Below are 52476 nucleotides of genomic sequence, written 5' to 3' on the forward strand. Positions count from 1 at the left end.
CGCTGACGTTGAGCGGCGAGGTCAGATCTGGCCGAGCACGTTCAAGCGGAGCTGCGCGATGACCGCGACGACGACGTAGGCCCCGAACGCCATGAGCGGCACCCACGCCATGAGCGAGGACGCGGCATCCCGTGCCTTCTGTCCGACGGGGAAGATGCCCTCGCGGAACAGGTGCAGCGTGACCACGATGAACGTCGGGATCGTGACCGACCACGTCACCATGCACCACGGGCAGAGCGTCCCGAGTACGAAGATGCTCTGCGAGATGAGCCAGATGACGAAAGTCATGGCGCCGGCGATCCCGAGCCAGAAGATGATCCAGAACCAGCGCGCGAAGCGGGCACCGGCGAGGATCGCGAACCCGACGACGATCGGCGCGATCCACGCGGCGAGGCCGATGATCGGGTTGGGGAAGCCGAAGACACTGCCCTGCCAGGACTTCAGGTTCGCGGTGCACTGCACCAGCACGCTGAAGTCACAGGATGCCGCGGCCCCGCCGTCCATGAGCTGGTGGAAGCGTTCCATCGTCAGCGAGAACGCGGCCCACCAGCCGACCGCCCCCGCGATGATCAACCACACCGCGAGCACTCGGGGCTGACGCGGGGTGACGGTTTCACTCATGCTCGCGATTCTTGCACTGCGGCCTGATGTGCTGCGTGTGGGTGCCTCGCCGTCGAGAAGCCCGCGCAGGCACAGACGCAGGCGCATAAACGCTCCGGCTCGCCGGAAACGCCCGGACACGGCGTTTCCGGCGAGCCCGGGCGTTTATGCGCGGTACACGTAGCTCGGCGAAGTGAGCGAATCCGGCCGACCGTGCGATAATGGAGCTTCGATGAGCCGCGGCCGCGCCGCAGGCGAATCACCAGAAGACTTCGGGCGATGACCGCCCTTCGCAGCACGAGCCGCAGGCCTGCTGCAGACCGAGTGAGTTCGCGGCCCCGCCGGGTGCGGCGCCGCACGAGATTTCGCCGGGCGACGCGCGGTGTCGCCCGCTAGGGAGTACGCCCGATATGGCCGACGCAACAGAAGATCAGACGCCCGAAGAGGCTCCCGCGACCGACGCCCCCGAGTCGGTGCAGGACGAGAGCCCGGCGACCGACACCCCGTCGGTCGACACCGATCCCGACGACGAGGCCGCGGTGGACGACGCGGAGGCCGCCGCCGCGACCGACACCGGTGAGCCCGCCGTCCTCGAGACCGATGCGGTGGATGCCGCCGACGCCGCCGCCGTGACGGCGACCGACGTCGAGGAGCCCGAGGTGGACGCCGCTCCGGTCGAGGCCGAAGCAGTCGGCGGGGCCGAAGCCGTGGTCGAGCCCGAAGCCGCCGCCGAGGCGGAAGCCGCCGCTGAGGCAGCGCCGGAGCCCGAGCCGCAGCCCGAGGCAGCCCCCACGGCGGAAGCGGCCGCCGAGCCGCAGCCCGAACCGCAGCCGCAGCCCGAGGCCCCGGCCGAGCCGGCGAAGCCCGCGATCCCCACCGCGGTGTCGCTCGGGCTTCTGCCCGAGGTGTTCGTGTCGGCCGTGTCGACGCAGCTGCACTTCTACGCCCCCGAGCTCCCGCCGCTGCCCGCGCGCGACGACGTCGACGAGCGTGACGACGACGGTCCCGTGGAGCGCACCTCGGCGAACGCCCGTCGCCGCAACCGCCGGCGCGGGGGAGCCACGTCCGGCACCGACGATCAGCAGGAGGCTCCGGCCGCTCCCGTCCGCCAGCGCGCGGTCGAACTCATCACCGAGCCGCAGCGCATCAAGGGCTCGACGCGCCTGGAGGCGAAGAAGCAGCGCCGCCGCGACGGCCGCGAGGCCGGACGCCGCCGCCCCGTCGTCACCGAGGCCGAGTTCCTCGCTCGCCGCGAGGCCGTGGACCGTGTCATGGTCGTGCGGTCCAAGGGCGGTCGCATCCAGATCGGTGTGCTCGAAGACAACGTGCTCGTCGAGCACTACGTCGCCCGGAACCAGGATGCCTCGCTCATCGGCAACGTCTACCTCGGGCGCGTGCAGAACGTGCTGCCCAGCATGGAGGCGGCGTTCGTCGACATCGGGCGCGGCCGTAACGCCGTGCTGTACTCCGGCGAGGTCGACTGGGACGGCGTCGAGACCGGCAATCAGCCGCGCCGCATCGAGCTGGCGCTGAAGTCCGGCGACCGCGTGCTCGTGCAGGTCACCAAGGACCCCGTCGGACACAAGGGTGCGCGCCTGACGAGCCAGATCTCGCTGCCCGGCCGCTACCTCGTGTACGTGCCGAACGGGTCGATGAACGGCATCTCGCGCAAGCTCCCCGACACCGAGCGCGCACGCCTGAAGAAGATCCTCAAGGAGGTGCTGCCCGAGTCGTCTGGCGTCATCGTCCGCACCGCCGCCGAGGGCGCCACCGAAGACCAGCTGACGCGCGACGTCCAGCGCCTCACGGCGCAGTGGGAGCACATCAGCACCCAGGTGAAGACGCTCCAGGCGCCGGCGCTGCTGCACTCCGAGCCCGACCTTCTCGTCAAGATCGTGCGCGACGTCTTCAACGAGGACTTCACGCGCATGCTCATCCAGGGCGACGAAGCGCTCACGACGATCTCGAACTACCTCGCGGGCGTCGCCCCCGACCTGCTCGAGCGCGTCGAGAAGTACGAGGGCGACCAGGATCCGTTCGACGCGTTCCGCATCACCGAGCAGATCGAGAAGGCGCTCGACCGCAAGGTCTGGCTGCCCTCGGGCGGCTCGCTCGTGATCGACCGCACCGAGGCGATGACCGTGGTCGACGTCAACACCGGCAAGTTCGTCGGGTCGGGCGGCAACCTCGAAGAGACGGTCACGAAGAACAACCTCGAGGCCGCGGAGGAGATCGTCCGCCAGCTGCGTCTGCGCGACATCGGCGGCATCATCGTCGTCGACTTCATCGACATGGTGCTCGAATCCAACCGCGACCTCGTGCTGCGCCGCCTCATCGAGTGCCTGAGCCGCGACCGGACGAAGCACCAGGTCGCCGAGGTCACCTCGCTCGGCCTCGTGCAGATGACCCGCAAGAAGCTGGGCCTGGGTCTGCTCGAGACGTTCAGCGAGGCGTGCGAGGTCTGCGCCGGCCGCGGTGTCATCGTGCACCACGACCCGGTCGTCAAGCACCGCTCCGCCGCGACCAACGGAAACGGCAACGGCAACGGCAACACGAACGGCAACCGCCGCGGTGGCGCACGCGGGGGCAACGGCTCCCCGGCCGGCAACGGCGGCAACGGCACGAACGGCGGCAACGGCAACGGTGGCCCCGCGGCCCCGACCGGCGGCACGCACGTCATCACCGAGGGCGTGAAGTCGGCGCTCGCGCAGATTGCGGCATCCACGATCCACCCGACGGTCGACGACCCGGCCGTGGTCGAAGCGGCCGTGGTGGCGTCGGTCGAGGCGGTCCTGGATGCCAAGGTCGAACAGCCCGTGCGCGAGAAGCGTCCGCGAAAGAAGCGTGAGCCGCGTGCCCCGCGTACCGAGAAGGAGGCGCTCCTGGAGTCGGTGCTGGAGGCTCTGCCCGAGCCCAAGGCCCCCGGTCAGGGGCGCTCGCGCCGCCGCGTGACGACCGCCGCCCTGACCGGCACGCCCGTGAGCGCCCACCCGGCCGAGGAGGCGTAGGCGCTCTGCCTCGCGCGTGAGGGGTCAAGATTTGTCGCCTGACGGAGGTCAGAAGCGACAAATCTTGACCCCTCACGCGGAGGGCGCGCAGAGCCTCAGAGGCCGCGGCGCTCTCGGGCGGTGATGCGCAGACCCGATGCGCGGAGGCGCCGCACCAGCTCGCGACCGCCGACGTGCTCGGCCCCCGCGGCGACGAGGTCGGCGTGACGCTCGTCGGGGACGTCGTAGTGGTCGAGATCGAACGCGCGCGCCGGGATACCGGCTGCGGCGGCGAACGCGTGCAGTTCGTCGAGGTTCGCGTCGCTCACGAGATGCGCCCACAGCCTGCCGTGCGCGGGCCACTGCGGGTCGTCGATGAGAATCGCCACTCCGCGATCCTACGGCCGACACGCGGTCCCGATGCTTTTGCCGGATGCCGCCGGGTGAGCTAAACTCGTCCTTTGGTGCGTCGTGTCCGCGCGATTGACGCGAGACCCCGTCGGCTTCGGTCGGCCGGATCGCACCGAGACTCAGGGCTTCAAGCCCTCCCGACGTCATCAGACAACCGGAGCCGTGCGCTCCCGAACGAAACAGGTGTGAAGTGGTTTACGCAGTTGTGCGCGCCGGCGGCCGGCAGGAAAAGGTCGAGGTCGGCACGATCGTCGTGCTCGACCGCCAGGCGGCGAAGGTCGGCGAGAGCATCCAGCTGCCCGCCGTCCTGTTCGTCGACGGCGAGACGGTCACGACCGACGCCGACAAGCTCGCGAAGGTCTCGGTCACGGCCGAGGTCCTCGGTGAGGAGCGCGGTCCGAAGATCGTGATCCAGAAGTTCAAGAACAAGACCGGCTACAAGAAGCGCCAGGGCCACCGTCAGGACCTCACGCGCGTCAAGATCACCGGCATCAAGTAAGAGCCAGGAGACGCAGAGATGGCACACAAAAAGGGCGCAAGCTCCACCCGCAACGGTCGTGACTCCAACGCACAGCGCCTCGGCGTGAAGCGCTTCGGCGGCCAGGCCGTCAACGCCGGCGAGATCCTCGTCCGTCAGCGCGGCACGCACTTCCACCCCGGCGCCAACGTCGGTCGCGGTGGTGACGACACGCTGTTCGCCCTCGCCGCCGGCTCCGTCGAGTTCGGTCAGAAGGGCGGCCGCAAGGTCGTCAACATCGTCGCTGCCGCCGCGGAGTAATTCCGCAGCACACGGCGTTCCCGAGGGGGTGGGCACTGCGCCCGCCCCCTCGTCGTCTTTCCCGGGCACGACCGGCACACACCGCACCCCACCGGCACACACCGCGCCCCACCGGCACACCCCGCGCCCCGCGGGCACACCCCGGCCACGTCCCTCACCCACCGGCATCCGTCGAAAGGATTCTCATGGTCACCTTCGTCGACCGCGTCACCCTGCATCTGCGTGCGGGGAAGGGCGGCAACGGCTGCGTATCGGTGCGCCGTGAGAAGTTCAAGCCGCTGGCCGGCCCCGACGGCGGGAACGGCGGACACGGCGGCGACGTCGTGCTCGTCGCCGACCCGCAGGTGACCACGCTGCTGTCGTACCACCACTCGCCGCACCGCTCGGCGGGCAACGGCGGCTTCGGCATGGGCGACAACCGCTCCGGCGCCGCGGGAGAGATCACCGAGCTGCCCGTTCCGCTCGGCACCGTCGTGAAGGACCCCGACGGCACGGTGCTCGTCGACATGCTCACCCCGGGGCTGCGCTTCGTCGTCGCCCCCGGTGGCCTCGGCGGCCTCGGCAACGCCGCGCTGGCGTCGCCCAAGCGCAAGGCTCCCGGTTTCGCGCTGCTCGGAACGCCCGGCTGGGAGGGCGATGTCGTCCTCGAGCTGAAGACCGTCGCCGATGTCGCTCTCGTGGGCTTCCCGTCCGCCGGAAAGTCGAGCCTCATCGCCGCGGTGTCCGCCGCGCGCCCGAAGATCGCCGACTACCCGTTCACGACACTCCACCCGAACCTCGGCGTGGTGCAGGCGGGCGACGTGCGCTTCACCGTCGCCGACGTCCCCGGCCTCATCGAGGGCGCGAGCGAGGGCCGCGGTCTCGGGCTGGAGTTCCTCCGCCACGTCGAACGCTGCACCGCGCTGGTGCACGTGCTCGACTGTGCGACGCTCGACCCCGGTCGTGATCCGCTCAGCGACCTCGACGTCATCCTGGCCGAGCTGGCGGCCTATCCGGTTCCGGACGGCCAGCTCCCGCTGCTCGAGCGTCCGCAGATCGTCGCGCTCAACAAGGTCGACGTCCCCGAGGCGCGCGATCTCGCCGACCTCGTGCGCCCCGACCTCGAGGCGCGCGGATTCCGCGTGTTCGAGATCTCCACGGTCAGCCGCGCGGGTCTCCGCGAGCTCACGTTCGCGCTGGGTGAGATCGTCGAGCAGCACCGCGTCGCGACCATCGACGACAGCCCCGCCGAGCGCATCGTCATCCGCCCGCAGGGGTCCGAGAAGGACTTCACGATCAAGGTCGAGGGCGGAACGTACGGCCCCGTCTACCGGATCCTGGGCGACAAGCCGGTCAAGTGGGTGCAGCAGACCGACTTCCAGAACGAGGAGGCCGTGGGCTACCTCGCCGACCGTCTCGCGCGTCTGGGCGTCGAGGACGAGCTGTTCCGCGCCGGCGCCGTCGCGGGTGCGACGGTCGTCATCGGTCCCGGCGATGGCATCGTCTTCGACTGGGAGCCGACGCTCTCCTCGGCGGCCGAGCTGATGACCGCTCCGCGCGGTACCGACCCGCGCCTCCTCCAGAGCACGCGCCGCACGAGCAATGAGCGCCGCGAGCAGTATCACGAGCGGATGGATGCCAAGGCCGAGGCACGCGCCGAACTCGAGGCCGAGCGCCTCGCCGAGCGCGCGTACGACGACGAGGACGAACGATGACCGCACGCGTCCGGGAAGACCTGCCCCGCGCCTCGCGGATCGTCGTGAAGGTCGGGTCGTCGTCGATCAGCGGCGACGGCGCCTTCCGCATCGACCTCATCGTCGACGCGCTCGCCCGGGCGCGCGAAGCGGGTGTCGAGGTCGTCCTGGTGTCATCGGGCGCGATCGCGACCGCGCTACCCTTGCTCGACCTGCAGGGTCGGCCCAACGACCTCGCGACGCAGCAGGCCGCCGCGGCGGTCGGTCAGAACGTCCTCATGTGGCGCTACCAGACCTCCCTCGACAGGTTCGGTCTGCTCGCCGGGCAAGTGCTGCTTACCGCGGGCGACCTCGAGAACGCCACGCACCGCTCCAACGCGCGTCGCGCGATGGAACGGTTGCTGGGTCTTGGCATCCTGCCCATCGTCAACGAGAACGACACGGTCGCCACTCACGAGATCCGCTTCGGCGACAACGACCGGCTCGCGGCGCTCGTCGCGCAGCTCATCGGCGCCGACGCCCTCGTCCTCCTGAGCGACATCGAGTGCCTGTACACAGCGCCCCCGAGCGAACCGGGCGCACGCCCGATCACCGACGTCGAGTGGGGCGACGACCTCTCCGAGTACACGTTCGGCTCCGTCACCGTGAACGGCGTGGGGACCGGGGGAGCGGCGACCAAGGCATCCGCCGCGAAGCTCGCCTCGGCCGCGGGTGTCGGCGTGCTCGTCACGAGTGCGGACCTCGTCACGGAGGCCCTCGCGGGGGCGTCCGTCGGCACGTGGTTCGCCCCGCATCCCGACCCCGTCACCCTGATGACGGGACCCGTGGGCGCGGTGTCCCGCGGCGATAGACTGGCGTGATGACGCTCACCGCCGTTTCGGTCGACGACCGGCTGCGCCTCGCGAAGGATGCCGCGCGCGAGGTCGGGCTCCTGGACTCCGCGGCCAAGACCGCGATGCTGCGCGCGATCGCCGACGCCATCGACGCGGCGTCCGACGAGATCGTCGCGGCGAACGCCGACGATCTGGCCCGCGGGCGCGAGTCCGACATCGGCGACGCGCTACTCGATCGTCTCCGGCTGGATGCCACCCGCGTGGCGGCGCTGGCCGCGGCGGTGCGCGACGTCGCCGAGCTGCCCGATCCGGTCGGGCGCGTGCTCGACCAGCGCACGCTGCCCAACGGCCTGCAGCTCGAGAAGGTCGCGGTACCCTTCGGCGTCGTGGGCTCGATCTACGAAGCGCGTCCGAACGTCACGGTCGACATCGCCGCCCTCGCGCTCCGCTCCGGCAATGCCGTGGTGCTCCGCGGCGGATCAGCCGCGCAGAGCACGAACGCCGCGCTCGTCCGCGTCATGCGCGACGCCCTCGAGGCGCAAGGGCTCACGCCCGACGCGATCCAGACCGTCGACGACTTCGGCCGCGACGGCGGACGGGCGCTCATGAACGCCCGGGGCCTCGTCGACGTCCTGGTGCCGCGGGGGAGCGCGGGTCTCATCGAGACCGTCGTCACCGAATCCACGGTTCCCGTCATCGAGACGGGCGCCGGCGTCGTCCACGTATACCTGGATGCCACGGCCAATGCCGATTGGTCCCGCGACATCGTCCTCAACGCGAAGACGCAGCGTCCGAGTGTGTGCAACGCGGTCGAGACGGTTCTCGTGCATCGGGATGCCGCCGACCGCCTGCTTCCCGACCTCCTGGGTTCGCTCGCGGAGGCGGGCGTCCGCGTCCACGGCGACGAGACCGCCATGGGCTACGACCCCCGCGTCGTCGCCGCGACGGAGGAGGACTGGGCCACCGAATACTTGAGCCTCGACCTCGCGGTGCGCGTCGTCGACGACCTCGACACCGCGCTCGAGCACATCCGCCGCTACTCGACGCACCACACCGAGTCGATCATCACCGACGACGAGGCATCCGCGTCGCGCTTCCTGGCGGAGGTCGATTCGGCCGTCGTCCTGGTCAACGCCTCGACCCGCTTCACCGACGGGAGCGAGTTCGGCTTCGGCGCGGAGGTGGGGATCTCGACCCAGAAGCTGCACGCGCGCGGCCCCATGGGCCTCGCCGAGCTCACCAGCACCAAGTGGCTGGGGCGCGGCGACGGCCAGGTTCGGGCCTGACCGCATAAAATGACCCTGCGCGCCGCGCAGAAACCTCGAACGGAGCACTGATGACTTTCGCCTCGCTGATCGCTTACGCCGCTGCTGAGGGCGCCCACCACGAGGGCGGCAACGTGCAGGCTCAGACCTTCTGGTACGGCGCGGTCGCTTTCATCGTGTTCGTGTCGCTGAGCCTGGTGACCCTGTCGTACCGCAACGTCTCGAACCGTCACGCGCACAAGGCCGAGGCCTACACGAAGAAGCACGGGACGCCCACGCCCGAGGCGCACGGCCACTGAGGCCCACTGTATGTCGGTGACGCGCGCCCCTCGCATCGGGGTCATGGGTGGGACGTTCGATCCCATCCATCACGGTCACCTGGTCGCGGCCAGCGAGGTCGCGCAATCGTTCGATCTCGACGAGGTCATCTTCGTCCCCACGGGTCGCCCGTGGCAGAAAGCCGACGTCACCGAGAGCGAACACCGCTATCTGATGACCGTCATCGCGACGGCATCCAATCCGCAATTCACCGTGAGCCGCGTCGACATCGATCGGGCGGGTCCGACCTACACGATCGACACGCTCCGTGATCTCAAACGTGAACGGCCGGGTGCCGACCTCTTCTTCATCACCGGTGCCGACGCGGTCGCGCAGATCCTCGGCTGGCGCAACCACCAGGAGCTGTGGGACCTCGCGCACTTCGTGGCGGTGTCCCGACCGGGCCACGTGCTGACGACGGAGGGGCTGCCCACCGAAGACGTCAGCCAGCTCGAGATCCCGGCGCTGTCCATCTCGTCCACCGACTGCCGCGCCCGCGTGCGCCGAGGCCACCCCGTGTGGTACCTCGTGCCCGACGGTGTCGTGCAGTACATCGCGAAGCATCACCTCTACCGGAGCCCCGCATGAGCACTTCCGAGAATTCCGAGACCCCGCCGCTGACGCGGCGTCAGCTGCGCGAACTCCGCAACACCGGCGCCACGCCGATCATCGCCCCGCCGTTCGACGCCCCCGCCGAGGCGCCCGACGCAGAGCCCACCCCCGCCGAGCCGGCCATTGCCGGGCCTGCGGTGTCCGAGCCGACTCCGGATGCCACGGCCCCGGCCGAGCCGGAACCCACGGCTACCGCTCCCGGGGAGCCGGCCGTCGAGGAAGAGCCCGTGCCCGAGGCCCCCGCCAAGAAGGGCGGCATGCTGGGCGGACTCTTCGGCCGCGGCAGGGCAGAGAAGGACGAGGAGACGCCCGCGGAAGAGCCTGCCGCGGCGCAGCCGGCCGCGGACGAACCGGCAGCCGAGCCGGCCCCCGCGGAACCGCTGGTTCCCGCGACGTTCGCCCCGCCCGCGAGCAGTGATCTCGGCGTGACGGGCCTCACGCGTCGCCAGGTGCGCGCGCAGGAGCGCATCCGCACGGCGAGCGTCCCGGTCATCACGCCCGATCTCCAGCCCGACGCCCCGGTGTCGCCCGAGGTTGCACCGGCCGAGACCGCGACCGACACGCCGGTCGAGGAGGCGGCATCCACGGATCTCGCCGAGCCGACCGACGCACCCAAGACCGCCGGGCTCGAGGCGATCTTCCGCCCGGCGGCTCCCGCAGAGCCGGAGAGCACCGAGGACGCCTCCGTCTCGACGGTGAACCCCGCGCTCGGGTCGCACCTGCTCGACGGCGAGGCGCCGAACATCTCGCTGCCGCCGTCGTTCGATCAGCTCATCGAACGGAGCGCCGTGACGACCGGCTCGGTGTCGATGCCGAACGCCCTGATCCTCTCGCAGACGCCCACGGGCGTGCCGCTGGTGGGCCCGGTCACCGCCACGGGCGAGATCATCGTCACGGGCACGTTCGAACTGCCCGAGGGACTCGGTTCGTCCGGTCACGCCCCCGGAACCACCGACGGTCGCGACGTGGATGCCGTCCTCCTCGACGGCGAGCTGCCGCCCGCGTCGTCGCCCACCCCCATCGCGGCCAGCGCCGCCATCAGCACCGTCAAGCAACCCGGTGAGATCATTCGCCCCCCGGCGCCGGAGAAGGGCAGCAAGCTCGTCATCGGTCTCATCATCACCACCGGCGCCCTCGCCGTGGCGGTCGCCGTCGCGCTGGTTCTCGCCTTCACGACAGGAGTCTTCGGATGACAGCCAGCCCCAACGGCATCGAGATGGCGCGCATCGCCGCGATCGCCGCCGACTCGAAAGCGGGCGAAGACCTCGTCGCCCTCGACGTCTCCGAGCCGCTCCCGCTCGTCGACATCTTTCTGCTCGTCACCGGTCGCAACGAGCGCAACGTCGCGGCGATCGCCGACGAGGTCGAGGAGAAGCTCCTCGAGGCCGGCCACAAGCGGCTCCGCCGCGAGGGACGCCAGGAATCGCGCTGGGTGCTCCTCGACTTCGGCGACCTCGTCGTGCACGTGTTCCACGAGCAGGAACGCGTGTACTACGGCCTCGAACGCTTGTGGAAGGACTGCCCGGTCGTGCCGCTCGAGCTCCCGGCTCCGGCGTCCGCCGACTGACGCCGCACGAACGAAGCGAAGCGCCGCCCCCCGTGGGAGCGGCGCTTCGGCGTTTCTCAGACCAGCGCGGGGGCGAGCTCGTCGCGCAGGATCGCCGCGCCCGCGCTCAGCGCGCTGAGCTTCGCGAGAGCGATATCGCGGGGCAGGGGAGCCATGCCGCAGTTGGTGCTGGCGACGAGCTTGTCGGCATCCACGAACTCGAGCGCGCGGCGCAGGGTGTCGGCGACCTCCTCGGGGCGCTCGATCTCGTGCGAGGCGACGTCGATGGCACCGAGCATGATCCTCTTGCCGCGGAGGAGCTCGATGACGTCGAGCGGGATGCGGGAGTTGTGCGACTCCAGCGACACCGTGTCGATGTTCGACTCCTTCAGCAGCGGGAACGAGTGCTCGTACTGGCGCCACTCGGGGCCGAGCGTCGCCTTCCAGTCCGTGTTCGCCTTGATGCCGTAGCCGTAGCAGATGTGCACGACGGTCTCGGCGCGGAGCCCCTCGATCGCCCGCTCGAGCGTGGCGACCCCCCAGTCGCGCACGTCGTCGAAGAACACGTTGAAGGCCGGCTCGTCGAACTGGATGATGTCGACGCCCGCCGCCTCGAGCTCCTTCGCCTCCTGGTTCAGGATGCCGGCGAACTCCCACGCGAGCTTCTCGCGGCTCCCGTAGTACCGGTCGGCCAGCGTGTCGATCATTGTCATGGGCCCGGGCAGCGCCCACTTGATCGGCTGGTCGGTCTGCTGGCGGAGGAAGGCGGCATCCGGGACGAAGACCGGCTTCTCGCGCCCGACGGGACCGACGACCGTCGGAACGCTCGCGTCGTAACGGTTGCGGATGCGGACCGTCTCGCGGTTCTCGAAGTCGACGCCGCTGAGGTGCTCGATGAACGTCGTGACGAAGTGCTGGCGGGTCTGCTCGCCGTCGCTGATGATGTCGAGGCCCCGCTGCCGCTGCTCGTGCACGGCGGCGCGGAGGGCGTCCTGCTTGCCCTCGACGAGGGCGTCGCCCTCGAGCGCCCAGGGCGACCAGAGCTTCTCGGGCTCGGCGAGCCACGAGGGCTTGGGGAGGCTCCCGACGGCGGCGGTGGGGATCAGGGCGTTCATAAGAGCGGTCTCCGGCAGGGTCAGTGGACGAGGGCGGGGGAGAGGCCGGCCCAGCGGGCGAGCAGCTCACCGTGAGGCTTCACGAAGTGCTCCTCGGCGTACTTCCCCTGGGTCAGGGCCAGCCGGGAGCGCTCCTCGCGGTCGTAGTCGACGCGGGTGCGCGAGAAGTCCTGGCTGTCGAGGGTCGGGCGGAAGACGTGGGCGGCGGCGGAGTTGGCGTTGTAGATCTCGGGCCGATAGATCTTCTGGAACGTCTCCATCGTGCTGATCGTGCCGATGAGCTGCAGGTTGGTGTAGTCGTTCAGCAGGTCGCCGCGGAAGTAGAACGCGAGCGGTGCCGAGCTCCCCTCGGGCAGGAAGTAGCGGACCTGGAGGCCCATTTTCCCGAAGTACTCGTCGGTGAGCGAGTAGTCGTCCTGCACGTACTCGACTCCGAGGACCGGATGCCGGTTGTCGGTGCGCTGGTAGGTCTTGCTCGTCGACACACTGATGCAGATGACCGGCGAGACGTCGAAACGAGCGCGGTACTCGGGCGACTCCAGGAAGTGCTGGAACAGCTTCCCGTGCAGAGCGCCGAAGTCGTCGGGCACAGTGAAGGCACCGGCGGCCGCGCTGGCGGCGGGCAGCAGCACGCTGAAGTCGAAGTCGCGCAGGTAGGAGGAGAAGTTGTTGCCGACGATCCCGTGGTGGCGAACGCCGGTCGTGCGGTCGACGACCACGAGGTCGAGCACCTCGAGGAGGGGGAAGCGCTGGTCGTCTCCGGACGCTGCGAACTCCAGGTCGACCGAGACGATGTCGATCTCGAGGGTGTAGCGGTCGCCCTCCGGGTTGTCCCAGCGCGCGAGGTCGTTGAACCGACGGTCGATCATCGTCAGGGCGTTGCGGAGATTCTCCTGCCGGTCCTCGCCGCGGGCCAGGTTGGCGAAGTTCGTCGTGGCGCGTGAACTCTCGGACGGGGAGTAGTTCTCGTCGAATCGGGTGGTCGAGATCTGGAACGTGAAGTCGGTGGACATGTCCCGGGCTCCTCTCGCGCGTCGGCAGACCGCCGCGCGGTCATCGGTGATCCCATGGTCCTCGCCCGCGGCATCCATCGGGTAATCCGTCACGACTATTCGCTCCTATAGTCTTTGCCTATGGCTCGACGATCGAGCGGCGTGACGCTGCAGCAGCTCCAGTCCTTCATCGAGGTCGCGGCCGAGGGGTCGATCTCCGCGGCGGCCGATCTGCTGTACGTCTCGCAGCCGACGATGTCCGCATCGATGAAGGACCTCGAGGCGCGCGTCGGACGGTCGCTGCTGGTGCGGTCGGCGCGCGGGATCACCCTCACTTCGGACGGCATCGAGTTCCTCGGGTACGCGCGGCAGGTGGTCGAGCAGGTCGCGCTCCTCGAGCAGCGGTACCTCGACCGGCCGCCGTCGCGTCGGCTCCTCGGGGTGTCGGCCCAGCACTACTCGTTCGCGGTCGACGCGTTCGTGCGGATGGTCAAAGCCAGCGGAGCGGAGCAGTACGAGTTCTCGCTCCGCGAGACGCGCACGTGGGACATCATCGAGGACGTCCGGACGCTGCGCAGCGAACTCGGCATCCTGTACCGAAACGACTTCAACCGGGATGTCATCGACAAGCTGCTGCGCGACTCGGGGCTGTCCTTCCACCCGCTGTTCCTCGCCGACCCGCACATCTTCGTCTCGCGCAAGAACCCGCTCGCGCGGCGGAAGCGCGTGACGCTCGCCGACCTCGAGGGGCTGCCGCGCTTGACGTTCGATCAGGGCACGAACAACTCGTTCTACTTCGCCGAGGAGATCCTGTCGACGCGGTCGAGCACGCAGGAGATCCGCGTGTCCGACCGGGCGACGATCTTCAACCTCATGATCGGCCTCGGCGGCTACACGATCTCGACCGGCATCATCAGCGACGACCTCGACCCCGAGATCGTCGCGGTGCCCCTCGACGTGGACGAGCGCATCGAGATCGGGTGGATCGCGCACGGCGCCATCCCGTTGACGGAACAGGCGCAGCGCTACCTCGACGAGGTGCGGGCCGTGGTGCGGGAGTTCGACGTGGAACTTCTTGGCTGATGCGAGATGCCCCGCGAATCTTCGCGGGGCATCTGTTTCGGTGGACCTGAGGGGACTCGAACCCCTGACCCCCTGCATGCCATGCAGGTGCGCTACCAGCTGCGCCACAGGCCCGTCTTCTGTTCTCACCCCTTTCGGGGCAACTCCATGAGCTTACTACACGGGTTCGGGAGGCAAGAAATCGGCCCCACCGGGCGTGTCGTCCCCGCCCGTGACCGCGGCGACCAGCGCCGCACGCAGAGCCTGCGAACGCTCGCTCAGGGCGCGCTGGCGCGCGACGTACCGCGCCTTACCCTCGGGCGTCTCGATCGGAACGGGTGAGTAGCCCCAGTCGGTCAGGTCGTAGGGCGACGCCTCCATGTCGAGCGTGCGGATGTCGCGCGCGAGCTCGAACGCATCGAGCAGGATCTCGCCGGGGACGAGCGGCCCGAGCTTCACGGCCCACTTGTACACGTCCATGCCCGCGTGCAGGCATCCGGGCTGTTCGACGTCGACCTGGAGATCGCGCGACAACGCGGTGCGGTTGCGTGGAACCGCGTCGGGCGTGAAGAACCGGAAGGCGTCGAAGTGCGTGCACTTGAGATCGTGCGACTCGACGACGGCGTCCGTGCCGTCGGAGCCGAGACGCAGCGGTACCGCGTGCCGCACGTCCTCGGTGCGGTAGGCCATGGCCCACTCGTGCAGCCCGAAGCAGCCGAACTGCGCCGGGCGGGCAGCGGTGGCGCGCAGCAGATTCACCACGCCGCGGTACAGCGAGCCGCGGTCGCGGCGGAAGGCCTCGGCATCCACTTCCACGCCCCCTGCGATCGGGCGATACCAGCGCCAGGCCGCGCGTTCATCGGCATCGGCGAGGACCACGCCCGGACCCGGATGCCACCGACGGAGGATCGCCGGCTTGTAGGAGTAGTACGTGAAGAGGAAGTCCTCGACCGGATGCTTCTGGCCCCGGGCGGCGCGGGCGCGATGCGCAGCCGTGAGTGCGTCGGCGCGTTCGGCGTGGGCCTCGGCACGCTCGGTCCACTCGGTGCGCGACAGCGGGGGTGACTCGAGGAGCGTCGTCATTCGACCGGCTCGATGAGGTCGGGGCTGTCGTTGCGCACGTTCCCCACGGCGGGGGAGACGACGTGGTCGTCGAGCGTCTCGGCGACATCGGGGGCGGCGTCGATCGCGGCATCCAGGATGTCGCCGACGTTCTCGGTCGTCGGGTCGAGCCACGCGTCGGCGAAGTCGGGGTCCATGAACAGCGGCATCCGGTCATGGATGGATCCGAGACGCCCGATCGCGTCGCGCGTCCTCGGCCTTCGCGGGGTCCTTCCACCACTCGTAGAGCCCCGCGAAGAACAGCGGTGAGCCGTCGGCGGGGTGAATGTAGTGGGGCGTCTTGCCCGCGTCGGTGGTCTTCCACTCGTAGTAGCCCGACGCGGGGATGACCGCGCGACGCTTGATCAGCGCGTTTCGGAACATCGGCTTGTCTTCGACCTCTTCCGACCGCGCGTTGAACGCGCGCGCGCCGATCTTGACGTCTTTCGCCCAGCCCGGGACCAGCCCCCACCGCGCGACCTCCAGGCGCCGCACGGGTGGCTCGGTCTTCACCGAATCGAGCACGATGGCCACGGATGCCGTGGGCGCGATGTTGTACGACGGCGGGGGCAGCTCATCGGTCTCGACGTCGACGCGCAGCACGCCCACCAGTTCGGATGCCACATTGGCCACGACGAATCGACCGCACATGGTTCGAGGGTACGCGGGGCGTCCGACATCCGGGCTGTGCTGCGGCTCTTGGCGTCCGCCGCACCCTCGGCGATCCGCACAACCTCAGTCCGAAACCCGCGGATGCCGCTGACCCGGCGCGAATCGCTGAGGTTGTGACGAGGCCTGGGCGCGCACGGCATCCGCCCCTCCGCCACTCCCGGCGCCGCGCAGCTTCAGCGATCCGCACAACCTCAGCCCGAAACGCACGGATGCCACTGACCCAGCGCGCATCGCTGAGGTTGTGACGTGGCCCGGCGCGCATGGCATCCGCTCCTGGGTCTCACCAGTGCCGCGCAACCTCAGCGATCCGCGTTACCTCAGCCCGAAACTCACGGATGCCACTGACTCAGCGCGCATCGCTGAGGATGTGCCGCGGCCCGGCGCACACGGCATCCGCCCCTCCACCCCTCACGGCCCCGCGCAACCTCAGCGATCAGCACAACCTCAGCCCGAAACCCACGGTTGCCACTGACCCAGCGCCAATCGCTGAGGATGCGCCGCGGCGCGCCACAGGGCGAATCGCTGAGGATGCGCCGCGGCGCGCCACAGCCGCGCGGCAGAGCGTCAGGCGTCGCGCGCGATGACGCCGGCGTCCTCGAGGCGTTCGAGGAGCCCGGCGCCGTCCGACTCGGTGACCCACGGCACGTCGGCGGCGGAGTGGTCGTCGACGACCGTGCGGCCACCGGCCAGCACGGCCTCGGCGGGGAGGAGGCGGCGGATCGCGACGGCGGCGACGCTGTCGGGGTGCTCAATGGCGAACTGCGTGTAGATGGCGTCGTCGTGCTGACCGTCGTCGCCGACGAGCAGCCACTTCACGTTCGGGAACTCCGCGGCGAGCCGTCGCAGGTTGCCCTCCTTGTGGGCGCGACCGCTGCGGAACCACCGATCGTGCGTCGGCCCCCAGTCAGTGAGCAGGAACGAGCCCGAGGGGAAGAGGTGGCGCCGCATGAACCTCGTCAGGGTGGGCGCGACGTTCCACGCCCCGGTCGAGAGGTAAATGACGGGCGCGCCCGGGTGCTCGCGCGAGAGACGTTCCAGCATCACAGCCATGCCGGGCACGGGCTGGCGGGCGTGCTCGTCCACGACGAACGAGTTCCACGCCGCGAGCAGGGGCCGCGGGAGCGCGGTGACCATGACCGTGTCATCCACGTCGCTGACGACCCCGAACCGCACGTCGGATCCGACGATGAACACCCGCGTCTCGGTGGGCTCGCTGCCCTCGACGGTCGTCGTCACGGTCTGCCAGCCGGGCGGCAGCGTCGCGGGGAGCTTCGCGTCGATGACCCCGCCACGGTCGGCGACGACATCGTGGTCGACGCCCTGGATCGTCACCGTCACCCGCGCGAATCCGACGGGAACGGCCGCGAAGCTGCGCCAGCCACGCAGGCTCGCGAAGTCGCCGCTCGACGTGCGCTTCACCGGGGGAGTGATGAGGACGCGGCCGAGGACACGTACCCACTCCTCGGTCCCGTAGCCGGGAAAGCCGGTGACCGTGGGCCGGAGGCCGCGTCCGCGCGCACGCCGTTCGCGCCAGGCGTGGAAGCGGTACTCGAGGCGTGCGAACCAGAGCACCTTGGCGCGAGGAGAACGAGGAGAACGAGGCATCCCGTTCAGTCTTTCACGTCGTCGTCCGCCGGTTCGAGGGAGTCGGGCTCGTCGGCGAGGTGCCGGTGCTCGATGCGCTCGAGCACCTTCTTGCCGATGAAGACGAGGAGGAGGAAGACGACGATGATGCCGACGAACACGTAGCCGGCGTAATGGATCCGATCGGCGAGCTCGCGATACGTGCCCGCGGCGGTCGCCGCGACCGTGATGTAGAGGCCCGCCCACACGAGGCACGCGGGCGCCGTCCATGCGAGGAAGCGACGGTAGCGGTACCCGGCCATGCCGACGGTGAGCGGCACGAGCGAGTGCAGGACGGGCAGGAAACGCGACAGGAAGATCGCCGGGCCCCCGCGGCGCCGCAGGTACCGGTCGGCGCGTTCCCAGTTGCGGTCGCCGAGCTTCTGTCCGATGCGCGAGGCGCGGATACGCGGTCCGAAATAACGGCCGAGCCAGAATCCGAGACTCTCGCCGAGGAGCGAGCCGATCACGACGGCGACACCGAGCAGGATGCCTTCGACCGGGGAGGCGATCGCGGTCCCCGCCACGATCACGATGGTGTCGCCGGGAACGATGAGGCCCAGGAGGACACTGGTCTCGAACATCATCGCCACACCGGCGACGAGCGTGCGCACCACGGGATCGACGTGCTGCACCACGTCGAGGAGCCACGTGAGGATGTCGTTCACCTCGCACAGCCTAGGACCGCGACCGCCCCCTAGCCTGGGAGCGTGCCGCGTTCTGTCTCCACGGTCGCCTCGCCGCGGTGGCGGGAGCCCGACGACGTCTTCTGCGCGCTGTTCGCCGACGCCCCGCACGCGTTCTGGCTCGACGCCGGCGCGAACGCCACAACGGGCTGGAGTTTCCTCGGGACGGGTCGGCCCGCGCCTCCCGACGCCCCCTCGGCGGTGGATGCCACCACCCCGGCCATGCACACCCCCGACGCCCCGGTCTTCCGGGGTGGATGGGTCGGCTGGGTGTCCTACGAAGGGGAGCCGGTGTGGCTGCGCGTCGACCAGCTGCTCGCGTTCGACCATGCGAGGCGTCGCGTGTGGGCCGTGTCACCCGACGCCGACGCTCTCGCCGCCGCTGCGGCGGAGGTTCCGGCAGCTCCGGCCGTACCTAGAGCGGAGCCGCGGGGAGTGGCATCCGGTCGCCATTCACCCGAGGAGTACGCCGCGCTCATCGCGGCCTGCCGCGAACGGATCGCCGACGGCGACGCCTACCAGCTCTGCCTCACCACCCGATTCACCCTCCCCGGGTCGGTCGACGCGCTGGCGGCTTTCCGACGGCTCCGCAGGAGCGCGTCCTCGCATCACGCCGGGTTCGTCCGCATCGGCGACACCGCGCTCGCGAGCGCCTCGCCGGAACGCTTCCTCGAGGTGCGCGGCGGGCGCGTGCACACGCATCCGATCAAGGGCACGCGTCCGCGGCATTCGGATCCCGCCCGGGACCGGGCTCTCGCCGAAGACCTGCGGACGGATGCCAAGGAGCGCGCCGAGAACGTCATGATCGTCGACCTCATGCGCAACGACCTCTCCCGCGTGTGCGAACCGTCGTCGGTCGCCGTCGACCGGCTGCTCGACGTCGAGACGTACCCGACAGTCCACCAGCTCGTGAGCGAGGTCTCGGGGACGCTCCGCTCCGGGACGACGATCGGTGGGCTGCTCGACGCGGCCTTCCCCGCGGGCAGCATGACCGGCGCACCCAAGGCGTCGGCGATGGACATCCTCGCAGGGCTCGAAGGGGCTCCGCGCGGCGTCTACTCCGGCACGTTCGGGTGGGTCGGCGACGACGGCGCCGCGGACCTCGCGATGGTGATCCGCAGCATCGTCGTGGAACCGGATGCCACCTGGGTCGGTGCCGGCGGAGGGATCACGTGGCGCTCGGTCGCGGCATCCGAGGTCGCCGAGGTGGGGATCAAGGCGCGGGCTCCGCTCGCGGCGCTCGGGGCCACCGTGCCGGCCGGATGGTGAGGCCCCGGCCCCTTCGGAAGCGGCCCCGCGGGGTCCGGTAGCCTGGACGTTGGCCCTCGTGGCCTCCCGACTTTCACGATTGGTCTCACCCGTGTCTCAGAACCCCTCTTCCGCGCCGTCCGCCGACGGAGGCTTCGACCCCCACGAGATCCAGGCGAAGTGGCAGCAGGCGTGGGCCGAGAAGGACCCGTTCCGCGCCGGCGGCGACGCCGACACGCGTCCGCGCAAGTACGTGCTCGCGATGTTCCCGTACCCCTCCGGCGACCTCCACATGGGGCACGCCGAGAACTACCTGTACTCGGACATCGTCGCGCGCTTCTGGCGCCACCGCGGCTACAACGTCCTCAACCCCATCGGGTGGGACTCCTTCGGCCTCCCCGCCGAGAACGCCGCGATCAAGCGCGGCGCCGACCCCGTCGAGTGGACCTACGCGAACATCGCGCAGCAGAAGGAGAGCCTGAAGGACTACGGCGTCTCGTTCGACTGGAGCCGCGTCCTCCACACGAGCGACCCCGAGTACTACCGCTGGAACCAGTGGCTGTTCCAGAAGCTGTACGAGAAGGGCCTCGCGTACCGCAAGGACGCGCTGGTCAACTGGGACCCGGTCGACCAGACGGTGCTCGCCAACGAGCAGGTGCTGCCCGACGGCACGAGCGAGCGCAGCGGCGCCGTCGTCGTCAAGAAGAAGCTGACGCAGTGGTTCCTGCGGATCACCGACTACGCCGACCGTCTGCTCGACGACCTCAACCAGCTCGAGGGCTTCTGGCCGCAGAAGGTCATCCAGATGCAGCGCAACTGGATCGGCCGCTCCGTCGGTGCCGACATCGAGTTCGAGATCGAGGGCCGCGCCGACAAGATCACGGTCTTCTCCACGCGTCCCGACACGCTCCACGGTGCGACGTTCTTCGTCGTGGCGCCCGAGTCCGACCTCGCGGCCGAGCTCGCGGCATCCGCCGACATCGAGATCCGGCAGAAGTTCCAGGCGTACCTGCAAGAGGTGCAGCGCGCGACCGACATCGAGCGGCAGGCGACCGATCGTCCGAAGACCGGAGTGTTCCTCGGTCACTACGCGATCAACCCGATCAACGGCGAGAAGCTGCCGATCTGGGCCGCCGACTACGTGCTGGCCGACTACGGTCACGGCGCGGTCATGGCCGTGCCCGCGCACGACCAGCGCGACCTCGACTTCGCGCGGGCGTTCGACCTCCCCGTGAAGGTCGTCGTCGACACGAACGCCCCGGTGACGGGCGCGATCCCCGTGATCGAGGTCGACGAGGACGGCGTGCCGATCGACCCGCTCGGCGACGTCGACGACCTCGACCCCGTGAAGACCGGCGTCGCGCTGACGGGTGAGGGACGCCTCATCAACTCCGGGTCGCTCAACGGCCTGTCCAAGCGCAACGCGATCGCGCGCATGATCGAGGAGCTCGAGGCGAAGGGCGTCGGCCGCGCCGCCAAGACGTACCGTCTGCGCGACTGGCTCATCTCGCGTCAGCGGTACTGGGGCACGCCGATCCCGATGCTGCACGCCGAGGACGGCAGCATCGTGCCCGTGCCCGCGGACGAGCTGCCCGTCGTGCTGCCGTCGGTCGAGGGCCTCGACCTCAAGCCCAAGGGCTCGTCGCCGCTGGGAGCTGCGACCGAATGGGTGGAGGTCATCGACCCCGAGACCGGGCAGAAGATGCTGCGCGACCCCGACACGATGGACACGTTCGTCGACAGCTCGTGGTACTTCCTGCGCTTCCTCTCGCCGAACGACCCGAACGAGGCGTTCTCGCTGCCCGAGGCCCGCAAGTGGGGTCCCGTCGACTTCTACATCGGCGGTGTCGAGCACGCGATCCTGCACCTGCTCTACGCGCGCTTCATCACGAAGGCGCTGTTCGACATGGGCCTGGTGGAGTTCACCGAGCCGTTCTCGAGCCTGATCAACCAGGGCATGGTGATCCTCGACGGCGCCAAGATGTCGAAGAGCAAGGGCAACCTCGTGCTCTTCCAGGAGGAGCTCGACGCCCACGGCGCCGACGCGCTGCGCGTCGCGCTGGCGTTCGCCGGTCCGGTGGAGGACGACAAGGACTGGAACGACGTCTCGACCACGGGTGCGGCAAAGTTCCTCGCCCGCGCGCTCCGCATCGCGCACGAGGTCGACAGCCCCACCGACGTGGTGTGGGCCGAGGGTGACGCGGCGCTCCGCCGCATCACACACCGCCTTCTCGCCGAGGCGCCGAACCTCGTCGAGCAGACGAAGTTCAACGTCGTCGTCGCGCGCCTCATGGAGCTGGTCAACGCCACCCGCAAGGCCATCGACGGCTCGGCCGGTGCGAGCGACCCGGCCGTCCGCGAGGCCGCCGAGGTCATCGCGATGACCCTCGACCTCTTCGCCCCGCACACCGCCGAGGAGATGTGGCAGACGCTCGGATACGACGGCTTCGTCGGCCTCGTGACCTGGCGCCAGGCCGACCCGACGCTGCTCGTCGAAGACACCGTCACCGCCGTGGTGCAGATCGATGGCAAGGTCCGCGGCACGATCGAGGTCTCGGCCAAGATCGGCGCCGACGCGCTCGAGGCCGCCGCCCGCGCCGACGAGAAGGTGCGCCGCGCGCTCGGCGACCGCGAGATCGTGCGTGCTGTCGTGCGTCCGCCGAAGGTGGTCAGCTTCTCGACGAAGTAGTACTTCGTTCCGGATGCCACGCCCCTGACGCTTCGCAGAGCGTCTGGGCGTGGCATCCGTCGTTCACGGACGTGCCAGGGTGTACTCGGTGCCGGAGCGCGTGCGTTCGATGAGGCCCTCGTCGACCAGGTAGCGGCGGATCGCGGCGACGTCGTCGACGACGGTGCTGAGGCGTTCGTTGATCTCCGGTTCGGTGAGGCGTTCGCCCTCGGCGAGGATCCGGGATGCGACGGTTGCGAGGACTTCGCGCCGATCGCCGGCGCGCGAGGGATAGTCCGTGAGACGGCCGTCGGTGAAGAATCGGTCGGCGCCCGTCGGACGCGCAGGGCGAGGGGCTGCGGCCAGGGCGTCGGTGAAGACCGTGGCGGAGGCGACGTGACCGTTGGCGGTCGCGACGAGGAGGCCGGCCGACGTGAGTGCGGCGGTGACTCGGCGGGCGCGCGACGGGGTCAGCGCAGCCAGGACGGGGGCGAGCGGCTCGCCGAGCACGACACGCGCGTAGGCCTCGCGAGCGACGTCGTCGGAGAGGGCGGCGAGGATCGCGCGCCAGGCGTTCTCGTTCATCGCTCCAGGCTAAGCGGGGGTCCTCCCCAACGGCGGGATCGGGGCGGTTGTCCACCGTTCGCGCGTTGGCGTCCGCGCGCTCTCTTCCCGACTTCGTAACGTGCTGGCGTGACCACCGATCCCGAACCCGAGCAGCCCGCGCCGCGGCTCGCTCCGCGTCGGCGGCTGGGCGTGGGCGCGGTGATCGTTCTCGTGCTGCTGGCGTTCGCGATCACGGTGGGGATCGGGATCTTCCGCGGGGCCACCGGCGCCGAGACCGTGACGGCGGAGCCGACGCCGAGCGGCAACGTGAGCGCCGCGACGGGTGCGGGAGTGTACGTGCACGTCGCGGGGGCGGTCCGCGCCGCCGGTCTCTACCGTCTCGAGGTCGGCGATCGGGTGGCGGATGCCATCGCCCGCGCGGGTGGATTCGCGGACGACGCTGCGCGCGACGGCGTGAACCTCGCCCGCACGGTGACCGACGGCGAGCAGATCGTCGTGCCGGTCGCGGGGGCGACGCCGGTTCCTGCGGCACCGGGCGGCACGGCAGCCGGGGGAGCAACAGGCCCCCTCGACCTCAACACGGCGACACGCGAGCAGCTCGACGCGTTGCCGAGGATCGGGCCGGCGCTGGCCGATCGCATCCTCGCGTGGCGCGAGCAGAACGGGCGGTTCACGAGCGTCGACGACCTCGGATCGGTGCCGGGGATCGGCGACAAGATGCTCGCGAGCCTGCGGGACCTGGTGCGCGTATGAGCGAGCGACGGGCGCTCCGACGGCGAGCGTGGCGGCCGGTCGCCGTGGCGGGGGTGACGTGGGTAGGGGCGGCGGTGGCGACCGTCGCGCCAAACGCGGGGATGCTCGCGCTCGTCCTGTGTGTGGCTGCGGGACTGTCGGTGGCGCTGTTCGCGCGGTGGCGGCATCCCTTCGTGATGGTGGCGGCGGTCTCTCTGGCGTGCGCCGCTGCCAGCGCAGGCACGGTTGCGACGCTCCAACCCACGCGTGACGGGATGGCTCGGCTCGAGGTCGCCGGCGGCCGCCACGTGCGCGTGACGGCAACGGTCACGGGACACCTGTCGACCGGCCCCGACGGCGGCGGCTGGTTCGACGCGACCGTCTCCTCGGTGACCGCCGGCAGCACGACCGTGACGGGCGCGATCCCCGCGCGGATCGGAGTGGATGCCGCTGGACGCGGGCGTCTGTCCGCTGTCGGCCCGGGCAGCGAGGTGGTGGTGGCGGGGCGAGGGATTCCGTCCGACCCGGCGGAGCGGGCGATTCTCGTGCTCCGCGCGACCGACATCGAGCGTGCACCCCAACCCGAAGGCGCCTGGGCGGTCTTCGAGGGCCTGCGCGACGGGCTGGTCGCCTCGACGCGGGGATTGCCGCAGCCGGGCGCGGGGCTCGTCCCGGGGCTCGCCGTCGGCGACACGTCGAGTCTCGACGCGGCGACCGAGGCCGCGATGAACGCCTCCTCGCTCTCGCACCTGACGGCGGTATCGGGGGCGAACTGCGCGCTCGTCGTGGGCGCGGCGTTCGCGCTGCTGGCACTGTGCGGGGTGCGGCGCTGGATCCGGGTCGTCGGTGCGCTGCTCGTGCTCGCAGGATTCGTCGCTCTCGTGACGCCCGAGCCCAGCGTGGTCCGAGCCGCGGCGATGAGCGCGATCGGCATCCTCGCGCTCGGTCTCGGCCGCCCCCTGGTGGGCGTCGCCGTCCTGGCCGCCGCGGTGACGGTCCTGCTGATCGGCGACCCGTGGCTGTGCCGGTCGCTCGGGTTCGCGCTGTCCACGGCGGCCACCGCGGCGCTCCTGGTGCTGGCGAAGCCCCTCGCCGATGGACTCGCGAGATGGATGCCCTCCCGCCTCGCGCTCGCCCTCGCGGTGCCGACCGCGGCGCAGCTCGTCTGCGGCCCGCTCATCGTCCTCATCGATCCCCACGTCCCGCTCCTCGGGATCGCGGCGAACCTTCTCGCGGACCCCGCCGCCGCACCGGCGACGATCGCGGGGGTCCTCGCCTGCATCGCGCCGATCCCGTGGGTGCGTGACGGTCTGTCGGCACTGGCGTGGATCCCCGCCGCGTGGATCGCCGGGGTCGCGCACACCACGGCCTCGGCCACCGCGCAGAACCTGCCCTGGCCGGACGGTCCGTTCGGCGCGATCCTGCTCGCGGTCGTCGGCGGCGCGGTCGCGGTGGCCATCGCCCGGCCGCAGCGCGTGCCTCGCCTGACCGCCCTCGCGACCATCGTGGTGGCCGTCCTCGTCGGAGCGGTCGGCGGCACGAGCGCGATCCGGACGGTCGCCGGACCACTGACCGTCCCGACCGCGTGGCAGGTCGCGATGTGCGACGTCGGCCAGGGGGATGCCACGCTGTGGCGCTCCGGATCCGAGGTCGCCCTCGTCGACACGGGACCCGACCCCGAGCCGCTCGCGGCGTGTCTGCAGACGCTCGGCATCGACCACCTCGATCTCGTCGTCCTGACCCACTTCGACAAGGACCACGTGGGTGGATCCGCGGCGGTTGTCGGTCGCGCGAGCGTCGTGCTCCACGGGCCGACCGGAGAGGCTGCGGACCAGCGGCTGCTCGATCGGTTCGTCGGAGGCGGCGCACGGGTGGTCCTCGCGACGATGGGGATGACCGGGACCATCGGCGACACCCGATGGCAGGCACTCGGGCCGCTTCCCGGGATGGAGCCGGGCAACGACGCGAGCGTCGCGATCGACATCACGGGTCCGGGATTCCCGCACACCGTGATGCTCGGCGACCTGGGCGAGGCGCCACAAGCCGCGCTGCTCCGCCGCGTCGACATCTCCCCGGTCGAGGTCGTCAAGGTCGCGCACCACGGCAGCGCCGACCAGGATCCCGACCTGTATCGCCGACTCCACGCGGCGGTAGGGCTCATCGGCGTCGGAGCCGACAACAGCTACGGGCATCCGACAGCGCGGCTGCTCGACATCCTGCGGCAGAACGGAACGGTGGCCGCCCGCACCGACCAGGGCGGCATCCTTGCGGTATGGCACGACGACGAGGGGGAGCTGACGCTGTGGCGGGAGAAGCCACCGTGACACGCGGTCGAGGGCGGCGTCTCTGGCGTATCCAGGCGCGCACGGCCGCTCTCGTGGGCCGCCCCGCCCGTGCCGGTCCCGGCATCCGTGTCCGACCCGGTCGGTAGGCTGGGGGAGTGACCCCGGCACCCCGACGCTCCGCCCCCGCGAAGGCGAAGTCGGCCATCCCGCAGATCGGCTGGCGCACCCCGCAGCCCGCCCCGATCGTGTTGGTCTCCGGTCCCGAAGAGGTCTGCGCCGAACGCGCGATCGCGGGTGTCCGCGACTACCTCAAGAGCGAGGATCCCAGCCTCGAGGTCACCGATGTCCGCGCCGACGACTACACGGCCGGAACGCTCCTCGCGGTGACCTCACCGTCGCTGTTCGGCGAGCCGCGGCTCGTCCGTGTCGGGGGCGTCGAGAAGTGCTCCGACACCTTCCTCACCGAGGCGCTCGCGTACCTCGAGCACCCGCAGGACGGCGCCACGGTCATCCTCCGGCATACCGGCGCGAGCGTGCGGGGCAAGAAGCTTCTGGATGCCATCCGCGCGGGACAGGGGAGCGGCATCGAGATCGCGTGCCCCGCGATCAAGCGCGACTCCGACCGCTTCGACTTCGCGGTCGGCGAGTTCAAGGCCGCGCAGAAGAAGATCGCCCCGGTCGCCCTGCGTTCGCTCGTCTCGGCGTTCGCGGACGACCTCACCGAGCTCGCGGCCGCGTGCCAGCAGCTCATCGCCGACGTCCCCGGCGACATCGACGAGCGCACCGTCGAGCGGTATTACGGCGGCCGTGTCGAGACCTCCGCGTTCACGGTCGCGGACACGGCGATCGCCGGGCACTACGGGCAAGCGCTTCTCGCGCTGCGCCATGCCCTGGCATCCGGAGCCGATCCCGTTCCGCTTGTCGCGGCCGTGGCGATGAAGCTGCGGACGATGGCGCGCGTCGCGGGCAACCGCGAGTCGTCCGGCGCACTGGCCCAGCGCCTGGGCATGAAGGATTGGCAGGTCGACCGCGCGCGCCGCGACCTCGTCGGGTGGAGCGCTGCCACGCTCGGGATGGCGATCCATGCGACCGCCCGAGCGGATGCGGAGGTCAAGGGCGCCTCGCGCGACGCGGTCTTCGCCCTCGAGCGGATGATCACGATCATCGCGACCCGCCAGCCCTACGGCCGCTGAGCCACTGCGAATCGCCTTGCGCTCCGGCGACCGCCCTGGACGCTGGTTCCCTTGCCACGGGCATCACGCTCCGATGGCCCGCCCTCACGGGAGGAGATTCCGCGAAGGGAGGACGGAACCGCGCTCCCGCCTCCTCCGCTCCCGGAATCTCCTCCGCTCGCGGGGCGCGACCGCCGCGAAGACCCGCGAAATCACGGGCCCAGCCGCCATCGCGCCAACCCCGCCCTCACGGGAGGAGATTCCGCGAAGGGAGGACAGGACCGCGCTCCCGCCTCCTCCGCTCCCAGGATCTCCTCCGCTCGCGGGGCGCGACCGCCGCGAACCCCAGCGTGGCAGCTCACCGCACACCCCCTTGCACGCTCGAGAAATGACGAAGCCCGCCCCGCGGTGCGGGACGGGCTGTCGAAAGGATGCGGCTCAGAGAGCGGCGACCTGCTTCGCGATGGCCGACTTGCGGTTCGCGGCCTGGTTGGCGTGGATGACGCCCTTGCTCACGGCCTTATCGAGCTTCTTGCCGGCCTGGACGAGCGCCTTCTCGGCGGCTTCCTTGTCACCGGCGAGGACGGCCTCGCGCGTGCGGCGCACGTGCGTCTTGAGCTCGCTCTTGACGGCCTTGTTGCGCTCGCGCGCCTTCTCGTTGGTCTTGTTGCGCTTGATCTGCGACTTGATGTTCGCCACGTCGACGGTCTTTCGTTTGAGTGAGTGTTGGAAGTGCCGGGCGAGCGGTAGAGGGGCGCTGCACCGGCGGTCGTGGAGGTCGGGAAAAACCCCACACGCAAGCCAAGGACCGAGTCTATCAGGTCGAGGCTTCCACCGTGGTGAGCGCCACGTCCAGCAGCGCGTTGAACACCCGGGGCCGCATCGCCGTGACCAGGTGCGTCGTCCGGGGCACCACGATCAGCTCGGCATCCCGCGCGATCGACAGGAACAGCTTCTCGTTCACCCGCAGCTGGTCCCACTCCCCGTTGATGAACCACAGGGGCACGTCGATCTGGCGCAGCGCGGCAAGCAGATCGAGCACGGACAACGACGCGAGGGCGGTGTCCTGCGCGTCGAACGCGTACCCGCCCGCGCCGAAGTCCGCGCGGGTCTCGGGTGGCAACGTCCGGTCGAGCACGTAGTTCGTCAGCCCGAGGCCCCGATCGGGCAGCCCGTCGAACCGCCGCGCGAGAAAGCGATACGCCGCGAGCCCCGCACCTCGGGGGATCGAGGTACAGGATGCCGCGACGAACGCCGCGACCGGCGGCGGGTCCTCCCGTCCGACGTACTCGATCGACAGCAGTCCGCCCATGGAGTGCCCCACGAGCAGGACGGGGCCGCGGGTCGCGGCATCCCGAACCGCCCGGTCGATGGTCGCGAACGCCTCGTCCAATGTGAACGTCTCACCGCGGCGCGTTCCGTGCCCCGGCAGATCGACGGCCGTGACGGGGTTCCCGCGCTCCCGCAGATGTTCGACCTGCGCGCGCCACATCGTCGCGGACGTACGGATGCCGTGCACGAGCACGACCTGGACCGTCATGGCATCCACCCTACGAACGCCGCCTTTGCGTGCGCCCCGGATCTCACCGGGGCGGCGCCGCGGACGGCGATGTCGGCCGCCGCCCGTAGAATCGACGGAACATGTCACCGCGCGCCCTGAAGCCCCTCGAGCCGTCCGCCACGCCGCCGGCGCAGATCCGCAACTTCTGCATCATCGCCCACATCGACCACGGCAAGTCGACGTTGGCCGACCGCATGCTGCAGATCACCGGCGTCGTCGCCGACCGCGACATGCGCGCGCAATACCTCGACCGCATGGACATCGAGCGCGAGCGCGGCATCACGATCAAATCCCAGGCCGTCCGCATGCCGTGGGCCGTCGACGGCGAGACGTTCGCGCTCAACATGATCGACACGCCCGGCCACGTCGACTTCACGTACGAGGTCAGCCGCTCGCTCGCCGCGTGCGAGGGCGCGATCCTCCTCGTCGACGCCGCGCAGGGCATCGAGGCGCAGACGCTCGCCAACCTCTACCTCGCGCTCGAGAACGATCTGACGATCATCCCGGTGCTGAACAAGATCGATCTTCCCGCGGCCGACCCCGACAAGTACGCGGCCGAACTCGCCGGCCTCATCGGCGGTCAGCCGGAAGACGTCCTGCGCGTGAGCGGCAAGACCGGCATGGGCGTGGAAGACCTGCTCGACCTCATCGTCGAGAAGATCCCGGCGCCGGTCGGCAAGGCCGACGCCCCCGCCCGCGCCATGATCTTCGACTCCGTGTACGACGCGTACCGGGGTGTCGTGACGTACGTCCGGATGGTCGACGGCGCGCTCTCACCGCGCGAGCGCATCCAGATGATGTCGACCACCGCGACGCACGAGCTGCTCGAGATCGGTGTGTCCAGCCCCGAGCCCGTGCCGACGAACGGTCTCGGCGTCGGCGAGGTCGGCTACCTCATCACCGGTGTGAAGGACGTCCGGCAGTCCAAGGTCGGCGACACGATCACCAACCACCGCAAGCCCGCCACCGAAGCCCTCGCGGGGTACACCGACCCGAAGCCCATGGTCTTCTCGGGCATCTACCCGATCGACGGCAGCGACTACGCCGAGCTGCGCGAAGCCCTCGACAAGCTGAAGCTCTCGGATGCCTCTCTGCAGTACGAGCCCGAGACATCGGTCGCCCTCGGCTTCGGCTTCCGCTGCGGCTTCCTCGGCCTCCTGCACCTCGAGATCATCACCGAGCGCCTCTCGCGCGAGTTCGGCCTCGACCTCATCACCACCGCCCCGTCGGTGACGTACGAGGTCACCACCGACACGGGCGAGGTCGTCTCGGTCACCAACCCGAGCGAGTACCCCGACGGGCGGGTCGCCGAGGTGTCCGAGCCCATCGTGAAGGTCGGCATCCTGCTTCCGAAGGACTACGTCGGAACGGTCATGGAACTCTGCCAGTCCCGCCGCGGCACGCTCCTCGGCATGGACTATCTCAGCGAGGACCGCGTCGAGCTCCGCTACAACATGCCCCTCGGCGAGATCGTGTTCGACTTCTTCGACCACCTCAAGAGCCGCACGCAGGGCTACGCGAGCCTCGACTACGAGCCCGCCGGTCAGCAGACCGCCGACCTCGTCAAGGTCGACATCCTGCTGCAGGGCGAGAAGGTGGATGCCTTCAGCTCGATCGTCCACCGCGAGAAGGCCTACAGCTACGGCACGATGATGACCGAGCGGCTCCGCAAGCTCATCCCGCGCCAGCAGTTCGAGGTGCCCATCCAGGCCGCGATCGGCGCGCGCATCATCGCTCGCGAGAACATCCGCGCCATCCGCAAGGACGTCTTGGCCAAGTGCTACGGCGGTGACATCACCCGCAAGCGCAAGCTTCTCGAGAAGCAGAAAGAGGGCAAGAAGCGCATGAAGATGGTGGGCCGGGTCGAGGTGCCGCAGGAGGCGTTCATCGCCGCTCTGTCCGGCGACGTCGAGGGCAAGAAGTAGCGACGCCCACCGTCCTCCCATCCGGGGAGAGGAGACTGGACACCATGCGCCGGCAGAACTTCACCGACGACACGGTCGACTACGCAGCGGTCGGCGCCACGCAGGCGCACGACCTCATGCAGTATCCGCCGGAGTACTCCGTGCCCGCGGAAGACGCGTGGCGGATCGGCAGCGGCGAGGAGCGGTTCGCGGCGGCCAGCGAGCTGCTGCTGTCGTGGGCGCCGCTCCGGTCCGAGGAACTGAGTATCACGGACGTCCGCCCGGCGACCGACAGCGGGTACACCGGCGTCGGCTTCGACGCCGAGGGCGCCCCCATCGCGCCGAGCCGCCTCGAGTCCGAGCAGCGGTTCGCCCCCGACGGCACCCCGTTCGTCAGCCCGGGCACGAGCGTGCGCGTGCACGGGAAGGTCGACGGCCACCGCGCCGACGGCCACCTGCGCGTGATCTCGGTGTTCGAAGAGCCCCGCCGTGTCGGCTACATCCTCGGCACCGTCGGACACTCCATCGTGAGCGGCGAGGAGCTGTTCGCCATCGAGTGGCGCGACAACGACGAGGTGTGGTTCGTCGTACGCGCGTTCGACCGCCCCACCGCGCCGTCGTACCGCGTGTTCCTCGGTCTCGTGCGCCGTCGCCGTCGCGCGCTGTTCCAGCGGTACCTGCGGGCGATCTCACCGCTGTACACGTCCTGATGGGCGGACCGCTCCCGCTCGGCGACCCGGCCCCCGTCGACGGGCGACTGCCCGACGACCTGCCGCTCGATCCCACCGCCGACTTCGGCGTGTACCTGCACGTCCCGTTCTGCCGCGTCCGCTGCGGCTACTGCGACTTCAACACCTACACGTCGAGCGAACTCCGCGGCGCGCGCCAGGAGGACTTCGCCGACACCCTCGCGGCCGAGGTGCGCCTGGCGAGTGGAGTGATGGATGCCGCGGGCGGTCGGCGGGTGGCATCCACGGTGTTCTTCGGGGGAGGCACACCCACGCTCCTCCCGCCCGGCGACCTGGCGCGGATGCTGGGCGCGGTGCGCGAGGAGTTCGGGATCGCCGATGACGCCGAGGTCACGGTCGAGGCCAACCCCGACACCGTGGACGATCGCGTCGCCGCAACGCTCGCGGCCGCCGGCGTCACCCGCCTGTCGATCGGCATGCAGTCCGCGCAGCCGCACGTGCTCGCGGTGCTCGACCGCACGCACGACCCGCGGAACGTCGCGACCGCGGTCGCCGCCGCGCGCCGCGCCGGACTCGACGTCTCGCTCGACCTCATCTACGGCGCGCCGGGGGAGTCGCTCGACGACTGGCGCGCGTCGCTCGAGACCGCGACGGCGCTGCGGCCCGACCACGTGTCCGCGTACGCGCTGATCGTCGAGGACGGCACGAAGCTCGCTCGGCAGATCCGCTCGGGCGTCGTGGCTGAGCCGTCCGACGACCTGCAGGCCGACATGTACGAGCTCGCCGACGACCTCCTCGGCGGGGCCGGGTACGACTGGTACGAGGTGTCGAACTGGGCCACCGACACGACCCACCGTTCGCGCCACAACCTCGCGTACTGGCGCGGCACGGACTGGTGGGGCTTCGGCCCGGGCGCGCACAGCCACGTCGCGGGACTCCGCTGGTGGAACGTCAAGCACCCGGCGGCGTACGCGCAGCGCCTCGCCGCGGGGGAGTCGCCGGCGGCGGCGCGCGAGCGGCCCGACGAGACCGCTCGGCGCCTCGAATCCGTGCTGCTGCGCAGCCGCATCCGCGACGGACTCCCCGTGTCCGAGCTCCTCGGCGAAGGCCGGAAGGCCGTGGCATCCCTCATCGCCGACGGCCTGGTCGAAGGACCGGATGCCGTGCGCGGGCGCATCGTGCTGACGCGCCGCGGACGACTGCTCGCCGACGCCGTCGTGCGGGCACTCACCGCCTGAGCGCGCTTCCGGCTCCGGACCGGACGGGTGCTCTAGAATTGGCACTCAGGTGACCGGAGTGCCAGAAGGAGGGAGCCGGCCATGGTATCCGAACGCGGCTTGCAGGTGCTCCGCGCGATCGTCCAGGACTACGTCGACACGCGCGAACCCGTCGGCAGCAAGGCGATCGTGGAGCGGCACGCCTTCGGGGTGTCCGCCGCGACGATCCGCAACGACATGGCACAGCTCGAGGACGAAGACCTCATCGTCGCGCCGCACACGTCGTCCGGCCGCGTGCCCACCGACAAGGGCTACCGCGTGTTCGTCGACCATCTGGCCGAGTTGCGGCCACTCTCGACGGCCCAGCGCAGCGCCATCACCTCCTTCCTCGACGAGGCCGGCGACCTCGACGACCTCCTCGCGCGGACGGTGCGGGCGCTGACGCAGCTCACCGGCCAGGTCGCGATCGTGCAGTACCCCTCGTTCGCGCGCGCCAACCTCTCGCACGTCGAGCTCGTCGCGCTCGGCGGCCCGCGCGTCCTCGTGATCCTCGTCACCGACACCGGCCGCGTCTCGCAGCGCATCGCGCTGGTGCCTTTCGAGCCGACCGAGAGCGACATCGTGCAGCTGCGCGCCCGCGTGGGGGCGCTGCTCGTGGGCCGGAGCGTCGCCGACTGCGCGCAGGCGGTCGCCACCGCGGACGGACCGCGACCCGGCAACGCGCTCGACGCGATCGCCGACGCGGTGCTCCGCGTCGTGGGCGAGGAGCTCGACGAGTTCCGCCAGGACCGGCTCGTCATGGCCGGCGCGGCGACGCTCGCGAAGCGCGAGTCCGACTTCCGCGGCAGCATCTACCCTCTTCTCGAAGCCATCGAGGAGCAGGTCACGCTGCTGCGGCTCATGAGCGAGATGGTCGCCGACGAGCAGGGGCTCTCGGCCAGCATCGGCCGCGAGAACGAACCGTTCGGCCTGGTCGAGGCATCCGTCCTCGCCAGCCGCTACGACGGCACCGCCGGCGGGGCGCGCGTGGGCCTGCTCGGTCCCACCCGCATGGACTACTCCTCGAACCTCGCGGCGGTCCGCGCCGTCGCGCACTACCTGACCCGGATGCTCGAAGACGACGACACCGCTCGTTGACGGCACCCGCACCGAAACGGATCGACCCCGCGTGAGCGGGCAGGAAGGCGATTGTGGCTGACCACTACGAGGTCCTCGGCGTCGCACGCGATGCCAGCCCCGACGAGATCAAGCGCGCGTACCGGCGTCTCGCGCGCGAACTCCACCCCGACGTCAACCCCGGCGAGGACGCGTCCGAGCGCTTCAAGCTCGTGACGCACGCGTACGACGTGCTGAGCGATGCCGAGCAGCGCCGCCGCTACGACATGGGCGGCGACCAGAATCCGTTCGGCGGCGGGGGAGCGGCCGGGTTCGGCGGCTTCAGTGACATCTTCGAGACGTTCTTCGGCGGCGCGCAGGGCGGCGGGGGTCGCGGCCCGCGTCCGCGTTCGCGGCGCGAGCGCGGCCAGGACGCCCTCGTGCGCGTGAACCTGCAGCTCGCGGACGTCGTGTTCGGCGTGCACCGCGACCTCGAGGTCGACACGGCCGTCCTGTGCGAGACGTGTCAGGGCGCCTGCACGCAGCCGGGGACCAGCGAGGTCACGTGCGACATCTGCCACGGTTCCGGTCACGTGCAGCGCACGGTCCGGAGCCTTCTCGGCAACGTCGTGACGAGCCAGCCCTGCAGCGTCTGCCAGGGCCACGGCACGACGATCCCGTACCCGTGCGGCACGTGCCAGGGCCAGGGGCGCGTGCGGGCGCGCCGCACGGTCTCGGTCGACATCCCGGCCGGCGTCGAGACGGGCCTGCGCCTGCAGCTCCCCGGTTCGGGCGAGGTCGGTCCCGCGGGAGGCCCCAACGGCGACCTGTACCTCGAGATCACGGTGGAGTCGCACGACGCCTTCAGCCGCGAGGGCGATGACCTGCTCGCAACCCTGGAGGTCTCGATGCCGGATGCCATCCTGGGAACGACCACCACCATCGAGTCGCTCGACGGCAGCGTCGACCTCGAGGTGCGCCCGGGCGTGCAGTCCGGTGATGTGCTGACGATCAAGGGACGCGGCATCACGCCGCTGCGCGGCAGCCAGCGCGGCGACCTGAAGGTCGGCGTTCACGTCGTCACCCCGACGCGCCTCGACCACAAGGAGCGCGCGCTCATCGAGGAGTTCGCCAAGCGCACGAAGGCACCCTCCCCGCGCCTCGCGGAGCACCAGCAAGGCATGTTCTCGAAGTTCCGCGACCGCTTCCGGCACTGATCGTGGCGCTGCACTTCGTCACCGACGACGCGTCGACCGCCGGTGTCGGCGACGTCGTGGTGCTCACCGGTCCCGAGGCGCACCACGCCGCCGCCGTGCGGCGCGTGCGCGTCGACGAGGCCGTGACGCTCGGCGACGGCCGCGGCGTGTGGCTCGAGGGCCTCGTCACGGCCGCCGCCCCGAAGCAGGTCGACGTGCGGATCACCGCCCGCGCCGAGGTTCCCGGCCCCTCGCCCCGCATCGTTCTCGTGCAGGCTCTCGCCAAGGGCGATCGCGACGAGCTCGCGGTGCAGGCGGCCACCGAGCTGGGCGTCGACGCGATCGTCCCCTGGCAGGCCGCACGGAGCGTCTCGCGGTGGGATGCCAAGGCCGACAAAGGCCTCGCGCGCTGGCGGACGATCGTGCGCGAGGCCGCGAAGCAGGCGCATCGCGCGTGGATCCCCGAGGTCGAGGGGGTCGCGCGGCTCGCCGACCTCGTCGCCCGCGCCGACGAGGCACTCGTACTAGTGCTGGAGCCCTCCGCCGACGAGAGGCTGACGGAACTGGCATCCGGTTCGCTCGACGGGCGCGATGTCGTTCTCGTCGTGGGGCCGGAGGGCGGGATCGCTCCCGAGGAGCTCGCCGCCCTGAGCGCCGCCGGCGCCCGTCTCGTGCGCCTGGGCGACACGGTGCTGCGCACGTCGACCGCGGGCGCCGCGGCGATCTCGGTGCTGTCGGCCGCGACCCGTCGCTGGTAGCGACGGCGCGGTCGGCCCGCCCCGGCCCGGTGTCCGACCCCGTCGATAGACTGGATGCCATGACCGAGCCGTCGATCTTCACCCGCATCCTCCGCGGCGAAATCCCCTCCGAGATCGTCGCCGAGACCGAGAACGCCTTCGCGATCCGCGACATCGCGCCGCAGGCGCCGGTGCACCTGCTCGTGATCCCCAAGACCGAGCAGTACCGCAACGTCGTCGAACTGGCCGCGGGCGACCCCGACCTCCTCACCGAGATCGTCGGTCTCGCGAACGCCGTCGCGGCCGAGCACGCCGACGGCGACTTCCGCCTCGTCTTCAACACCGGCGCCGGTGCCGGTCAGACGGTCTTCCATGTACACGCCCACGTTCTCGCGGGCGGACTGAACGAAAAGAGCACGGGTGGCTGATTCCCCCGAAGAACCGGTCGTCGAGCGTCTGTACGCCGACGGCGTCGCCATGGTCCAGCTCCTGGGCCCCCAGGACCGCCTGCTGCGCGTGGTCGAGAAGGAGCACCCCGACGTCGACGTCCACGTGCGCGGCAACGAGATCACCCTCACCGGTGGCGCGGCCGCGGTGGCCGCGGCCAAGGGCCTCGTCGAGGAGCTCCTCACGATGACCCGCAACGGCCAGGGCCTCGACCCGGCCGACGTCTCCAGCTCCAGCCGCATCCTGCGTTCCGACGGCGGACCCCGTCCGTCCGAGGTGCTCGGCGAGGCGATCCTGTCGTCGCGGGGCAAGGTCATCCGCCCCAAGACCCTCGGGCAGAAGGCGTACGTCGACGCGATCGAAGAGAACACGATCGTGTTCGGCATCGGTCCGGCCGGTACCGGAAAGACGTATCTCGCGATGGCGAAGGCCGTCCAGGCGCTGCAGCGCAAGGAGGTCAGTCGCATCATCCTGACGCGTCCGGCCGTCGAGGCGGGCGAGCGCCTGGGGTTCCTCCCGGGCAGCCTGACCGACAAGATCGACCCGTATCTGCGGCCGCTCTACGACGCGCTCAACGAGATGATGGACCCCGATATCGTGCCGAAGCTCATGGCGACGGGCACCATCGAGGTCGCTCCGCTGGCGTACATGCGCGGGCGCACGCTCAACGATTCGTTCGTCGTCCTCGACGAAGCGCAGAACACCACGCCCGAGCAGATGAAGATGTTCCTCACGCGCCTCGGATTCGGCACGCGCATGGTGGTCACCGGTGACATCACGCAGATCGACCTGCCGCAGGGCGCGTCGGGTCTGCGGCTCGTCACGCGGGTGCTCGGCGACATCGATGACATCCACTTCTCCTACCTCACGAGCGCCGACGTCGTGCGTCACACGCTGGTGGGCCGTATCGTCGATGCGTACAGCGAATACGACGAGAAGCGTCTCGTGGCCCGCCGCGAACGCGACGAGGCATCCGAATTCGCCAACCGTGCCGAACGCCGCGGCGTGGCCCGTCCCGCGGGTCCGCGCGATCACCTCCCGAGACGAAACCGCTCATGACGATCGAGATCAACAACGAATCCGGCCACGAGGTCGACGAGCAGGTGCTCCTGCGACTGATGGAGTACAACCTCGCGGAACTGCACGTGAGCCCGGACGCCGACGTCGCCATCGTGCTCGTCGACGAGGGTGCCATGGAGTCCCTGCACGTGCAGTGGATGGACGAGCCGGGCCCGACCGACGTGCTCAGCTTTCCGATGGACGAGCTGCGTCCGGGCACCGAGGACTCGCCGACTCCCGCGGGTCTGCTCGGCGACATCGTGCTGTGCCCGGCCGTCGCCGAGACGCAGGCGGTCGCGGCGAAGCACTCGACGCAGGACGAGCTGATCCTCCTCACCACCCACGGCCTCCTCCATCTCCTCGGCTTCGACCACGCCGAGCCGGACGAGGAGCGCGAGATGTTCGGCCTGCAGCGCGAGCTCATCACCGGTTTCCAGGCCGTCGAGCGTCGCCGCCGCGCATGACCGCGGCCGTCCTCCTCGTCCTCGCCCTGATCCTCGTCGCCTTCGGCGGCTTCATGGCGGCGTCCGAGGCGGCGCTGGGCGTCACCTCGCGCGCCGACCTCGCCGAGCTGGGTGCGAGCGGCCGCAACGCCCGGTCGCTCCAGCGCATCGCCGACGACCCGAGCGCCCACATCACGGCCGTGGTGTTCATCCGCGTGCTGGCCGAGACCACGGCCGCCGTCCTCGTGGCGGCGGCGTTCATGCTGCTGTTCGACGACATCTGGATCGCGCTGATCGCGGCGGCGATCCTCATGACCGGCATCTCGTTCGTCCTCGTCGGGGCCAGCCCTCGCGCGGTCGGCCGACAGCACGCGACCGGACTCCTGCGGGGCGGCGCGCCGATCATCCGGGGCATGCGGATCCTGCTCGGGCCGCTCGCGCACGGCCTGATCGCGGTCGGCGATCGTCTCACGCCGGGGGTCGCGCGCTCGACGTCGTTCGCCTCGGAGGAGCAGTTGCTCAGCATCATCGACGAGGCGGCCGAGAACGAGCTCATCGAGGAGGACGACCGCGAACTGATCCACTCGGTGTTCGACTTCACCGACCGGTACGTCCGCGAGGTCATGGTCCCGCGCACCGACATGGTGACGGTGGATGCCGCGGCCACCACCCGCGAAGCCCTCGCGCTGTTCCTCGACAAGGGCGTCTCGCGCGTGCCCCTCGCCGACGACGAAGCCGACGACATCGTCGGCATGCTGTACCTGAAAGACCTGGTGCAGTTCGGGTTCCGCGAAGAGGCGGGCTGGCGCGACGCGCCGATCCGCCGCATCGCCCGCCCGGCCGTCTTCGTGCCCGAGTCGATGAAGGCCGAGACCCTCCTGCAGCAGATGAAGAAGGATGCCGTGCACGTGTGTCTCGCGGTGGACGAGTACGGCGGCGTCTCGGGCCTCGTGACGCTCGAGGACCTCATCGAGGAACTGGTCGGCGAGATCTCCGACGAATACGACGCTCCTTCGACGGAGGTCGTGCCGCTCGACGACGGCCGCTTCCGCGTCAGCGCGCGCCTCGGTCTCGACGAGGTCGGCGACCTGTTCGGGCTCGAGCTCGACGACGAGGACGTCGACTCGATCGGCGGCCTGCTGGGCAAGGCCCTCGGGCGCATCCCGCAGCCCGGGGCCACGGCCGAGCACTCGGGCCTGCTCATGACGGGCGGCGCCTCGCGCGGGCGCAACCGCGGTATCGCGACGGTGATCGTGGAACGCGCCGACGACGACGACGAAGACGACGAGACGGCGCCCGCGGGCTCCGGTCGCGAGAGGAACGACAGATGAGCGACAACAGATCCGGCTTCGTGACCTTCGTCGGTCGCCCCAACGTGGGGAAGTCCACCCTGACGAACGCCCTCGTGGGCGAGAAGGTCGCGATCACGAGCGACAAGCCGCAGACGACGCGCCGAGCGATCCGCGGCATCGTCAACCGCCCCGGCGGTCAGCTCGTGGTCGTCGACACGCCGGGCATCCATCGTCCGCGGACGCTCCTCGGCCAGCGCCTCAACGACCTCGTCGAGCAGGTGCTGGGCGATGTCGACGTCATCGCGTTCTGCGCCCCCGCGACCGAGAAGGTGGGCCCGGGAGATCGCCGGATCGCGGAGTCGCTGTCGGGCTACCCGCGCGCGAAGAAGGTCGCGCTGGTGACGAAGACGGATGCCGCGACCCGCGAGCAGATCACCGAACGGCTCATCGAGGTCGACGCCCTGCGCGAGGACTGGGCGGCGGTCATCCCGCTGTCCGCGGTCACCCGCGACCAGCTCGACGTGCTGAGCGACGAGCTGCTGGCCCTCATGCCCGAGGGGCCGGCGCTGTACCCCGACGACGTCGTCACCGACGAGTCGCTCGAGGACCGCATCGCCGAGATCATCCGCGAGGCGGCCCTGGACGGCGTGCGCGATGAGCTGCCGCACTCCATCGCCGTGACGATCGAAGACGTCGCGCCGCGCGAGGGCAGCGACCTCACCGACGTCTTCGCCAACATCGTCGTCGAGCGCGACAGCCAGAAGGCCATCATCATCGGCCACAAGGGTTCGCGACTGGCGGGCGTCGGCGCCCGCGCGCGCAAGGGGATCGAGCCCCTCGTGGGCACTCGGGTATACCTGTCCCTGCACGTGCGCGTGGCCCGGGAATGGCAGCGCGACCCCAAGCAGCTCGGCCGACTCGGGTTCTGAGCCGACCGTCCGCTGGCCGCAGGAAGACTGGAGGACGACGATGATGGCGAAGCAGTGGCGGGCGCACCAGCCCGGTCCGGTGGAGAACTGGACGTTCGACGAGGTCGAGGTACCCGCACCCGGTCTCGGCGAAGTCACGATCCGCGTCCACGCGGCCGGGATCAACCCCGCGGATGCCAAGCACGTCGCGGCACCGCGACCCGGTGTCGAGTTCCCGGTTGCGATCGGGTACGAACTCTCAGGCGAGATCACCTCTGTCGGGCCGGACGCGGTCGGAGGCTCCGGAGGGCTTGCGGTGGGCGACGAGGTCGTGGCGTTCCGCGTCCAGGGCGCCTACGCGACGGAGCTGAACGTGCCCGCGCGCGACGTCTTCGCGAAGCCCGCGACGCTCTCGCACGCCGAGGCCGCGAACCTCCTGCTCGCCGGCACGACCGCAGCCGAGATGATCCAGGTCACGCGTGCCACCGAGGGCGAGACCGTGCTGCTCCATGCGGCGTCGGGCGCGGTCGGCGTGAGCCTGCTGCAGCAGGCGTGGGTGCTCGGCATCCGTGTGATCGGCACGGTCGGTCCCGACTCCGCGGAGTCTGCGGAACGCGTGCGCCGGTTCGGCGGCATCCCCGTGGCGTACGGCGAAGGCCTTCAGGAGCGGGTCGTCGAAGCAGCCGCGGGCGAGCCGATCGCCGCGGCGTGGGACGCCGTGGGCACCGATGAGGCGATCGACGTCTCGCTCGCTCTCGTCGCGGAGCGCGACCGTATCGTCACGATCGTCGCGCCCCAGCGGGCCGAGTCCGACGGCTTCCTGTGGGTCGCCGGCGCACGTCCCGAGAGCGCCCGGTTCCGCGACATCGCCCGGCCCCGCATCCTGGAGCTCGCGGCATCCGGAGATCTCGAAGTCCCGGTCGCGCGCACGTTTCCGCTGGCCGACGCGAAGGAGGCCGTGCAGTTCGTGATGCAGGGCCACCCCGGCGGCAAGGTGGCGCTGCTGCCGTGACCGGCTCGCCGTTCGTCCTGCCGCCGGCGCCCGCGCGTCTCGACGTCGTCCGGGAGCGCGTGCGTCTGCGGCCGATCGTCGACGCCGACGTGGAGGCGATGGTCGCGTACCGCGGAAATCCCGACGTGTGTCGGTTCCTGCCGTTCGAGCCGCAGAGCGCCGACGACATCCGGCAGCGCATCGGCGATCTCTTCGGCGGAACGAGCATCGAGGGCGAGCGCGGGGGAGTGGTCCTCGCGATCGAGCGGCTCGACGACCGAGCCGTGATCGGCGACCTCGTGCTGTTCCACCTCGACGCCGCCTCCGGCACGGCCGAGATCGGCTGGGTCGTGAATCCCGCCGCCGCCGGGCGCGGGCTCGCCACCGAGGCCGTGCGCGCGCTCATCGACACGGCGTTCGAGGTCTACGGCCTGCGCCGTCTCGTGGCCCGCATCGACGCGGAGAACGCCCGCTCGATCGCCCTCGCGGAACGAATCGGGATGCGGCGCGAGGCGCACCTCATCGAGAACGAGTGGTTCAAGGGACGCTGGAGCGACGAGGTGGATTACGCGGTGCTCGCACGCGAATGGACGCCGAGCGCGTAAGAGCCGCTACACGCGAGTGCTACGATCACAGAATGCGCTTCGGTGGCCTGCTTCTTCTTAGCTGCCGCGACGAGTCCTCGTTCTAAGGGCCTTCCTCGTCGCGGAGCTCGTCGTCGGCCCCTTCAGACAGACAAGAGAAGCGACCCCCTCATGAAGAACACGCAGAAGCCCACGTCCGCTCCGGTCCACAAGTACCGTCCGTTCCACGAGCAGATCCGCGTCGACCTGCCCGACCGCACGTGGCCGAGCAAGCGCATCGAGACGGCACCCCGCTGGTGCGCCGTCGACCTGCGCGACGGAAACCAGGCCCTCATCGACCCGATGAGCCCCGAGCGCAAGCGGGTCATGTTCGACCTGCTCGTGAAGATGGGCTACAAGGAGATCGAGGTCGGGTTCCCGAGCGCGAGCCAGACCGACTTCGATTTCGTCCGGCAGCTGATCGAGGAAGACCTCATCCCCGACGACGTCACGATCCAGGTGCTGACGCAGGCGCGCGAGCACCTCATCGCCCGCACGTACGAGGCGATCGCCGGCGCGAAGCAGGCCATCGTCCACCTGTACAACTCCACGTCCGTGCTGCAGCGTGAGGTCGTCTTCCGCACCGACCAGCAGGGCATCGTCGACATCGCCCTCGAGGGCGCCCGCCTCTGCAAGAAGTACGAGGCGACGATCCCCGAGACGGACGTCTATTACGAGTACTCGCCCGAGAGCTACACGGGCACCGAGCTCGAGTTCGCGCTGCGCATCTGCAACGAGGTGCTGGAGATCTTCCAGCCGACGCCCGAGCGCAAAGTCATCCTGAACCTCCCCGCCACGGTCGAGATGGCCACGCCCAACGTCTACGCCGACTCGATCGAGTGGATGTCGCGGAACCTGAACCACCGCGAGAACGTCATCCTTTCGCTGCACCCGCACAACGACCGCGGCACCGCGGTCGCCGCCGCGGAGCTCGGCTACATGGCCGGCGCCGACCGCATCGAGGGATGCCTGTTCGGCAACGGCGAGCGCACCGGCAACGTCGACCTGGTCGCCCTGGGCGTGAACCTGCTGACGCAGGGCATCGACCCGCAGATCGACTTCAGCGACATCGACCAGGTCAAGCGCACCGTCGAGTACTGCAACCAGCTGCCCGTTCCCGAGCGCAGCCCGTGGGCCGGCGACCTGGTCTTCACCGCCTTCAGCGGTTCGCATCAGGATGCCATCAAGAAGGGCTTCGAGGCGATGGAGGCCCGCGCGGCGGCCGAGGGCAAGCACGTCGACGACATCGAGTGGGCCGTCCCGTACCTGCCCATCGACCCGAAGGACCTGGGCCGTTCGTACGAGGCCGTCATCCGCGTGAACTCGCAGTCCGGCAAGGGCGGCGTCGCGTACCTGCTCAAGGCCGACCACGCGCTCGACCTGCCGCGCAAGCTCCAGATCGAGTTCTCCGGCGTCGTGCAGGCCCGCACCGACGCCGAGGGCGGCGAGGTGTCGAGCGCCCAGATCTGGGACATCTTCACCGACGAATACCTGCCCACCACCGACGACGACCAGCGCTGGGGCCGCTTCGAGCTGCTGTCGACGCGCTCGTCGAGCGACATGTCGGGCGATGTCTCGCTGGACGTGACGCTGCGCGACGGTGAGTCGGTCCAGCCCGCGTCGGCGGTCGGCAACGGCCCCGTGGCCGCGTTCCTCGAGATCGTGCGAGCCCAGGGCTTCGAGGTCACGCTGTACGACTACGTCGAGCACGCGCTCAGCTCCGGCGGCGACGCGCAGGCGGCGGCGTACATCGAGCTGCAGGTCGACGACCAGCGCCTGTGGGGCGTCGGCATCGACAACGACATCTCGACGGCGTCGCTCAAGGCGATCGTCTCGGGCGTCAACCGCGCCATCCGCACGCGTCAGCGCTCCGGCGCCCTCGCCGGCGTCTGATCGCCTGAGGTCCCGGCCGTGGCGTACGCCCACGGACACCACGAGAGCGTGCTGCGTTCCCACGCCGCACGGACCGTCGCCGATTCGGCGGCCTACCTGGTGTCCTCGCTGTTCGCCGGTGCCCGCGTCCTGGACGTGGGTGCCGGCCCCGGCACCATCACCGTCGACCTCGCCGACCGGGTCTTCCCGGGACAGGTCGTCGGCATGGATGCCGCCCCCGAGGTCGTCGAGATCGCGCGCGCCGCGATCGGCGACCGCACCAACGTCGAGTTCCGCGTCGGTGACGCCTACGCGCTCGACCTCCCGGATGCCTCGTTCGACATCGTCCACGCCCACCAGACGCTCCAGCACCTCGCCCGACCCGTGGACGCGCTGCGGGAGTTCCGGCGGGTGGCGGGCCCGGACGGTCTCGTCGCGGCGCGCGACGTGGATTACGGCGGAGTGATCTGGCATCCACGGATCCCGGCACTCGACGAGTGGCTCGAGATTTACCACGGCGTGCATCGCGGATCGTCGGGGGAACCCGACGCGGGCCGCGCGCTCAAAGCGTGGGCGCGCGAAGCCGGGTTCACGCGGATCGAGGCGAGCGCGAGCGTGTGGGTGTTCGACACCCCGGAGAAGCGCGCGTGGTGGGGCGGGATGTGGGCCGACCGGGTCGTGGCATCCGCCTTCGCCGGCCACGCTCTCCGACTCGGCCTCGCCGACGACGCGACGCTGCAGCGCATCTCCGACGCCTGGCGCGCATGGGCCGCCGACCCCGACGGCTGGATCCTCCTGCCGCACGGCGAGATCCTCGCGCGCGCCTGACACCCGCGTGAGGGGTCAATATCTGTCGCCTGGGAGCGTCTGAAGCGACAGAAATTGACCCCTCACGCAAGCGCGCCGCTCAGGCGTCGTCGTCGCGGATGATCGGGATGCCGGTCGTCTCGACCGCGACCTTGCGGCGGTGCAGCTTCCGCTGCTCGGGGAGCGACAGGTCGAACAGCACGGCGAGCACGCGGATCACCGTCGTTACGACGACGCCGATCACCGCCGCGACCGGGAGCGGCACACCGAACGCGGCGGCGGTCGCGAGGACCGCGCATCCGGCGCCCGCGGCCACGGCGTAGAGCGACCCGACGTGCATGATGGCGACGGGGAGTCCCATGAGCACATCGCGCAGCACGCTGCCGCCTGCCGCCGCAACGACGCCGACGAACACCGCCGGCACCGGGGGAAGCCCCACCGCGAGCGCCTTCGACGTCCCGAACGCGCCGAACAGCCCGATCACGACGGCGTCGAGCAGGACGATCGCGCGGTTGAGGCGTTGGAAGATCCCCGACAACAGCATTCCGACGAGGGAGGCCACGGTCGCGGTGATCAAGTACCAGTTGTTCTGCAACGTCGCCGGGGGCAGCCCGAGCAGCAGGTCGCGGATGAGTCCGCCGCCCATCCCGAGCAGGATGCCGATGATCGCGACGCCGAGGAGATCGAGCCGCCGCTGCCCCTGGAAGCCGGAGGCGAAGAGCGCGCCCTGCACCCCGCCGAGGGCGACGGCGGTGAGGTCGGCCCACAGCGGGATGACGAAGACGGGCGGGTTCACGGCATCCATTCTCCCGGGGAGCGACCGCGGGGCCGCGCGCGGCGCACCGCCGACTCCCGGGGTCGCGGGCGGATAATGGACTGTGCCCACCTACCGCGACGAAGTCGTGGTCCTGCGTACCCACAAGCTCGGGGAGGCGGACCGCATCGTCACCCTCCTCAGCCGTCGCCACGGCAAGATTCGCGCGGTGGCGAAGGGCGTCCGGCGCACCTCGTCGCGGTTCGGATCGCGGCTGGAGCCGTTCATGGTCGCCGACGTGCAGCTGTACCAGGGCCGCACCCTCGACATCGTGCAGCAGGCCGAGTCGCTCGGCGCGTACGGGGCCGACATCGCGCAGCACTACGACCGCTACACGACCGCCAGCGCGATGGTCGAGACGGCGGATCGGCTCAACGAGGCGGAGGCTACGCCGCAGCAGTACCTGCTGCTGGTCGGGGGGCTCCGCTCCCTCGCGCGCGGCGACCATGCGGCGCGGAGCGTCCTGGATTCGTACCTCCTGCGCGCCATGGCGCTCTCCGGCTGGGCTCCCGGTCTCGGGGAGTGCGCGCGCTGCGGCACGGTCGGCGAGCACGACTACTTCCTCGTTCAGCTCGGTGGCGTCGTGTGCTCGGCCTGCGCACCGGCGGGTTCGCCCCGGGTCGCGCGCGACACCGTCGATCTGCTGCGCGCGCTCATCGCGGGGGAGTGGGACGTGGTGGATGCCGCCCCCGAACGCACCACCGCCGCCGCCTCGGGCCTCGTGGCCGCGTACGCGCAGTTCCACCTGGAGCGCGGCATCCGTTCCCTCTCGCACCTGGAATCGAGTCGATGACCCCGAAGCCGTTCACGCACCGCAACGCCGAGCCCTACCGGCCCCTCGACTGGACGGGGGAGTACCCGCCGGCCTTCCCGAAGGGGTCGGTGCCCGCGCACATCGCGATCGTCATGGACGGCAACGGGCGCTGGGCGAACCGGCGCGGTCTCCCGCGGATCGAGGGGCACCGGGCCGGCGAGGCGACGATCCTCGACATCGTCGCGGGCGCGATCCAGGCCGGCGTGAAGCACCTGTCGCTGTACGCGTTCTCGACGGAGAACTGGACGCGGTCACCCGACGAGGTGCGGTTCCTCATGGGCTTCAACCGCGAGGTGCTCCAGCGTCGCCGCGATCAGCTGAACGAGTGGAACGTGCGGGTCCGCTGGGCGGGCCGCCGCCCGCGCCTGTGGGGTTCGGTCATCAACGAGCTGCAGGCCGCGGAGCGCCTCACGGCGGGCAACGACGGCCTCACCCTCACGATGTGCGTCAACTACGGCGGTCGCCTGGAGATCGTGGATGCCATGCGCCGCCTCGGCGAGGAGGTCGCCGCCGGGCGCCTGAAGCCGTCGGCGATCAGCGAGAAGATGATCGCCAAGAACCTCTACGTGCCCGACATGCCCGACGTCGACCTGTTCCTCCGCTCGAGCGGAGAGCAGCGCACCTCGAACTTCCTCTTGTGGGAGTCGGCGTATGCCGAGATGGTGTTCCTCGACACGCTATGGCCCGATTTCCGGCGCCAGCACCTGTGGGACGCCATCGGTCAGTACGTGTCCCGCGATCGACGGTTCGGCGGCGCGGTCGACACGCCGGCTACGACCTGAATGCCGTTTTCGGAATAAAGCCCTCCACCCGAAAGGTTGCACACGACATGACGGATGCCATCAAGATCGACGTGTGGAGCGACATCGCCTGCCCCTGGTGCTTCATCGGGAAGCGCAACCTCGAGAACGGCCTCGCCGCCACCGCCGATGACGACGACGCCCCCGTCGTCGAGATCGAGTACCACTCGTTCGAACTCTCGCCCGACACCCCCGTCGACTTCGTCGGCGGTGAGGTGGACTACCTGTCGCAGCACAAGGGCATCTCGCCCGCTCAGGCGCGGGAGATGCTCGACCGCGTCACCGGCGTCGCCGCGGAGGCCGGCCTCGAGTACCGCTTCGACATCCTGCAGCACACGAACACCGTGAAGGCCCACGAACTGCTGCACTTCGCCAAGGAGCACGGGCGCCAGCTCGATCTGTCCGAGCGCCTGATGGCGGCGTACTTCCTCGAGGGCAAGCACGTCGGCCGCGACGACGACCTCGTCGAGCTCGCGGTGGAGATCGGACTGGATGCCGAGCTCGCCCGCGAAGCGCTCGTGTCGGGTCGTTACCGCGACGCAGTGCGCGCCGACCAGGCGCAGGCCCAGGCGTACGGCATCAGCGGAGTCCCGTTCTTCGTGATCGACGGCAAGTACGGCGTCAGCGGCGCGCAGCCGGTCGAGGCCTTCACGCAGATCGCCCGCCAGGTGTGGGGCGAGCGTCGCGCGGCCGCGAATGAGCCGGAGACCGCGCAGGCGTGACCCCTCCTCCCCAGGCTTCCCCGCGTCCACAGCGGCACCGCGTGGGCGCGGGGTCTGGGAGAATGGAACGATGACCACGGCATTGGCCCCGACGCGCGCGTTGCGCATCGGCCCCATCGAACTCGACGCCCCGGTCGTGCTCGCGCCCATGGCCGGAATCACCAACACGGCGTTCCGGCGACTGAGCCGCGAGTACGGCGCCGGGCTGTACGTCAGCGAGATGATCACGACCCGCGCGCTCGTCGAGCGCAACGACACGACGATGCGTCTGATCCGTCACCACGAGTCCGAGACGCCGCGCTCGATCCAGCTCTACGGCGTCGACCCGGCGACGGTCGAGGCGGCGGTACGCATGATCGTCGAGGAAGACCACGCCGATCACATCGACCTCAACTTCGGCTGCCCCGTCCCGAAGGTGACGCGCCGCGGCGGCGGTGCCGCACTGCCGTGGAAGCTCTCGCTGTTCCGAGAGATCGTGGAGCGCGCCGTCCGTGCGGCCGGCGACCTCCCGCTGACGATCAAGATGCGCAAGGGCATCGACGCCGACCACCTCACGTACCTCGAGGCCGGACGCATCGCCGAGGGCGCGGGCGTCTCCTCGATCGCGCTGCACGCGCGCACGGCATCCGAGTTCTACTCCGGACAGGCCGACTGGAGTGCGATCACGAAGCTCAAAGAGACGGTGACCAGCGTCCCCGTGCTCGGCAACGGCGACATCTGGTCGGCCGCCGACGCGGTGCGCATGATGGACGAGACCGGGTGCGACGGCGTCGTCGTCGGCCGCGGCTGCCTCGGACGCCCGTGGCTGTTCGGCGACCTGGCCCGTGCGCTCGGCCGTCCGGGCGCGGCGCACGGCGACCCCGTCGACGCGACGCTCGGCTTCGTGGCGCAGGCGTTCCGCCGCCACGCCGAGCTGCTGGTCGAGTTCTTCGAGGACGAGGGGCGCGGATGCCGCGACATCCGCAAGCACGTCGCCTGGTACTTCAAGGGGTATCCGGTCGGCGGTGAGCTGCGGGCGAGCCTCGCGACCGCCTCGACGCTGGAGGAGATCGACGACCTCCTCGCCACGATGGACCTCGACGCGCCCTACCCCGGCGAAGCGGCCGAGGGTCAGCGCGGCCGCGCCGGTACCCCCAAGCGTCCAGCGCTGCCTGACGGCTGGCTCGACTCCCGCGAGATCGGCGACGCCGCCGGCCGCGAGCTGGCGGAAGCGGAGCTGCACCACAGTGGCGGGTGAGGCGGCGGTGGGCGTCGCGCGCCCGTCGGGGTACGACGACGTCGACGCCGCCCGGTTCCACGAAGAGCAGCACCGTTCGCAGCGCGACGACTTCGCGCGCGACCGCGCCCGCGTCCTGCACTCGGCGGCGCTGCGCCGTCTCGCCGCGAAGACCCAGGTCCTGAGCCCCGCGAGCCCCGCCGACTTCGCACGCAACCGTCTCACGCACTCGCTCGAAGTCGCGCAGGTCGGCCGCGAGCTCGCCACGGCGCTCGAGCTGTCGCCCGACGTCGTCGACACCGCGTGCCTCAGCCACGACCTCGGCCACCCGCCGTTCGGCCACAACGGCGAGCGGGCGATGAACGAGTGGGCGGAAGACATCGGCGGGTTCGAGGGCAACGCGCAGACGCTGCGCATCCTCACACGCCTCGAGCCGAAGGTCATCGGCCCGGACGGGCACTCCTTCGGGCTCAACCTCACGCGGGCGAGCCTGGATGCGACGTGCAAGTACCCCTGGACCGCCGATGCTCCGCTTCCCGACCCCGGCGGCCGGTTGAAGTTCGGCGTCTACCCCGACGACGAGCCGGTGTTCCACTGGATGCGCGGGACGGCGCCCGGACGCGTGCGCTGCATCGAGGCCGAGGTCATGGACCTCTCCGACGACATCGCGTACTCGGTGCACGACTTCGAGGACGCGGTCGTCAACCGCTACATCGACCCCGCCGCGCTGGCATCCCCGGCCGGTCACGAGTCGCTCCTCACCGCGATCCAGACGTGGGTCGGCTACGACTTCTCGCGCGACGAGCTGGCCGACGCCCTGTACCGGCTGATGCGGCTGCCCGAGTGGATCGAGTCGTTCGACGGCTCTCGCCCCGCGCTCGCGCGGCTGAAGAACCTCACGTCCGACCTCATCGGGCGCTTCGCGCGCGCCGCCACGACCGCGACCCGCGAGGCGTACGCCGTCCGCGACCTCACCCGGTACCGCGCGCACGTCGTCGTCCCGCGCGTCGTCGAGGCCGAGATGGCGGTGCTGAAGGGCATCATCGGCGCGACCGTGGTGTCGATCGACGGCCGTAAGGCGCTGTACCGCGAGCAGCGACGCGTGCTGAAGCGTCTGGCATCCGCCCTGTGGGAGAACCCGGGGTCGCTCGACACGCTGCACCTGCCCGACTTCGAGAGCGCGACCGACGACGTCGCGCGCCGCCGCGTCGTGGTCGACCAGGTCGCGAGTCTCACCGACCAGCTCGCGATCGCGTGGTACGGCAGGCTCGTGGGCGACGTGGATGCCGCTGAGCTCGGCGTGTGGGCGCCGGGTGCGCGACCGCCGCGGGGAGCGGATGCCTGATGCCCCGCATCCGCCAGTCCGACGTCGACGAGGTCAAGGCGCGGGTCAACATCGCGGACGTCGTCGGTGAGCGCGTCGCGCTGAAGCCGGCGGGCGTCGGGTCGATGAAGGGTCTGTGTCCCTTCCACGACGAGCGCAGCCCCAGCTTCCACGTGCGCCCGCAGGTCGGGTACTACCACTGCTTCGGGTGCGGCGAGTCGGGCGACGTGTACTCGTTCCTCCGCGCGATGGACCACGTCTCGTTCACCGAGGCCGTCGAGCGCATGGCCGCCCGCGTCGGGTACACGCTGCACTACGAGGACGGCGGTGCCGCCCCCGAGACCACCGGCCGGTCGCGTCTGTACGCCGCCAACGCCGCGGCCGCGGAATACTTCCGCTCGCAGCTGCTGTCGCCCGAGGCCGACACCGCGCGGCGGTTCCTCGGCGACCGTGGATTCGACGCGGGGGCGGCGGCACACTTCGGCGTCGGGTACGCCCCGAAGGGCTGGTCGTCGCTCATGGACCACCTGCTCGGGCAGAAGTTCTCGCGCGACGAGCTCGTGCAGGCGGGCCTGGTGTCGCAGGGCCAGCGCGGGGTCTACGACCGGTTCCGCGGACGCGTCGTGTGGCCGATCCGCGACGTCACCGGCCAGGTGATCGGGTTCGGCGCGCGCAAGCTCTACGACGACGACCAGGGCCCGAAGTACCTCAACACCCCCGAGACGCCGATCTACAAGAAGGCGCAGGTGCTCTACGGCCTCGACCTCGCGAAGCGCGACATCTCGCGCGAGCACCGCGTCGTCGTGGTCGAGGGGTACACCGACGTCATGGCCTGCCATCTCGCGGGCATCACGACCGCGATCGCCTCCTGCGGGACGGCCTTCGGCAGCGACCACATCACGGTGCTCCGCCGCGTGATGGGCGACGACACGGCCGCGGGCGAGGTCGTCTTCACCTTCGACCCGGATGCCGCCGGCCAGAAGGCGGCGCTGCGCGCCTTCGCCGACGAGAAGCGCTTCGCCGCGCAGACGTACGTCGCCGTGGCGCCCGAGGGCCTCGACCCGTGCGACCTGCGCCTGCAGCGCGGCGACGGCGCGGTCCGCGCCCTCATGGACAACAAGGCGCCGATGTTCGAGTTCGTCATCGACCAGCGGCTGAAGGACTACGACCTCGCCAGCGTCGAGGGCCGCGCGGGCGCGCTCCGCGCCGCGGCCCCGATCGTCGCCGACATCCGCGACCCCGCGCTGCGGCCCGGGTACGTCCGGGTGCTCGCGCGCCGCCTGGGTCTCGACATCCCCGAGGTGCAGAGCGCCGTCGAACGCGCGGCGCGCGGCGCCGACCGCGCCGAGAAGCGCGACGCGCAGCGCGGGGGAGCGGAGACACCCGCGCCGGTCGCCGTCTCGGTCACGATGGCGTCCCTGCCGAACACGCGCGACGTCGCCCTCGAGCGCGGCGCGATGATGGCGTTCCTCCAGTACGGGCACCGCATCGAACCCGACCTGTTCCTCCGCGCCCTGCAGACCCCGTTCGGCCACCCCGCCCTCGAGGCGGTTCGGAGCACGCTGGCATCCACGGATCTGTCCCAGCCGGGCTGGGCCGTCGCCGCGGTCGAGGCGGTGCGCGAGCCCTTCCGGACACTCGCGGCGGAACTGCTCACGGCGGAGTTCCCGGCGCGCAACGAGGAGGGCGCGGTGGCGTCGGCGAACGACCTCGCGCGCGGACTCCTCGTGCGCGAGCTCGAGCGCGAGAAGAACGAACTGCTGCGCGGCATCCAGCGCGTTCCCGCCGATTCCGAGGAGGGTCGCCGTCTGCGGCTGCGACTGCGCGAATTGGATGCCGACCGCCAGCGGTTGACCGCGGGCTGACGCCGCGCGGCGCGATCGGCTGGCGCGGCGCGTCTCGGTGGGCTCGCGGCGCGCGGCGCGATCGGCTGGCGCGGATGCCGCGGGTCGGGGAGGATGTCAGCATGCCCCGGTCCCTCGACACCGCCGTCGCCGTCCGCGCCGACGATCTCTCGCTCGCCCGCAACGGCGTCCGTGTGATCGACGGGGTGACCTTCACTCTCGCTGCCGCGGGCAGCCTCGTCGTCATGGGCCCGACCGGATCGGGGAAGACGTCGCTGGCGTCCTCGCTCGCCGGCCGCCCCGACGAGGGCCTGACCGTCGTCGGGGGAGATGCGCGCGTGCACGGCATCTCCGCACGGCATCCCGGACGCGCGCTGCGCGAGTGGACGTTCCACACCGGCTACCTGCCGCAGGGCGCGGGCGCGAACCTGCCCGCGCGACTCACGGTGCACGAGGTCATCTCCGAGCCGATCACCGCGCGGGACCGCCGCGTCAACACGCGCGCCCTGGCGGTGCGCGTCGCGACGTTGCTCGACGAGATGGAACTGCCGCTCGGCGCTTCACCGAAGTACCCGTACGAGCTCAGCGCGGGCATGCGGCAGCGCGTCGCGCTCGCCCGTGCCCTCGTGCTCGAGCCGCGCTTGTTCGTCGCGGACGACCTCTACGCCAACCTCGACGTCGAGGTGCGGCAGGCGGTCCGCGCAGCCCTCACCCGCCGGCGCGACGAGCGCGGGATGGCATCCCTCGTCGTCACGAACGACGCGGATGCCCCCCGCGACCTGGATGCCGATGTCCTCGTGCTGCGCGCCGGACACGTCGTCGCGTACGGCCACGGGACCGAGGGTCTGCAGTGGACTCCCGACGGCGCGCCCGACCGACGGATTTCGGCCGGCTGATTTTCCCGCTGCGCCGCGGTGCTGTTAGTATCGTCTGGTTGCCCGCCGCCAGGTGGGCATGATCCTCGGTAGCTCAATTGGCAGAGCAATCGGCTGTTAACCGATAGGTTCTTGGTTCGAGTCCAAGCCGGGGAGCGAGAGACCCGCGTCCATCTAACGCGGCTCTCACCCTAGGCCCGGGCTTCCACCCCGGGCCTTACCTTTTGCCCGGGTCCGCTCGTCACCCTGGGGCTTATAGGCAAGAACGTGTGGATGGGTC

49 protein-coding genes, 2 tRNA genes and 1 pseudogene are annotated in these 52476 nt (G+C 70.6%); 39 read left to right on the forward strand and 13 right to left on the reverse strand.

Going from position 1 to position 52476, the window contains the following annotated elements; all coding sequences use genetic code 11:
- Positions 1 to 21 precede the first annotated feature (21 nt).
- Positions 22 to 621, reverse strand: a complete 600-nt coding sequence (locus AVW09_RS08695) for a vitamin K epoxide reductase family protein (protein ID WP_063257669.1) — start codon at positions 619 to 621, stop codon at positions 22 to 24.
- Between the two features lie 389 nt (positions 622 to 1010).
- On the opposite strand from AVW09_RS08695, the gene AVW09_RS08700 reads away from it, so the two are divergent.
- The gene (locus AVW09_RS08700) at positions 1011 to 3608 is read left to right on the forward strand and encodes an Rne/Rng family ribonuclease (RefSeq protein ID WP_156496033.1); all 2598 of its coding nucleotides are present in this window, start codon (positions 1011 to 1013) and stop codon (positions 3606 to 3608) included.
- A 95-nt stretch (positions 3609 to 3703) separates the two neighbouring features.
- Here AVW09_RS08700 and AVW09_RS08705 read toward each other — a convergent pair whose 3' ends face one another.
- Entirely contained in the window at positions 3704 to 3976 is a 273-nt protein-coding gene (locus AVW09_RS08705) for a DUF4031 domain-containing protein (RefSeq protein ID WP_063257670.1), read from the reverse strand.
- A gap of 212 nt (positions 3977 to 4188) precedes the next feature.
- Here AVW09_RS08705 and rplU point away from each other — a divergent pair, with 212 nt between their 5' ends.
- From rplU to rsfS, 9 genes are all read left to right on the forward strand, one after another.
- Positions 4189 to 4497: a 50S ribosomal protein L21 gene (gene rplU, locus AVW09_RS08710; protein WP_022878253.1), complete on the forward strand. Its 309-nt coding sequence runs from the start codon at positions 4189 to 4191 to the stop codon at positions 4495 to 4497.
- 18 nt (positions 4498 to 4515) lie between these two features.
- Positions 4516 to 4776 carry a 50S ribosomal protein L27 gene (gene rpmA, locus AVW09_RS08715; RefSeq protein WP_022878252.1) on the forward strand — a complete coding sequence of 87 codons (261 nt, stop codon included), beginning with the start codon at positions 4516 to 4518 and terminating at the stop codon, positions 4774 to 4776.
- 185 nt (positions 4777 to 4961) lie between these two features.
- Positions 4962 to 6470, forward strand: a complete 1509-nt coding sequence (gene obgE / locus AVW09_RS08720) for a GTPase ObgE (protein WP_063257671.1) — start codon at positions 4962 to 4964, stop codon at positions 6468 to 6470.
- Positions 6467 to 7309 (forward strand): glutamate 5-kinase, encoded by an 843-nt coding sequence (proB, locus tag AVW09_RS08725; protein ID WP_063257672.1) that lies wholly within the window; start codon positions 6467 to 6469, stop codon positions 7307 to 7309. Before obgE ends, proB begins: the two co-directional genes overlap by 4 nt.
- Positions 7309 to 8568, forward strand: a complete 1260-nt coding sequence (locus AVW09_RS08730; protein WP_063257673.1) for a glutamate-5-semialdehyde dehydrogenase — start codon at positions 7309 to 7311, stop codon at positions 8566 to 8568. Before proB ends, AVW09_RS08730 begins: the two co-directional genes overlap by 1 nt.
- Positions 8569 to 8618: 50 nt before the next feature.
- Positions 8619 to 8846: a hypothetical protein gene (locus AVW09_RS08735; RefSeq protein ID WP_022878522.1), complete on the forward strand. Its 228-nt coding sequence runs from the start codon at positions 8619 to 8621 to the stop codon at positions 8844 to 8846.
- A 10-nt stretch (positions 8847 to 8856) separates the two neighbouring features.
- Positions 8857 to 9453 (forward strand): nicotinate-nucleotide adenylyltransferase, encoded by a 597-nt coding sequence (gene nadD, locus AVW09_RS08740; RefSeq protein WP_022878523.1) that lies wholly within the window; start codon positions 8857 to 8859, stop codon positions 9451 to 9453.
- Positions 9450 to 10670, forward strand: coding sequence for a hypothetical protein (locus tag AVW09_RS08745; RefSeq protein WP_063257674.1), 1221 nt, complete (start codon positions 9450 to 9452; stop codon positions 10668 to 10670). The genes nadD and AVW09_RS08745 overlap by 4 nt, the downstream gene beginning before the upstream one ends.
- Entirely contained in the window at positions 10667 to 11044 is a 378-nt protein-coding gene (gene rsfS / locus AVW09_RS08750; protein WP_063257675.1) for a ribosome silencing factor, read from the forward strand. The genes AVW09_RS08745 and rsfS overlap by 4 nt, the downstream gene beginning before the upstream one ends.
- A gap of 56 nt (positions 11045 to 11100) precedes the next feature.
- On the opposite strand, the gene AVW09_RS08755 is transcribed toward rsfS, so the two are convergent.
- Both AVW09_RS08755 and AVW09_RS08760 read right to left on the reverse strand, forming a co-directional pair.
- Complete coding sequence (locus tag AVW09_RS08755; RefSeq protein WP_063257676.1) at positions 11101 to 12138, reverse strand: methionine synthase; 1038 nt, start codon at positions 12136 to 12138, stop codon at positions 11101 to 11103.
- 20 nt (positions 12139 to 12158) lie between these two features.
- Positions 12159 to 13151 (reverse strand): putative oxygenase MesX, encoded by a 993-nt coding sequence (locus tag AVW09_RS08760; protein WP_063257677.1) that lies wholly within the window; start codon positions 13149 to 13151, stop codon positions 12159 to 12161.
- A gap of 120 nt (positions 13152 to 13271) precedes the next feature.
- Here AVW09_RS08760 and AVW09_RS08765 point away from each other — a divergent pair, with 120 nt between their 5' ends.
- On the forward strand, positions 13272 to 14213 hold the full coding sequence (locus AVW09_RS08765; protein WP_063257678.1) for a LysR family transcriptional regulator: 942 nt from the start codon (positions 13272 to 13274) through the stop codon (positions 14211 to 14213).
- 41 nt (positions 14214 to 14254) lie between these two features.
- Here the strand turns inward: AVW09_RS08765 and AVW09_RS08770 are convergent.
- From AVW09_RS08770 to AVW09_RS08790, 5 genes and pseudogenes are all read right to left on the reverse strand, one after another.
- Positions 14255 to 14327, reverse strand: a tRNA-Ala gene (locus AVW09_RS08770).
- Between the two features lie 42 nt (positions 14328 to 14369).
- Positions 14370 to 15275, reverse strand: a complete 906-nt coding sequence (locus AVW09_RS08775) for a hypothetical protein (protein ID WP_063257679.1) — start codon at positions 15273 to 15275, stop codon at positions 14370 to 14372.
- Positions 15272 to 15944: pseudogene (locus tag AVW09_RS08780) on the reverse strand (SOS response-associated peptidase). The gene AVW09_RS08775 and the pseudogene AVW09_RS08780 overlap by 4 nt, the downstream one beginning before the upstream one ends.
- A 585-nt stretch (positions 15945 to 16529) precedes the next feature.
- A complete protein-coding gene (locus tag AVW09_RS08785; RefSeq protein WP_063257680.1) occupies positions 16530 to 17570 on the reverse strand; it encodes an App1 family protein in 1041 nt (346 codons plus the stop codon).
- Positions 17571 to 17575: 5 nt separating this feature from the next.
- Complete coding sequence (locus AVW09_RS08790) at positions 17576 to 18256, reverse strand: DedA family protein (RefSeq protein WP_063257681.1); 681 nt, start codon at positions 18254 to 18256, stop codon at positions 17576 to 17578.
- 42 nt (positions 18257 to 18298) lie between these two features.
- Here AVW09_RS08790 and pabB point away from each other — a divergent pair, with 42 nt between their 5' ends.
- Together pabB and leuS are read left to right on the forward strand one after the other, a co-directional pair.
- Positions 18299 to 19543, forward strand: a complete 1245-nt coding sequence (gene pabB / locus AVW09_RS08795; RefSeq protein WP_063257682.1) for an aminodeoxychorismate synthase component I — start codon at positions 18299 to 18301, stop codon at positions 19541 to 19543.
- A gap of 91 nt (positions 19544 to 19634) precedes the next feature.
- On the forward strand, positions 19635 to 22211 hold the full coding sequence (leuS, locus tag AVW09_RS08800; protein WP_156496034.1) for a leucine--tRNA ligase: 2577 nt from the start codon (positions 19635 to 19637) through the stop codon (positions 22209 to 22211).
- 63 nt (positions 22212 to 22274) lie between these two features.
- On the opposite strand, the gene AVW09_RS08805 is transcribed toward leuS, so the two are convergent.
- On the reverse strand, positions 22275 to 22775 hold the full coding sequence (locus tag AVW09_RS08805) for a DUF2087 domain-containing protein (RefSeq protein ID WP_063257684.1): 501 nt from the start codon (positions 22773 to 22775) through the stop codon (positions 22275 to 22277).
- Between the two features lie 108 nt (positions 22776 to 22883).
- On the opposite strand from AVW09_RS08805, the gene AVW09_RS08810 reads away from it, so the two are divergent.
- The 3 genes from AVW09_RS08810 (at position 22884) to holA (ending at position 26967) form a co-directional block, all read left to right on the forward strand.
- Positions 22884 to 23510, forward strand: coding sequence for a helix-hairpin-helix domain-containing protein (locus tag AVW09_RS08810; RefSeq protein WP_063257685.1), 627 nt, complete (start codon positions 22884 to 22886; stop codon positions 23508 to 23510).
- 74 nt (positions 23511 to 23584) lie between these two features.
- Positions 23585 to 25813, forward strand: a complete 2229-nt coding sequence (locus tag AVW09_RS08815; RefSeq protein WP_231901801.1) for a ComEC/Rec2 family competence protein — start codon at positions 23585 to 23587, stop codon at positions 25811 to 25813.
- A 116-nt stretch (positions 25814 to 25929) separates the two neighbouring features.
- The gene (gene holA / locus AVW09_RS08820; RefSeq protein ID WP_063257687.1) at positions 25930 to 26967 is read left to right on the forward strand and encodes a DNA polymerase III subunit delta; all 1038 of its coding nucleotides are present in this window, start codon (positions 25930 to 25932) and stop codon (positions 26965 to 26967) included.
- A gap of 417 nt (positions 26968 to 27384) precedes the next feature.
- Here the strand turns inward: holA and rpsT are convergent, their stop codons facing one another.
- Together rpsT and AVW09_RS08830 are read right to left on the reverse strand one after the other, a co-directional pair.
- Positions 27385 to 27645, reverse strand: a complete 261-nt coding sequence (gene rpsT / locus AVW09_RS08825; protein WP_026096043.1) for a 30S ribosomal protein S20 — start codon at positions 27643 to 27645, stop codon at positions 27385 to 27387.
- Between the two features lie 118 nt (positions 27646 to 27763).
- The gene (locus tag AVW09_RS08830; protein WP_063257688.1) at positions 27764 to 28486 is read right to left on the reverse strand and encodes an alpha/beta fold hydrolase; all 723 of its coding nucleotides are present in this window, start codon (positions 28484 to 28486) and stop codon (positions 27764 to 27766) included.
- A 101-nt stretch (positions 28487 to 28587) separates the two neighbouring features.
- On the opposite strand from AVW09_RS08830, the gene lepA reads away from it, so the two are divergent.
- The 15 genes from lepA to AVW09_RS08905 all read left to right on the forward strand — a co-directional run bounded on the left by lepA (position 28588) and on the right by AVW09_RS08905 (position 43808).
- A complete protein-coding gene (lepA, locus tag AVW09_RS08835; protein WP_063257689.1) occupies positions 28588 to 30432 on the forward strand; it encodes a translation elongation factor 4 in 1845 nt (614 codons plus the stop codon).
- A gap of 44 nt (positions 30433 to 30476) precedes the next feature.
- Positions 30477 to 31121, forward strand: a complete 645-nt coding sequence (locus AVW09_RS08840; protein WP_063257690.1) for a DUF1990 family protein — start codon at positions 30477 to 30479, stop codon at positions 31119 to 31121.
- The gene (hemW, locus tag AVW09_RS08845) at positions 31121 to 32338 is read left to right on the forward strand and encodes a radical SAM family heme chaperone HemW (protein WP_063257691.1); all 1218 of its coding nucleotides are present in this window, start codon (positions 31121 to 31123) and stop codon (positions 32336 to 32338) included. Before AVW09_RS08840 ends, hemW begins: the two co-directional genes overlap by 1 nt.
- Positions 32339 to 32419: 81 nt before the next feature.
- Positions 32420 to 33454, forward strand: a complete 1035-nt coding sequence (gene hrcA / locus AVW09_RS08850) for a heat-inducible transcriptional repressor HrcA (protein ID WP_063257692.1) — start codon at positions 32420 to 32422, stop codon at positions 33452 to 33454.
- A gap of 53 nt (positions 33455 to 33507) precedes the next feature.
- Positions 33508 to 34629 carry a molecular chaperone DnaJ gene (dnaJ, locus tag AVW09_RS08855; protein WP_063257693.1) on the forward strand — a complete coding sequence of 374 codons (1122 nt, stop codon included), beginning with the start codon at positions 33508 to 33510 and terminating at the stop codon, positions 34627 to 34629.
- Positions 34630 to 34631: 2 nt separating this feature from the next.
- On the forward strand, positions 34632 to 35366 hold the full coding sequence (locus tag AVW09_RS08860) for a 16S rRNA (uracil(1498)-N(3))-methyltransferase (RefSeq protein ID WP_063257694.1): 735 nt from the start codon (positions 34632 to 34634) through the stop codon (positions 35364 to 35366).
- Between the two features lie 59 nt (positions 35367 to 35425).
- Positions 35426 to 35773: an HIT domain-containing protein gene (locus AVW09_RS08865; protein WP_063257695.1), complete on the forward strand. Its 348-nt coding sequence runs from the start codon at positions 35426 to 35428 to the stop codon at positions 35771 to 35773.
- A gap of 49 nt (positions 35774 to 35822) precedes the next feature.
- On the forward strand, positions 35823 to 36851 hold the full coding sequence (locus AVW09_RS08870; protein WP_231901806.1) for a PhoH family protein: 1029 nt from the start codon (positions 35823 to 35825) through the stop codon (positions 36849 to 36851).
- Positions 36848 to 37315, forward strand: a complete 468-nt coding sequence (gene ybeY / locus AVW09_RS08875; protein WP_063257697.1) for an rRNA maturation RNase YbeY — start codon at positions 36848 to 36850, stop codon at positions 37313 to 37315. The genes AVW09_RS08870 and ybeY overlap by 4 nt, the downstream gene beginning before the upstream one ends.
- Positions 37312 to 38625 (forward strand): hemolysin family protein, encoded by a 1314-nt coding sequence (locus tag AVW09_RS08880; RefSeq protein ID WP_063257698.1) that lies wholly within the window; start codon positions 37312 to 37314, stop codon positions 38623 to 38625. The genes ybeY and AVW09_RS08880 overlap by 4 nt, the downstream gene beginning before the upstream one ends.
- Positions 38622 to 39515: a GTPase Era gene (era, locus tag AVW09_RS08885; RefSeq protein WP_063257699.1), complete on the forward strand. Its 894-nt coding sequence runs from the start codon at positions 38622 to 38624 to the stop codon at positions 39513 to 39515. The genes AVW09_RS08880 and era overlap by 4 nt, the downstream gene beginning before the upstream one ends.
- Before the next feature lie 43 nt (positions 39516 to 39558).
- The gene (locus AVW09_RS08890; RefSeq protein ID WP_063257749.1) at positions 39559 to 40506 is read left to right on the forward strand and encodes a quinone oxidoreductase family protein; all 948 of its coding nucleotides are present in this window, start codon (positions 39559 to 39561) and stop codon (positions 40504 to 40506) included.
- Positions 40503 to 41090, forward strand: a complete 588-nt coding sequence (locus AVW09_RS08895) for a GNAT family N-acetyltransferase (protein ID WP_063257700.1) — start codon at positions 40503 to 40505, stop codon at positions 41088 to 41090. Before AVW09_RS08890 ends, AVW09_RS08895 begins: the two co-directional genes overlap by 4 nt.
- Before the next feature lie 150 nt (positions 41091 to 41240).
- A complete protein-coding gene (gene leuA / locus AVW09_RS08900; protein ID WP_063257701.1) occupies positions 41241 to 43001 on the forward strand; it encodes a 2-isopropylmalate synthase in 1761 nt (586 codons plus the stop codon).
- Positions 43002 to 43019: 18 nt separating this feature from the next.
- Entirely contained in the window at positions 43020 to 43808 is a 789-nt protein-coding gene (locus AVW09_RS08905) for a methyltransferase domain-containing protein (protein WP_063257702.1), read from the forward strand.
- Positions 43809 to 43887: 79 nt separating this feature from the next.
- Here AVW09_RS08905 and AVW09_RS08910 read toward each other — a convergent pair whose 3' ends face one another.
- The gene (locus AVW09_RS08910) at positions 43888 to 44583 is read right to left on the reverse strand and encodes a trimeric intracellular cation channel family protein (protein WP_156496035.1); all 696 of its coding nucleotides are present in this window, start codon (positions 44581 to 44583) and stop codon (positions 43888 to 43890) included.
- A gap of 82 nt (positions 44584 to 44665) precedes the next feature.
- On the opposite strand from AVW09_RS08910, the gene recO reads away from it, so the two are divergent.
- The 8 genes from recO to AVW09_RS08950 all read left to right on the forward strand — a co-directional run bounded on the left by recO (position 44666) and on the right by AVW09_RS08950 (position 52352).
- Positions 44666 to 45394 carry a DNA repair protein RecO gene (recO, locus tag AVW09_RS08915; protein WP_063257704.1) on the forward strand — a complete coding sequence of 243 codons (729 nt, stop codon included), beginning with the start codon at positions 44666 to 44668 and terminating at the stop codon, positions 45392 to 45394.
- A complete protein-coding gene (locus AVW09_RS08920) occupies positions 45391 to 46197 on the forward strand; it encodes an isoprenyl transferase (protein WP_063257705.1) in 807 nt (268 codons plus the stop codon). Before recO ends, AVW09_RS08920 begins: the two co-directional genes overlap by 4 nt.
- A gap of 47 nt (positions 46198 to 46244) precedes the next feature.
- A complete protein-coding gene (locus AVW09_RS08925) occupies positions 46245 to 46937 on the forward strand; it encodes a DsbA family oxidoreductase (RefSeq protein ID WP_063257706.1) in 693 nt (230 codons plus the stop codon).
- A gap of 70 nt (positions 46938 to 47007) precedes the next feature.
- Positions 47008 to 48174 (forward strand): tRNA dihydrouridine synthase DusB, encoded by a 1167-nt coding sequence (dusB, locus tag AVW09_RS08930; protein ID WP_063257707.1) that lies wholly within the window; start codon positions 47008 to 47010, stop codon positions 48172 to 48174.
- Positions 48164 to 49498 (forward strand): deoxyguanosinetriphosphate triphosphohydrolase, encoded by a 1335-nt coding sequence (locus AVW09_RS08935; RefSeq protein ID WP_063257708.1) that lies wholly within the window; start codon positions 48164 to 48166, stop codon positions 49496 to 49498. The genes dusB and AVW09_RS08935 overlap by 11 nt, the downstream gene beginning before the upstream one ends.
- Entirely contained in the window at positions 49498 to 51342 is a 1845-nt protein-coding gene (dnaG, locus tag AVW09_RS08940; RefSeq protein WP_063257750.1) for a DNA primase, read from the forward strand. The genes AVW09_RS08935 and dnaG overlap by 1 nt, the downstream gene beginning before the upstream one ends.
- A 101-nt stretch (positions 51343 to 51443) precedes the next feature.
- Positions 51444 to 52217 (forward strand): ATP-binding cassette domain-containing protein, encoded by a 774-nt coding sequence (locus AVW09_RS08945; protein WP_063257709.1) that lies wholly within the window; start codon positions 51444 to 51446, stop codon positions 52215 to 52217.
- A 62-nt stretch (positions 52218 to 52279) separates the two neighbouring features.
- Positions 52280 to 52352 (forward strand) — tRNA-Asn (locus AVW09_RS08950).
- Positions 52353 to 52476 lie beyond the last annotated feature (124 nt).

Source organism: Microbacterium sp. T32 (assembly GCF_001619615.1).
In the GTDB taxonomy this organism is placed as follows: domain Bacteria; phylum Actinomycetota; class Actinomycetes; order Actinomycetales; family Microbacteriaceae; genus Microbacterium.

What these genes read in the sequence shown, in the direction of transcription:
- AVW09_RS08695 (WP_063257669.1), bottom strand. Translation starts at nt 621, where the DNA reads ATGAGTGAAACCGTCACCCCGCGTCAGCCCCGAGTGCTCGCGGTGTGG.
- AVW09_RS08700 (WP_156496033.1), top strand. Translation starts at nt 1,011, where the DNA reads ATGGCCGACGCAACAGAAGATCAGACGCCCGAAGAGGCTCCCGCGACC.
- rpmA (WP_022878252.1), top strand. Translation starts at nt 4,516, where the DNA reads ATGGCACACAAAAAGGGCGCAAGCTCCACCCGCAACGGTCGTGACTCC.
- obgE (WP_063257671.1), top strand. Translation starts at nt 4,962, where the DNA reads ATGGTCACCTTCGTCGACCGCGTCACCCTGCATCTGCGTGCGGGGAAG.
- proB (WP_063257672.1), top strand. Translation starts at nt 6,467, where the DNA reads ATGACCGCACGCGTCCGGGAAGACCTGCCCCGCGCCTCGCGGATCGTC.
- AVW09_RS08730 (WP_063257673.1), top strand. Translation starts at nt 7,309, where the DNA reads ATGACGCTCACCGCCGTTTCGGTCGACGACCGGCTGCGCCTCGCGAAG.
- AVW09_RS08735 (WP_022878522.1), top strand. Translation starts at nt 8,619, where the DNA reads ATGACTTTCGCCTCGCTGATCGCTTACGCCGCTGCTGAGGGCGCCCAC.
- nadD (WP_022878523.1), top strand. Translation starts at nt 8,857, where the DNA reads ATGTCGGTGACGCGCGCCCCTCGCATCGGGGTCATGGGTGGGACGTTC.
- AVW09_RS08745 (WP_063257674.1), top strand. Translation starts at nt 9,450, where the DNA reads ATGAGCACTTCCGAGAATTCCGAGACCCCGCCGCTGACGCGGCGTCAG.
- rsfS (WP_063257675.1), top strand. Translation starts at nt 10,667, where the DNA reads ATGACAGCCAGCCCCAACGGCATCGAGATGGCGCGCATCGCCGCGATC.
- AVW09_RS08755 (WP_063257676.1), bottom strand. Translation starts at nt 12,138, where the DNA reads ATGAACGCCCTGATCCCCACCGCCGCCGTCGGGAGCCTCCCCAAGCCC.
- AVW09_RS08760 (WP_063257677.1), bottom strand. Translation starts at nt 13,151, where the DNA reads ATGTCCACCGACTTCACGTTCCAGATCTCGACCACCCGATTCGACGAG.
- AVW09_RS08765 (WP_063257678.1), top strand. Translation starts at nt 13,272, where the DNA reads ATGGCTCGACGATCGAGCGGCGTGACGCTGCAGCAGCTCCAGTCCTTC.
- AVW09_RS08775 (WP_063257679.1), bottom strand. Translation starts at nt 15,275, where the DNA reads ATGACGACGCTCCTCGAGTCACCCCCGCTGTCGCGCACCGAGTGGACC.
- AVW09_RS08785 (WP_063257680.1), bottom strand. Translation starts at nt 17,570, where the DNA reads ATGCCTCGTTCTCCTCGTTCTCCTCGCGCCAAGGTGCTCTGGTTCGCA.
- AVW09_RS08805 (WP_063257684.1), bottom strand. Translation starts at nt 22,775, where the DNA reads ATGAACGAGAACGCCTGGCGCGCGATCCTCGCCGCCCTCTCCGACGAC.
- AVW09_RS08830 (WP_063257688.1), bottom strand. Translation starts at nt 28,486, where the DNA reads ATGACGGTCCAGGTCGTGCTCGTGCACGGCATCCGTACGTCCGCGACG.
- lepA (WP_063257689.1), top strand. Translation starts at nt 28,588, where the DNA reads ATGTCACCGCGCGCCCTGAAGCCCCTCGAGCCGTCCGCCACGCCGCCG.
- AVW09_RS08840 (WP_063257690.1), top strand. Translation starts at nt 30,477, where the DNA reads ATGCGCCGGCAGAACTTCACCGACGACACGGTCGACTACGCAGCGGTC.
- hemW (WP_063257691.1), top strand. Translation starts at nt 31,121, where the DNA reads ATGGGCGGACCGCTCCCGCTCGGCGACCCGGCCCCCGTCGACGGGCGA.
- hrcA (WP_063257692.1), top strand. Translation starts at nt 32,420, where the DNA reads ATGGTATCCGAACGCGGCTTGCAGGTGCTCCGCGCGATCGTCCAGGAC.
- AVW09_RS08865 (WP_063257695.1), top strand. Translation starts at nt 35,426, where the DNA reads ATGACCGAGCCGTCGATCTTCACCCGCATCCTCCGCGGCGAAATCCCC.
- AVW09_RS08870 (WP_231901806.1), top strand. Translation starts at nt 35,823, where the DNA reads ATGGTCCAGCTCCTGGGCCCCCAGGACCGCCTGCTGCGCGTGGTCGAG.
- ybeY (WP_063257697.1), top strand. Translation starts at nt 36,848, where the DNA reads ATGACGATCGAGATCAACAACGAATCCGGCCACGAGGTCGACGAGCAG.
- AVW09_RS08880 (WP_063257698.1), top strand. Translation starts at nt 37,312, where the DNA reads ATGACCGCGGCCGTCCTCCTCGTCCTCGCCCTGATCCTCGTCGCCTTC.
- era (WP_063257699.1), top strand. Translation starts at nt 38,622, where the DNA reads ATGAGCGACAACAGATCCGGCTTCGTGACCTTCGTCGGTCGCCCCAAC.
- AVW09_RS08890 (WP_063257749.1), top strand. Translation starts at nt 39,559, where the DNA reads ATGGCGAAGCAGTGGCGGGCGCACCAGCCCGGTCCGGTGGAGAACTGG.
- leuA (WP_063257701.1), top strand. Translation starts at nt 41,241, where the DNA reads ATGAAGAACACGCAGAAGCCCACGTCCGCTCCGGTCCACAAGTACCGT.
- AVW09_RS08920 (WP_063257705.1), top strand. Translation starts at nt 45,391, where the DNA reads ATGACCCCGAAGCCGTTCACGCACCGCAACGCCGAGCCCTACCGGCCC.
- AVW09_RS08925 (WP_063257706.1), top strand. Translation starts at nt 46,245, where the DNA reads ATGACGGATGCCATCAAGATCGACGTGTGGAGCGACATCGCCTGCCCC.
- dusB (WP_063257707.1), top strand. Translation starts at nt 47,008, where the DNA reads ATGACCACGGCATTGGCCCCGACGCGCGCGTTGCGCATCGGCCCCATC.
- dnaG (WP_063257750.1), top strand. Translation starts at nt 49,498, where the DNA reads ATGCCCCGCATCCGCCAGTCCGACGTCGACGAGGTCAAGGCGCGGGTC.
- AVW09_RS08945 (WP_063257709.1), top strand. Translation starts at nt 51,444, where the DNA reads ATGCCCCGGTCCCTCGACACCGCCGTCGCCGTCCGCGCCGACGATCTC.